Origin of the sequence: Gracilibacillus caseinilyticus, assembly GCF_022919115.1 — a bacterium.
Taxonomy (GTDB): Bacteria; Bacillota; Bacilli; order Bacillales; family Amphibacillaceae; genus Gracilibacillus; species Gracilibacillus caseinilyticus.
Window position 1 is genome coordinate 2,190,099 of sequence record NZ_CP095072.1, and the last position, 57,671, is coordinate 2,247,769.

40 protein-coding genes, 3 pseudogenes and 1 riboswitch (2 of these 44 cut by a window edge) are annotated in these 57,671 nt (G+C 39.3%); of the genes and pseudogenes, 26 read left to right on the top strand and 17 right to left on the bottom strand.

The window, feature by feature from the left end; all coding sequences use genetic code 11:
• The 6 genes from MUN88_RS10420 to MUN88_RS10445 form a co-directional block, all read left to right on the top strand.
• A protein-coding gene (locus MUN88_RS10420; protein WP_244724124.1) for a LacI family DNA-binding transcriptional regulator crosses the window boundary here: on the top strand, window positions 1-382 show its end. Its footprint begins 641 nt before the window's first position; the window shows 382 of its 1,023 coding nt (coding positions 642-1,023); its start codon lies beyond the left edge, outside the window; it ends in the stop codon at window positions 380-382.
• Between the two features lie 344 nt (window positions 383-726).
• Entirely contained in the window at window positions 727-2,160 is a 1,434-nt protein-coding gene (locus MUN88_RS10425; RefSeq protein ID WP_244724127.1) for an ABC transporter substrate-binding protein, read from the top strand.
• Window positions 2,161-2,246: 86 nt separating this feature from the next.
• Window positions 2,247-3,245: a carbohydrate ABC transporter permease gene (locus tag MUN88_RS10430; RefSeq protein WP_244724130.1), complete on the top strand. Its 999-nt coding sequence runs from the start codon at window positions 2,247-2,249 to the stop codon at window positions 3,243-3,245.
• Window positions 3,242-4,072, top strand: a complete 831-nt coding sequence (locus tag MUN88_RS10435; protein WP_244724132.1) for a carbohydrate ABC transporter permease — start codon at window positions 3,242-3,244, stop codon at window positions 4,070-4,072. The genes MUN88_RS10430 and MUN88_RS10435 overlap by 4 nt, the downstream gene beginning before the upstream one ends.
• Before the next feature lie 25 nt (window positions 4,073-4,097).
• Window positions 4,098-4,733 carry a YesL family protein gene (locus tag MUN88_RS10440; RefSeq protein ID WP_244724135.1) on the top strand — a complete coding sequence of 212 codons (636 nt, stop codon included), beginning with the start codon at window positions 4,098-4,100 and terminating at the stop codon, window positions 4,731-4,733.
• A gap of 36 nt (window positions 4,734-4,769) precedes the next feature.
• Window positions 4,770-7,151 (top strand): glycoside hydrolase family 2 TIM barrel-domain containing protein, encoded by a 2,382-nt coding sequence (locus tag MUN88_RS10445; protein ID WP_244724139.1) that lies wholly within the window; start codon window positions 4,770-4,772, stop codon window positions 7,149-7,151.
• A gap of 56 nt (window positions 7,152-7,207) precedes the next feature.
• On the opposite strand, the gene MUN88_RS10450 is transcribed toward MUN88_RS10445, so the two are convergent.
• On the bottom strand, window positions 7,208-8,176 hold the full coding sequence (locus MUN88_RS10450; protein WP_244724142.1) for a glycoside hydrolase family 43 protein: 969 nt from the start codon (window positions 8,174-8,176) through the stop codon (window positions 7,208-7,210).
• Between the two features lie 847 nt (window positions 8,177-9,023).
• Here MUN88_RS10450 and MUN88_RS10455 point away from each other — a divergent pair.
• Window positions 9,024-10,076, top strand: a complete 1,053-nt coding sequence (locus tag MUN88_RS10455) for a C45 family autoproteolytic acyltransferase/hydrolase (protein ID WP_244724147.1) — start codon at window positions 9,024-9,026, stop codon at window positions 10,074-10,076.
• Window positions 10,077-10,220: 144 nt separating this feature from the next.
• On the opposite strand, the gene MUN88_RS10460 is transcribed toward MUN88_RS10455, so the two are convergent.
• The 4 genes from MUN88_RS10460 to MUN88_RS10475 form a co-directional block, all read right to left on the bottom strand.
• Window positions 10,221-11,066: a carbohydrate ABC transporter permease gene (locus MUN88_RS10460; protein ID WP_244724150.1), complete on the bottom strand. Its 846-nt coding sequence runs from the start codon at window positions 11,064-11,066 to the stop codon at window positions 10,221-10,223.
• A 2-nt stretch (window positions 11,067-11,068) separates the two neighbouring features.
• A complete protein-coding gene (locus MUN88_RS10465; RefSeq protein WP_369809989.1) occupies window positions 11,069-11,977 on the bottom strand; it encodes a carbohydrate ABC transporter permease in 909 nt (302 codons plus the stop codon).
• Window positions 11,978-12,071: 94 nt separating this feature from the next.
• Window positions 12,072-13,436, bottom strand: coding sequence for an ABC transporter substrate-binding protein (locus MUN88_RS10470; protein ID WP_244724155.1), 1,365 nt, complete (start codon window positions 13,434-13,436; stop codon window positions 12,072-12,074).
• A 71-nt stretch (window positions 13,437-13,507) separates the two neighbouring features.
• A complete protein-coding gene (locus MUN88_RS10475; protein ID WP_244724158.1) occupies window positions 13,508-14,140 on the bottom strand; it encodes a YesL family protein in 633 nt (210 codons plus the stop codon).
• Window positions 14,141-14,350: 210 nt separating this feature from the next.
• Between MUN88_RS10475 and MUN88_RS10480 the strand changes: the two genes are divergently transcribed.
• Together MUN88_RS10480 and MUN88_RS10485 are read left to right on the top strand one after the other, a co-directional pair.
• Entirely contained in the window at window positions 14,351-15,094 is a 744-nt protein-coding gene (locus tag MUN88_RS10480; RefSeq protein ID WP_244724161.1) for a response regulator transcription factor, read from the top strand.
• Complete coding sequence (locus tag MUN88_RS10485) at window positions 15,091-16,851, top strand: cache domain-containing sensor histidine kinase (protein ID WP_244724164.1); 1,761 nt, start codon at window positions 15,091-15,093, stop codon at window positions 16,849-16,851. Before MUN88_RS10480 ends, MUN88_RS10485 begins: the two co-directional genes overlap by 4 nt.
• Before the next feature lie 157 nt (window positions 16,852-17,008).
• On the opposite strand, the gene MUN88_RS10490 is transcribed toward MUN88_RS10485, so the two are convergent.
• The gene (locus MUN88_RS10490) at window positions 17,009-18,199 is read right to left on the bottom strand and encodes an MFS transporter (protein WP_244724166.1); all 1,191 of its coding nucleotides are present in this window, start codon (window positions 18,197-18,199) and stop codon (window positions 17,009-17,011) included.
• A 1,250-nt stretch (window positions 18,200-19,449) separates the two neighbouring features.
• Between MUN88_RS10490 and MUN88_RS10495 the strand changes: the two genes are divergently transcribed.
• Together MUN88_RS10495 and MUN88_RS10500 are read left to right on the top strand one after the other, a co-directional pair.
• Entirely contained in the window at window positions 19,450-20,604 is a 1,155-nt protein-coding gene (locus MUN88_RS10495) for a Gfo/Idh/MocA family protein (RefSeq protein ID WP_244724168.1), read from the top strand.
• Window positions 20,605-21,414: 810 nt separating this feature from the next.
• Window positions 21,415-28,140 (top strand): SpaA isopeptide-forming pilin-related protein, encoded by a 6,726-nt coding sequence (locus tag MUN88_RS10500; RefSeq protein WP_244724170.1) that lies wholly within the window; start codon window positions 21,415-21,417, stop codon window positions 28,138-28,140.
• 88 nt (window positions 28,141-28,228) lie between these two features.
• Here MUN88_RS10500 and MUN88_RS10505 read toward each other — a convergent pair whose 3' ends face one another.
• Window positions 28,229-29,341: a response regulator gene (locus MUN88_RS10505; RefSeq protein WP_244724172.1), complete on the bottom strand. Its 1,113-nt coding sequence runs from the start codon at window positions 29,339-29,341 to the stop codon at window positions 28,229-28,231.
• Between the two features lie 182 nt (window positions 29,342-29,523).
• On the opposite strand from MUN88_RS10505, the gene MUN88_RS10510 reads away from it, so the two are divergent.
• Complete coding sequence (locus tag MUN88_RS10510; protein ID WP_244724174.1) at window positions 29,524-30,099, top strand: GGDEF domain-containing protein; 576 nt, start codon at window positions 29,524-29,526, stop codon at window positions 30,097-30,099.
• 80 nt (window positions 30,100-30,179) lie between these two features.
• Here the strand turns inward: MUN88_RS10510 and MUN88_RS10515 are convergent, their stop codons facing one another.
• The 3 genes and pseudogenes from MUN88_RS10515 to MUN88_RS10525 form a co-directional block, all read right to left on the bottom strand.
• Window positions 30,180-31,316 carry a response regulator gene (locus MUN88_RS10515; protein ID WP_244724176.1) on the bottom strand — a complete coding sequence of 379 codons (1,137 nt, stop codon included), beginning with the start codon at window positions 31,314-31,316 and terminating at the stop codon, window positions 30,180-30,182.
• Window positions 31,317-31,608: 292 nt separating this feature from the next.
• Window positions 31,609-34,668 carry a hybrid sensor histidine kinase/response regulator gene (locus MUN88_RS10520; RefSeq protein WP_244724178.1) on the bottom strand — a complete coding sequence of 1,020 codons (3,060 nt, stop codon included), beginning with the start codon at window positions 34,666-34,668 and terminating at the stop codon, window positions 31,609-31,611.
• Between the two features lie 370 nt (window positions 34,669-35,038).
• Window positions 35,039-35,275, bottom strand: a pseudogene (locus tag MUN88_RS10525) (4-hydroxyphenylacetate 3-hydroxylase C-terminal domain-containing protein); the annotation flags it as partial.
• Window positions 35,276-35,480: 205 nt separating this feature from the next.
• Here MUN88_RS10525 and MUN88_RS10530 point away from each other — a divergent pair.
• The 4 genes from MUN88_RS10530 to MUN88_RS21670 all read left to right on the top strand — a co-directional run bounded on the left by MUN88_RS10530 (window position 35,481) and on the right by MUN88_RS21670 (window position 38,851).
• Entirely contained in the window at window positions 35,481-36,557 is a 1,077-nt protein-coding gene (locus MUN88_RS10530; protein WP_244724180.1) for an N-acetylmuramoyl-L-alanine amidase family protein, read from the top strand.
• A gap of 277 nt (window positions 36,558-36,834) precedes the next feature.
• Window positions 36,835-37,794, top strand: a complete 960-nt coding sequence (locus MUN88_RS10535; protein WP_244724184.1) for a D-2-hydroxyacid dehydrogenase — start codon at window positions 36,835-36,837, stop codon at window positions 37,792-37,794.
• A 161-nt stretch (window positions 37,795-37,955) separates the two neighbouring features.
• Complete coding sequence (locus tag MUN88_RS10540; protein ID WP_244724187.1) at window positions 37,956-38,723, top strand: hypothetical protein; 768 nt, start codon at window positions 37,956-37,958, stop codon at window positions 38,721-38,723.
• The gene (locus MUN88_RS21670) at window positions 38,723-38,851 is read left to right on the top strand and encodes a hypothetical protein (RefSeq protein WP_256463984.1); all 129 of its coding nucleotides are present in this window, start codon (window positions 38,723-38,725) and stop codon (window positions 38,849-38,851) included. The genes MUN88_RS10540 and MUN88_RS21670 overlap by 1 nt, the downstream gene beginning before the upstream one ends.
• Window positions 38,852-39,511: 660 nt before the next feature.
• Here the strand turns inward: MUN88_RS21670 and MUN88_RS10545 are convergent.
• On the bottom strand, window positions 39,512-39,859 hold the full coding sequence (locus MUN88_RS10545) for a winged helix-turn-helix transcriptional regulator (protein ID WP_244724456.1): 348 nt from the start codon (window positions 39,857-39,859) through the stop codon (window positions 39,512-39,514).
• Window positions 39,833-40,183, bottom strand: a pseudogene (locus MUN88_RS10550) (winged helix-turn-helix transcriptional regulator); the annotation flags it as partial. The gene MUN88_RS10545 and the pseudogene MUN88_RS10550, both read right to left, overlap by 27 nt.
• 110 nt (window positions 40,184-40,293) lie before the next feature.
• Between MUN88_RS10550 and hxlA the strand changes: the two are divergent.
• Both hxlA and hxlB read left to right on the top strand, forming a co-directional pair.
• Window positions 40,294-40,926: a 3-hexulose-6-phosphate synthase gene (gene hxlA, locus MUN88_RS10555; protein WP_244724190.1), complete on the top strand. Its 633-nt coding sequence runs from the start codon at window positions 40,294-40,296 to the stop codon at window positions 40,924-40,926.
• 4 nt (window positions 40,927-40,930) lie between these two features.
• Window positions 40,931-41,488: a 6-phospho-3-hexuloisomerase gene (hxlB, locus tag MUN88_RS10560; RefSeq protein WP_244724193.1), complete on the top strand. Its 558-nt coding sequence runs from the start codon at window positions 40,931-40,933 to the stop codon at window positions 41,486-41,488.
• 895 nt (window positions 41,489-42,383) lie between these two features.
• Here the strand turns inward: hxlB and MUN88_RS10565 are convergent.
• Window positions 42,384-42,938, bottom strand: coding sequence for a TetR/AcrR family transcriptional regulator (locus tag MUN88_RS10565; RefSeq protein WP_244724196.1), 555 nt, complete (start codon window positions 42,936-42,938; stop codon window positions 42,384-42,386).
• A gap of 191 nt (window positions 42,939-43,129) precedes the next feature.
• On the opposite strand from MUN88_RS10565, the gene MUN88_RS10570 reads away from it, so the two are divergent.
• Window positions 43,130-44,611 (top strand): glycine betaine uptake BCCT transporter, encoded by a 1,482-nt coding sequence (locus tag MUN88_RS10570; protein WP_244724199.1) that lies wholly within the window; start codon window positions 43,130-43,132, stop codon window positions 44,609-44,611.
• 68 nt (window positions 44,612-44,679) lie between these two features.
• Here the strand turns inward: MUN88_RS10570 and MUN88_RS10575 are convergent, their stop codons facing one another.
• A complete protein-coding gene (locus MUN88_RS10575; protein ID WP_244724202.1) occupies window positions 44,680-44,886 on the bottom strand; it encodes a YczO family protein in 207 nt (68 codons plus the stop codon).
• A 486-nt stretch (window positions 44,887-45,372) separates the two neighbouring features.
• Between MUN88_RS10575 and MUN88_RS10580 the strand changes: the two genes are divergently transcribed.
• On the top strand, window positions 45,373-46,800 hold the full coding sequence (locus tag MUN88_RS10580; protein WP_244724205.1) for an aldehyde dehydrogenase family protein: 1,428 nt from the start codon (window positions 45,373-45,375) through the stop codon (window positions 46,798-46,800).
• A 270-nt stretch (window positions 46,801-47,070) separates the two neighbouring features.
• Here the strand turns inward: MUN88_RS10580 and uvsE are convergent, their stop codons facing one another.
• Window positions 47,071-48,036, bottom strand: coding sequence for a UV DNA damage repair endonuclease UvsE (uvsE, locus tag MUN88_RS10585; protein WP_244724208.1), 966 nt, complete (start codon window positions 48,034-48,036; stop codon window positions 47,071-47,073).
• Window positions 48,037-48,159: 123 nt separating this feature from the next.
• On the opposite strand from uvsE, the pseudogene MUN88_RS10590 reads away from it, so the two are divergent.
• The 5 genes and pseudogenes from MUN88_RS10590 (at window position 48,160) to MUN88_RS10610 (ending at window position 53,164) form a co-directional block, all read left to right on the top strand.
• Window positions 48,160-48,820: pseudogene (locus MUN88_RS10590) on the top strand (MBL fold metallo-hydrolase).
• A gap of 90 nt (window positions 48,821-48,910) precedes the next feature.
• Window positions 48,911-49,033: riboswitch (SAM riboswitch) on the top strand.
• A 234-nt stretch (window positions 49,034-49,267) separates the two neighbouring features.
• Complete coding sequence (locus MUN88_RS10595) at window positions 49,268-50,296, top strand: methionine ABC transporter ATP-binding protein (protein WP_244724212.1); 1,029 nt, start codon at window positions 49,268-49,270, stop codon at window positions 50,294-50,296.
• Window positions 50,286-50,948 carry a methionine ABC transporter permease gene (locus MUN88_RS10600; protein ID WP_244724215.1) on the top strand — a complete coding sequence of 221 codons (663 nt, stop codon included), beginning with the start codon at window positions 50,286-50,288 and terminating at the stop codon, window positions 50,946-50,948. Before MUN88_RS10595 ends, MUN88_RS10600 begins: the two co-directional genes overlap by 11 nt.
• A gap of 9 nt (window positions 50,949-50,957) precedes the next feature.
• Complete coding sequence (locus tag MUN88_RS10605; protein ID WP_244724218.1) at window positions 50,958-51,809, top strand: MetQ/NlpA family ABC transporter substrate-binding protein; 852 nt, start codon at window positions 50,958-50,960, stop codon at window positions 51,807-51,809.
• A gap of 188 nt (window positions 51,810-51,997) precedes the next feature.
• Complete coding sequence (locus MUN88_RS10610) at window positions 51,998-53,164, top strand: M20 family metallopeptidase (protein WP_244724220.1); 1,167 nt, start codon at window positions 51,998-52,000, stop codon at window positions 53,162-53,164.
• A gap of 387 nt (window positions 53,165-53,551) precedes the next feature.
• Here MUN88_RS10610 and codA read toward each other — a convergent pair whose 3' ends face one another.
• Window positions 53,552-54,811 carry a cytosine deaminase gene (gene codA, locus MUN88_RS10615; RefSeq protein WP_244724222.1) on the bottom strand — a complete coding sequence of 420 codons (1,260 nt, stop codon included), beginning with the start codon at window positions 54,809-54,811 and terminating at the stop codon, window positions 53,552-53,554.
• A 2-nt stretch (window positions 54,812-54,813) separates the two neighbouring features.
• Entirely contained in the window at window positions 54,814-56,067 is a 1,254-nt protein-coding gene (gene codB / locus MUN88_RS10620) for a cytosine permease (RefSeq protein WP_244724224.1), read from the bottom strand.
• A gap of 393 nt (window positions 56,068-56,460) precedes the next feature.
• Between codB and MUN88_RS10625 the strand changes: the two genes are divergently transcribed.
• A protein-coding gene (locus MUN88_RS10625; RefSeq protein ID WP_244724226.1) for a peptide ABC transporter substrate-binding protein crosses the window boundary here: on the top strand, window positions 56,461-57,671 show its 5' portion. 493 nt of this gene lie beyond the right edge of the window; only the first 1,211 of its 1,704 coding nucleotides appear in the window; it begins with the start codon at window positions 56,461-56,463; its stop codon lies off the right edge, out of view.

Consider the following 57,671-nt stretch of genomic DNA (forward strand, 5'->3'; position numbering starts at 1 on the left):
GAAACATGGACTGCTGATGAAAGAGAACTGGCAGATCTATAGTGGTTATGATGTAGATAGTGGAAGAAAAGCAGTAGAGACATTCATTCATGTAAACGAGTCCGATTTACCGACTGCATTAATTGGTATAAATGATTTAGTCATTATTGGTGCATTAAAAGCATGCAGACAGAATCATTTGCATCCATTTTCCTTTGTCGGTTTTGATAATACAGACTTGACCAAAAATGCAACGCCAGAAATTACCTCTGTCAGTCATCCCTATAAAGATCTAGGAGAAAAAGCTATTGATCTTATTATCCATACCAAAACAATGAAACCAGAAGAAATATGGCTGGATCCCTATTTAGCAATAAGAGAATCAACAAACCGACCGCATTAGATAGTAACTGATTTTACAAAAAGTTATTATCTTTTTTTATACACGTTATGAAAGCATAAATTTTCAACGATGAAGCAGACCGACGTAGAAAAAATTTAAAACGTACAAAGTATAAGAAAAACTTCGGCACTCCCTAAAGACTAGGTGTATACCGAGTTTTTCTAATAGGTAAATAGTAACCGGTTACTATGGCTTAGCTGGCTGGTTACAAACTGGCTCACTGCACAAATGACAGCGTTTACTTTATGTTGATCTGGTCCACATTTAAGGGGGTGATTTCGGTAGTAGCTTTCTGTTGAACAAATGCTTCTCTATGTAAAAATCTTAAAAATGGGGGAAAGAAGATGAAAAAAATTAGTCTGTTCGTTTTGGGTATGTTCGTTATTCTATTACTTCTTAGCGCGTGCAGTGAGAAGGAAAGTAGTAACACGGAAAGTGAAAGTGGTGAAGATGTTGTCACGTTAACCTTTTGGAATAGATATCCAGAATTGAGAGGTGGATTTGAACAGCTCATTAAGGATTTCGAAGCGGAGTATCCTGGCATTAAAATAGAAAAACAGGAGACACCAGAGGCAGAAACACAGCTTCGAACAGCATTGTCAGAAAGTAATTTACCAGATATGTGGACGAATATCGTTGAATTATCTGAACTGGTGGAGGTAGATGCAGTCAAGAATTTAGATGACATTTTTACTGAGGAAGTAAAAGGACAGTTCCAGGAAGGTACCTGGTATGAAAATGGTACAACATCAGATGGTTCTGTTTACGGGTTTCCATTAGCTTCGCCAAGAAGTAAAGCAATGATTATGTATTATAACAAAGATGTATTTGAGATGTTAGGACTATCGGAATCAGATATTCCTGCTTCCTGGGAAGAATTTAAAACGATCGGGCAGAAGATTATTGAAGAATCCAATGGCGCTGTATATCCGATAGTCTGGAATAACCCGGGATGGGCTAACGAACAGTTAGTTTCGATGATGGGAACAGCGATAACGCCTGAAGTACCTTGGCAGGAGAATTATAAGGAAGGTGTACCACAAGTATTAACAGAAGGGAAAATAGAAAGCGCTAAATTTATCAAGGAATTATTAGAGGAGGGACTTATGGCTCCTCAGAGTGTTGAAATTGGTCTAGGGGAAGCAGAAGCAACATTTGCGGTAGGACAGAGTGCTTTCTTATGGAGTGGTGACTGGGTAGGACGACAATTATTCAAAGAAAATGAATTTGAGAATTGGGGAGTCGCACCATTACCAACGAAAGATGGCAAGCCGTATTATTATCCGGCAGGTTCTGAAGCGACAAGTATTCGAGTGAACAACCATACAGAAAACTGGGATGAAGTGAAGACTTTCTTAGAATATGCATTAGAACATCTTCATGAGACGGTGTATGTAAATACAGGAGCAGGCTTGCCAGCGAAAAAAGATGTAGGTGGAGAACCTCCTTTTGAACAATATAATGACATCTTAGAACTGGAAAGTGAATTAGCTATTCCGGTGCCTAAGCCAGCAGAGTTTAATAAAGAAGTGATTGCATTTAATAAGGCATATCGAAATAAATTGGAAGTTGGCGGAATCGGGGATGCAGTCGTCGGCTACATTACTGGTAATAGTGAAAAACTTGAAGAGGAAATAGGAAAAATAGATCAAGACATGAAAGACGCATTTTTAGAGACACTCGAAGAGTTTCCAGAAGTGTCGCAAGATGATTACAAGTATCCAAATTGGGTCCCATTTGAACCTTATACAGTCGATAAGTATGACGAATTGAAATAAGAAGACTTAGGCTTTCGCCAGTATATGGCGAAAAGCCAAGTTTTTCTTCATTATGTATCCTTAAGTCTAGAAAGGGTGATCTTCTTTTGGCTAATCATATAAAAGTAGACGACAAAACAACAACGAAAAGTAAGTCCAATCTCAGAACCTTAAAAAAGAGAAAAGCGATCTGGGCATATATTTTTCTGGCACCACAAATTATTGTATTCTTTGTATTCTCTGCCTATCCAATCGTGATGAGTTACGTTTATTCGTTTTATGAGTGGAGTGGAATTGGTCCATTAAATGATTTTGTTGGATTAGGAAACTATCAACAATTATTAACATCCGAAAGATTTTGGAATTCAGCAGTCGTTTCGATTTATTACATTTTAGGCACGACTGTTCTCGGTGTAGGTGGAGCTTTAATTTTAGCGATCATCTTAAATGATCAAAAATTAAAGGGAAAAGGTTTTTATCGCGCTATATATTTCTTGCCGGTTGTAACGACTACAGCCATTGTCGGGATCATTATGGGAAATATTTTCGGTATTAACGGTTTCTTTAATCAGTTTCTTCTCCATGTCAGTATCATTGATAAACCGATTCCCTGGCTAACGGATCCGTTATTAGCGGTCATCTTATTAATTGTAATTGGTTCATGGAAAGGACTAGGTATTAATATGGTTTATTGGTTAGCCGGTCTGCAATCGATCCCTAATGAATTGTATGAATCTGCTCAACTGGATGGCGCCGGATTTTGGGCTACATTAAGACATATTACGCTACCATTATTAAAGCCAATTGCTGCCGTGATTATATTATTATCATTAGTAAGTGGTATTAATGCCTTTGACCTGGTCAAGACATTAACGAACGGTGGCCCAAACTTTGCAACGGAAACGATGGATTTGCTTATCTATAATTTTGCTTTTTCCAGTCAGCTTGGTGGTGGGCAAGTCAGAATGGGATATGCTTCTGCTGCGGGTGTTTTGCTTGGTATATTTACATTTGTTATAAGTATGATTTTTGGTGCGGTATCCTTTGGTAAACAGGTGACGAAATTCAGAGTGAATAAGAAGAAAAAGGGTGGGGTGAGCGTATGATAGCAACCAAAACAGCTCGTACGACCATTCATGTTTTTTTAGTCATTTTCGGGATTGTTTGGATTTATCCTTTCGTATGGATGGTGTTCTCCTCGTTAAAAACAAACAAAGAATTTCTAACCAGTGGGACCAAACTGATGCCAGAAGAATTGAGATGGGAAAATTATGCAAATGCGTGGGTGACAGCAAACTTTTCGGGTTATTTTGTGAACACGGTTATTTTTACCGTCGCAACCGTATTAATTGTCATTGTTCTCTCCTCTTTGACAGGGTATGCGCTGGGAAGAATAGATTTTCCAGGTAAAAGAGTCATCATGATATGTGTGGTGGCCATTATGTTCATTCCTAAAGGATATACGATTATTCCATTGTTCAAATTAGTCAGTGCAATGGGGCTGGATAACTCGATACTAGGCATCATTGTAGCAGAGTCATCTGGTGCACATGTTCTGTTCATTCTTATGTTTGCCTCCTTTTTTGCCAATTTGCCAAAATCCGTTGAAGAAGCGGCAGAGATTGATGGAGCGGGCTTTTTGACTGTATTTTCAAAAGTAATGCTCCCTTTAAGTATGCCTATTGTTGCAACAACTGCGATTATGCAATTTATCTGGACTTGGAGTTCCTTCCTTGTGCCACTCGTATTAACGATTAGTAAACCAGAATTGCGAACGTTAGCGGTAGGGATGCAGAACTTCGTGCAAACCTATTCGATTGACTTCTCTGGAATGGCCGCTGGGGCAACCATCTCCTTGCTGCCAGTTATGATCATCTTTATTATCATGCAGAAATACTTTATTGAAGGGGTTGCAGGAGCGGTTAAAAGTTAAAGAGTGACTAAGGGAGGTTAAGTATATGAATATATCGGATACTTCATTTGTGTATAAAATATCGGTATGGATCATGCGGTTAAGTGTGTTAAACCTTCTCTGGATTTTCTTTTCTGTTGCTGGACTAGGAGTTATCGGATTATTCCCGGCTACGGTAGCCATGTTTACAGTGGTGAGAAAGTGGATCAGGGGCGAAACAGAAATCCCTTTATGGAGAACGTTTTTTGCTTCGTTTAAAAGTAACTTATGGAAAGCGAATGTATTAGGCTATATCGTTTCTCTTGGCGGTGTGCTGTTATACATGGATTATATATTCATTCAGAATATGAGTGGGAATCTCTATCTTATTTCGTTGTTGTTATTGTTCATGATTACGTTCTATTATGCGATGATTCTCTTTTTTATATTTCCGGTGTATGTTCATTATGATATCAAGCTGATGGAATGTTTGAAGTATGCTTTCATTATTGGAGCGTCTTATCCATTAAGGACATTGTACATGGCGTTTACTATATTTGTTATTTACTACGTAACGGCTTCCTTTCCTATTCTTTTCTGTTTTTTCTCTGGAAGTGCAGGGTGCTGGCTCGTGATGCGCTTTGCATACGTAGTGTTTGAGCAAACACAAGCGAAGCATAGAAAAGAGCTGAAAACGGCCTGAATAAAATAAATATATCCACAAAATGAGGTGAATCGGATGAATAGAGTATTGGAAAATATCAATCTAGCTTGGAAGTTTCACAGGGGAGATGTACCAGAAGCATGGTACAAAGGTTATGATGATGCTGATTGGAGAGATGTAACCTTGCCACATGACTGGTCTGTGGAAGAACCTTTCTCTAAGGAACACTCAAGTGGTACGGGATATGTAGCAGGTGGAATCGGCTGGTATCGGAAGGACTTTACGCTTCCACCGGATGCTGCAGGTAAAAAAGTATCGATCACATTTGAAGGGATTTATAATAATGCACAAGTGTGGTGCAATAGCCATTATTTAGGGAAGAGACCATTTGGTTACAGCAGTTTCACTTATGATATTAGCGATTTTGTTAGCGCGGATAGTACGAATGTAATCTCTGTGAAAGTGCATCACAAAGATATTGCAGACTCCAGATGGTTTACAGGTTCTGGTATTTACCGTCATGTCCATCTTACCATCACGAATGATATTCATATTGGTCAATATGGTGTATTTGTCACGACTCCAGATGTGTCAGCAGAGAAAGCTACGGTACGAGTGAATTCCCGCATAGTAAATGAATCTAGCGGGGAAGGGACTATTAAAATGAAACAGACTCTTTTTAATCAAACAGGTGTACAGATCGGTGAGGTGACGGAAAGCCTGACGGTAGAAGCAGCTGCCAGCTTGACGAAGGACCAATCAATAGAGGTTGATCATCCGGAGTTATGGTCACCGGATCGACCTTATTTATATACGGTTGTGACAGAGATTATCAAAGATCGCCACGTAATGGATCAGGTAAAGACAACAACAGGGATAAGAACAATTTCCTTTGATCCAAAGGGAGGTTTTTATCTGAATAAGCAGAACATGAAAATAAAGGGAGTTTGTATTCATCATGATGCTGGTGGGCTGGGGGCAGCAGTACCTGCGAAGGTTTGGATTCGCAGGTTGACGGCTTTAAAAGAAATGGGATGCAATGCGATTAGAATGAGTCATAATCCTCCAGCACCTGATTTGTTAGATTTGTGTGATAGTATGGGGTTTCTTGTAATGGATGAAGCCTTCGATGAATGGGAAGGTGTCAAAAATAAATGGTGGACGGGTCATAACGTCTATCCACCTAAACATTATGGTTATTTTGAAGATTTTCCACAATGGGGTGAACAAGACCTGAAAGAAATGGTCTTAAGAGATCGTAATCATCCGTCTATTATTATGTGGAGTATAGGAAATGAAATTGATTATCCTAATGATCCGTATTGTCACCCTTTTTTTGACTGGATGACAGGAAATAATGACGCCAATAAACCAGCAAGTGAGCGAATGTATGATCCGAATAAACCCAATGCTGAGCGTCTGTCAACGATTGCGAAGCGGTTAGTTCAATATGTGAAAGAATGCGATACGACAAGACCGGTGACGTCCGCACTCGCCTTTCCTGAGTTATCTAACCTGACTGGGTATGCACAGGCTTTGGATGTAGTTGGCTACAATTATAAAGAGCATTTGTATGAAGCAGATTTAAAACATTTCCCTGATCATGTCATCTACGGTAGTGAAAACAGCCCTTCTTTACAAGATTGGCTTGAAGTAAAAGATAATGATGCTATTTGTGCCCAATTTATCTGGACTGGCATTGATTATTTAGGCGAAGCTGCCGGCTGGCCAGTCAGAGCTTCTCCAGCAGGTTTTCTAGATCTTGCTGGTAACAGGAAATCCAGCTATTATTACCGTCAAAGCTTATGGAGTAAAGACCCAATGGTATATGTAGCTGTAAAGAATAAGCAAGAATCTCAAACTGATCCAGATTCCAGATGGAAGGGGGATTCACATTGGGAATGGCATGACAATGAGGAACTTGAAGTCTTTTGTTATACCAATTGTACGGAGGCTGAATTATTTTTAAATGATCAATCGTTAGGGATAAAACGAATGAACAAAGATGATAGCTATCTTAGCTGGGATGTTTCGTTCCAGCAAGGAATATTGGAGGTAACAGCAAGGGATGATAAGGGTAAGCAACATTCTTATCAACTGATTACGCCATCAGATCCCAAACATATTGTGATGACATCGGATACTTCCTGTTTAGTACCGGATGGGCAAGATGTCGCACATGTTGAGATGCAAATTACCGATAAGAACGGCAACCCTTATTTTTTCGCTGATAATCGGATTAAACTGTCAGTGGAAGGGCCTGGCGAACTGATTGGAATAGAGAATGGTGACATACAGGATGTACAAGGTTACAAAGATAACAATAGAAAAGCATATCACGGAAAGTTGCTTGCTTTTATTAGAGCTGGTACGGATGAAGGCAAGCTTGTTATCACAGCAACTGCAGATGAATTGGAATGGGGACGAATTGAGATTCATAGTGATGGGCGTGGCTGACTTTAGCGATAATCTAGTAGATAGAGATCCGGGTGGTTGCCCGGATCTATCTTTGATTATTTGTCCCACTTCGTCAGTAGGGCAAGATATTCGATTTCCGTCACAGGCAGTATCGTGCCATGACGCTTTTTTAAATGGCCAAACGAATATTCATCCGGGTTTAATTTACGCCAGCATGTGCCTGTTGTGTCACCTATGTCTGTAGTGATGATTGGCAAATATCCTCCTTCTGTAGCGTATTGATCAACGAGCAATCCCCATTTATTTTCGCCATTAAACTTGAAAAATTCTGGTCCTTCGACATCTTTTCCAGTAAGTGCTAAACCTAAAGATTCTAGGTTAGAAATGACTTTCCATTCACGCATTAATTGGTCGCTTGATTCAATGGTGATTTGCCCGTCACCTGACGCCCTGTAATAGCTACCATTGACCGAAATGATTGTCGTATCCAGGATTTCATTATGTTCCCCACGAGTGATATATAGTTGAGGTTCTGTAAAAGTATGAAAGTCTGTCGTCTTACTGCAATAGATATGCATGCCTCTGCCATCACCGTCCGTTGCATCTCTACTAGATGCCCAGAATACGAGATAATCACCTTCCTGCTCGTCAAAAAAGGCTTCCGGTGCCCAGGCACAACCTGCCTCTTTCGGGGCAACCTCTACCATACGAGGTTCTGACCAGTTCACAAGATCCGGTGATTCCCAAATAACTAATGAATGACTGCCAGTAATCGTAGCTTGTGCGTTTTTCCAGCCCCCGCGGTGATAGATACTGAGATCAGTAGCCAGTAAATAAAAGGTCTTTCCGTCGTTACTTCGAATCAAATAGGGATCCCGTACCCCTCGTTCTCCGACTGTGGAATACAAAATCGGCTGCTTGTTATTTAAATCTTGCCAATGCAGCCCATCCTTACTCAGCGCGAAGTAGATTTGTTCCCCGTTTTTTTCTTCGCCAATGAAATGGGCAAATAAATAGCCGTAGAAATAATTGTTATCATTTTCTGAAACAGCTTTTTCCATCATGACGCCTCCTATTTACTTATCTTAGATTTAGTGTACCAAAGAGAGTGGTGTACTGGAATACAATAGTTGAATTAGAGCGATTTTTTATAAACAAAGCCTTTTTTAGGTAATGTTGGAATAGAAAGCATTTGAAGAAGGATGCTTTATGATGAAATGATTGGAAATTAAAAGAGGACCAGAAGCATTCATTCCACTTAAGTTGTATGCCGAAGCTATATCTGGTAATATAGTTTACTTTATTCGCAAAGACCACGCATCGATGTATATGACTTTGTTTTTGGAATCGGATGTTTCAACTCATTCATTTTTATAATCAATAGAAGTTGGAGTGAAGTGTCTACTTTTTTAGAAAAAATTTTACAGGGTACGAAATAAGCTGTAATGGTCGAAGCTGGTTTTCTGATTTACAGAGCCCTTGTAAAAGTATGGGCGGTAGAGTACGCCAATGGCCAACTTTTCATCAGTACAAGCGCGGATTAGCCGGAAGAGGCTTCCATTGGACAATATCATTTCAAAACAAGCACGTAATGTCCGATAGAGCTCTTCAAACGGACAACTATGCCCCAATTCAAGCACAGATTGTCCGATAGAACTTTCCAATTGTACCACCCCACTCCTCAACAATCAAAACGCCAGGAAGTCTCACTATTTAATGGTTTGCAGTTCTTTCCTGCTCTCTATTTGCTTGTACCAATTCAAACTGGCTTATTCGACTTCTAGTTACGCCCTTTTGTTATGCTTTTTTGAAATCACAAGCAATTCACTTTGGATCCAAGATGTTTCATGCTAAGCTTTCTTTAACAATCAGTCGTTTTTTAAAAACAAGAGATAAGGTAAGGGACCAGCCATGAAAAATTATTATGTAGATGTGATGCAATTTAGGGGCGATCATGCTTCCTTCGGTTTTAAACAGGGACAGTGGCTGCTGCAATCCTATTTGCATCCAATATATACGAATCCAGATAGTATGAAAAAGGTACGGTTTTCTTTTGATCGTGGAGAAGCTGTGCAATGGATAAAGTCACTTTTTCCTCACTTTTATGAAGAATTAAATGGATTGGCAGAAGGTATGAAAATGCCGCTTGAGCAAGTGCTGCTCCACTTTAGCGGTTATCAGCAGGAATGGAGACGGTCGGGCTGTTCGATTATAACGGGTGATCATTTTCTCGTGCGCAATTATGACTTTCATCCGAAGACGTATGAGGGAAGATTTGTACTTTATCAGCCTGATCAAGGTTACGCTACGATCGGTCCTTCGCAACGAATCGTGGGAAGGGCAGATGGCCTCAATGAGAAAGGACTGACGACTGGTTATAATTTTGTTAACCGCCGAAATACCGGTGATGGATTTATTCCTACGATCATTACACGCATGATGCTGGAGACATGTCAGTCCAATGAAGAAGCAATAGCTTTATTAAAAGAAGTGCCACATCGCGTAGCATTTAATTATGTGCTGGCTGATCGATTTGGAAATAGACATGTGGTGGAGGCAACGTCAGAAGCTGTCCGTGTAAAAGAAGACACCATAAGTACCAATCATTTTGATCTACTCCCGGAATCGAATCGTTATCATTTGGATGATTCCAAACGACGAATGGCGATTTTAAGAAATCAAACTCAAGCATTAACCAAGCGCGAAGCCTTCCAGTTGCTAAATAATAAAGAAAATGAAGTGTTTTCCGAGAAATATCCTCAATCAGCTGGAACATTGCATACGGCGATCTATGATGTGAATTCGCTTGAAGCAGGAATTGCATTAGGTCATAATCGTATACCTACCATGTTTTCATTTCATAATTGGTTACATGGACAGGATAGCTGGATCAGCAAAGTAAAAGGTCAAATCAATACAAAGGAACGAATGCCTTATATGGAGGGGATAGGGGAGGAAAGTTAGGTGCTGTTGCCTTTATTGTTTTGTGGTGGTGTGACAAAACCATGAGATATAGAGCAGATGAAAAACTAATTCTGTAATCAATGTCTTCGATTAACATAAATGAGACACAGGAGCGATCCATGTGTCTCATTATTAATAGCCGTTTCACCCTTTCACACTCCCTGCCGTAATCCCTTCTACCAAATACTTTTGAAAGAACAGAAACACCAATAATTGTGGCAGAATCGAAGCAACGGACATGGCAAACATTGGTCCCCAGGCTGATAAAGAGGAAGGATCAGAGAATAGCTGTAATCCTAATGCAACGGTATATAATTTTGTATCATTTAAATATACTAGAGGAGTCATGAAGTCGTCCCATGTCCAATAGAAAGAGAAAATAGCCACTGTTGCTAACGCAGGGGTTGTTAATGGTAAAATGATTCGCCAAAAAATTCCAAAAGTGCTAGCACCGTCTATATAGGCCGCTTCATCTAGTTCACGCGGTATCCCTCTTATAAACTGAATCATCAGGAAGATAAAAAAGGGTATTCCTCCAATAAAAGCCGGAACGATTAAGGGCAAGTAGGTGTTTACCCAGCCTAAATTATGAAACAATATATATTGTGGTATTAGGGTAACCTGTTGTGGCAGCATGAGTGTCACAATCATACAAACAAATAAGGGAGTGCGAAAGCGAAATTTCACCCTCGCAAAACCGAATGCTACTAAAGTAGATGAAAACAAAGTTCCAATAACTACCATCGTAGTGACAAAAGTCGAATTAACAAAAAAGGTAGAGAATGATAAATTTCCGAATCCTTCCCATCCTTGCAGGTAATTTTCCCATTTTAGTTCAGAAGGGATTAAGGAAGCAGCATTTCGAAAAATCTCATCTTCCGGTTTCAACGAACTGGCAATGGTCCAAAGGATGGGATAAATCATTAAAAATCCCAGAAGTATGATGCTACCATGATAGATAATCGTTTTTTGGGTGGATTTTTTTTGCATGATTATCTGCCTCCCTCTGACTCGTAGTAGACCCAGCTTTGCGCTGATTTAAAAATCAAGGCGGTGAATAAAGCACATATTAATAATAAAATCCAAGCTAAGGCAGAGGCATATCCCATATCAAAATGGGCAAAGGCTTTCTCATATAAATAAACCGCATAAAATAAGGTGCGATCCATGGGACCACCATTGGTAATCAAGAAGCTTTGTGTAAAGGCCATGAACCCTTGAATGGTTTGCATCACTAAGTTAAAAAAGATGACAGGGGAAAGCATAGGTAACGTAATCTTTAAAAACTGTAAAAAGGGACTGGCACCATCGACCGCTGCTGCCTCATACAACTCATTCGGAATTGCCTTTAAACCAGCTAGGAAAATAAGCATCGGCGATCCAAATTGCCAGACGACTAATAAAATCAGTGTAGATAATGCGAAATCCGGACTGGTTACCCAGCTGGTCCCCTCGATACCAAAGATGCCCAGCACATCATTTAGGGCACCTTCACGACCGAACAATTCTCGCCAAACGACAGCTACTGCAACACTTCCACCTAAAATAGAAGGGACGTAATAAAGCGTGCGGTAAAGGCCAACACCTTTTCTTTTTGTATTGAATAGCATCGCCACGAATAAAGCAAAGGCTAATTTTAATGGAACCGAACCAAAAACGAAGATAAAGGTCACTTTCAATGCTTGGATAAACCGGGCATCATCTGTGAACATTGTGATATAATTTTCAAATCCAATCCAGGTAGGAGCGGATAGTAAATCGTAATTGGTAAACGAAAAATATAATGATGCAATCATTGGACCGACAATAAAACCAAGAAAACCAATTAACCATGGTGCGATAAAAGTAAAACCTGTTATGTCAATGGAACGCTGGGACCTTAATTGTTTTTTCTTTTTCATGACGGATTCCTGCTTTATCGAACTATTCTCTTGCATCGTCAAGCACCTCCTTGATAGTGGATGAGCCATCTGTATTGATGGCTCATCCTTTTCTTTATTCATTCTTTGCTAGAATTTCATTTGCCTTTTCTCTAAAATTAGCAGCAGCTTCTTCTGGGGTTACTTGGCCATAATAAATAGGTTCTTCCACTTCGCGTACATACAATGTTTCTACTTCTGTAGCACCTTGCGGGTCTGGTGGATCAATGGGTTTAGCGTGATCCTGCGCCATTTCAACGTAGTCAAACATTTTCTTTCCTGCATCATCCAGCTTATCTCTTAAGTGATCACGAACAGCACCAGCGATTGGCACGCCGCGTTCTGCATTTAAGACTTCGTTTGCTTCTAAGTTATTTGTGAAATAACTGATGAATTTAGCAGCTTCTTCCTGATGTTTCGAATCTTTGGTCACCGAGAAAAACTGACTCGGTTTCAGGAAGTGACCAGGTTCGCCACCTTCGAGTGCAGGGTTTAACATCAATTCTAATGGTCGACCTGCAGCAGATTCGATGGCTACCAGCTGATTACTATAGATATCGAGTAACATAGCTGTATCACCATTTACAATAGGTTGCTGCTCTACATTAGAACCAGCATCCATGAACACATCTGGAGGTGCAGCAGCGCCGGATTCGATCATATCGACCGTGTTTTGTAAGAAATCCACTAATAATTGATCATCTTCATAGCCTAGGCTTTTTCCATCTGGTGCATATAAGGAGACACCATTTTGTCTTAAATAATGTCTGAGCGTATTAGTACCTACCGAAGGCTGAACACCATATGCTCCGTCTAAATTATCGGATAATTCCTTTGCGAATGATTGAACGTCTTCATACGTGTAACCAGGCTCAGGCGGTTCTACACCAGCTTCTTCAAATAAGGCAGGATCATATACTGTACCATGTACATTTGCCCCTAAGTTAACGGCGTACAAACTGTCATCAATTTTTCCACCATCCATATACACATCTTCCACATCACTTAAATCCAATGTCCCATCTTCGACAAATGGATTCAGGTCCACTAACAAATCTCTCCCAACGTATTCCGTTAAATAGGCGTAGTCCATTTGTACAATGTCCGGTAAATTCCCGCCGGCAGCTTGGGTAGCCATCTTCTCCCAATAGCCGTCCCATCCAGTAAATTCAGGTGATATCGTTACATTTGGATTTTCTTCCATATACATATCGATGACTTCTAATGTCCGGTCATGCCTGTTCTGGGAACCCCACCATAAAATACGGAGCTCAATCTGTTCTTCACCATTGTCTGCTGTATCACCGTTATTCTCTGTTTCTCCGGCATCATTTCCGCTATCAGAGGCAACATCTTCACCTTCCGAACTACAAGCGCTTACGAAAATAACAATAAGACCGAGCATCAAGAGAAAAAGAAATGACTTTCGCTTCTTCCACATCACATGTATCTCCCCTTTTTTGAAAAAATATATTTAAAACAACTACTAGGAAGTAATTGCTTCAAATCAAGTTATTTTGCATATTTGTGCTGCAAAGCAGACAGATCCTCAATAGCTTGTAAGGCAATGATCATCACAATAAAACAAGTTAGGCTAATTCCAAGCGAATATAAGATTTGCGGAATATAGAACGATAAATAAATCATTCCACCTGCAGATATAGTCATTCCGAATGTTTTCAACGGATTAAGCATTCCGAGAATAAAGGCATACTTTATATAATCAACCAGCTTAAGCTGGTATTTTGTATAGATTGGCAGAATATAAATAACGGTAATCATGAACCACACGGATAATATAAATAGGACTATACTGATGATTTGATTGAACGCGCCACCTCTATCGATGAAAAACTTCAAATCAAAATAAAGCAAAAAACCTATCACAAATAATAGAATAGCCAATCCATTAGACTTAACAAAATGGAAACGAAATTGGTTCCAATATTCACGGAAGATAGAAGATATGTGCTGTTTTTCCAGCCATGACTTCTCCACGTTACACAATGCTACTGTTGCTGGCGCGATCCCGAATATACCAAGACCTATGATCATAAAGAAGAACCACAGCAGATTGAGATATACTAATTTAAGTAGAGCTATACAGAAGTTACGGGCAATCTCTGTTAACTTGACTGCATTCATACAACCTGTCCCTTCCTGTAAATTTGGTGTTGGCAAACAATATAGTCCATGAAATTAATAGTTGTCTTTATTATAGTAAGCGTTTACAATTTTATATAGTCATTCGTCTTATCAAATGCCCTCATTTTCTTAAGCGTTCCGGTAAGAAGTGTCTTTTCTTACGATTTTTAAAAGATGAAGATACTTTTTATAAAGAAAGGAGTCCTGACCATGTATAAAATGATGATTATCGACGATGAGTCTGAAATTCGCATGGGATTGAAAAATTATTTCCCCTGGAATCAAATCGGCTTTGATGTAGTGCAAGATTGTGTCGATGGCAAAGTAGCATTAAATTATTTAGACCAACATGACGTTGATGTCATCCTGTCTGATATCCGTATGCCCGTTCTGGATGGCATTGAGCTTGCAAAAACACTTCACGGAAGAAGTTCGAATATTTACCTTATCTTTCTTAGTGGCTATAAAGATTTTTCTTATGCAAAGGAAGCACTTAAATATGGGGTAAAGGATTATATTGTGAAGCCCGGAAAGTTTGAAGAAATTCAAGAAGTATTTAGCAGGGTGAAGCAGGAACTGGATAAAGAGTGGCGAGAATTAGATGAAAACCAAGCTAGTTATTGTGAAAATATTATCCGTACCATGAAAGAGCATATTCAAAAACAATACGCCAGTATTTGCTTAGAAGATATGGCGGAAGTATTAAACATGTCCCCAACTTATATTAGTTCTTATTTTAAGGAAAAGACAGGCGTGAATTTCTCCACCTATCTCACGAAAATCAAAATGGAAAAAGCAGCAGAATTATTGGTGGATTACCATTACAAAACCTATGAAATTAGTGAACTAGTCGGTTACCATAATCCGAAGAATTTCACTAGGATGTTTAAGAAATATTATGGGATGACGCCAAGAGACTATCGCACTTCCAACATGGAGAACATGGAATCGTGAATAATCGAATATTAATTAAAAACATTCTTCTCTTCGTTTTTCCATTATTGATTCCTGTATTTATTTTAGGTTCTTTTGCAATTGTGATCACAGATAAATATATTAAAGAGTCGATTACTGCTAACAATCGCAATGTGTTGCAACAGCTGGAGCAGCAAACCAATACGGTATTAAATGAAATGTATTTACTCAATCTCGACTATAATTGGAATCCTGATATTACGCTATCTTTGAGGAATTTTTTTGATTCTGAGCATTTCAACTATCTGGATATTAAAATGATCGACTATGAAGAAGGAAACTTGAGAAGGAAAGAAATTGCAACATCCTATATTCATTCGATGTATATTTATTATGAGAATGATAATGACCGTGTACTTACATCTCGATCAGGATTTATGAACATTGCTAATATGCATGATGATACTTGGCTGAAAGAATATGACGCGAAATCAACGAATCGAGATATTTGGATGGAAAACCGTCAGATTTCACAATATGATTTTGAAAATGAAGAGCCAGTTATCAGTATTTATCGCAATATCTTTAACTCCAATGCTCAGACTTCTGAAGGATTAATCGTATTAAATATTTACCAGAGCTATTTTGAGAACTTAATTAGTGAATTAAATAACTATCACAATCAAAGTATCTTTGTATTAGATGAAACGAATACCAAATTGTACGGAAATAATATAAGTGAGGAATTAGCATTGGAAGAGGAGATAATCGAAAACAGAAAACAAACCTTTGAGGTCCAATTAGATGGTACCTCCTATATTGTCAGTCAATTACAATCGGATTTATATCCTCTTCGTTATTATTCAATGGTAGAGAATAATATTATTTATCGTGTACCTAATCAACTGCTATTTTTAACGATTTTATTCGTGTTATCCTCGCTTATTCTTGGCACAGCAACGATTTATTATTTGTCACGCAAAAATGCCAGGCATGTGGGCGACATTATAAAAATATTGAACACGACGAACCAGAACGAACAAGACTTGATCAGACATATATCGTTTAAAGATAATGAATACCAATATATTGTCAGAAGAATTCTCAAGCATTATATTGCGCAAAACGAGCTTGAAAAAGAATTAAATGAAAAGAAATACGAGCTTCAAGCTGCCGAATTACTGGCATTGCAAAATCAGATTAATCCACATTTTCTTTCCAATACACTCGCCATTATTTATTGGCGTGCCATGGCACTGACAGGTAAACCAAACAAGGTCACCAAAATGGTTGAAACGCTCACAGATATTCTGAATTTTTCTTTGAGGATCAGGCATCATACCGTTACCTTAGAGGAGGAAATGAACAATACAAAGAATTACCTCGAAATTTTACGCGTCCGATCGGATAAAGATTTTCGCATTACATGGGATTATCATGAGCAGGATCAATCTATTCAAGTATTAAAATTTGTATTGCAGCCACTTATCGAAAACAGCATACAACATGGAATGGATTACGAATCCGAAGCAAGCCAAATCGATATAAAAATTAAAATCCGGACAAAAGGGGACGGGACTATCCGGTTTACAGTAATTGACAATGGTCAAGGCATATCAAAGTCTGACCTAAGTATTTTAAGAAATAAATTAGATAAAGATGAATATGTCACCAATCACATCGGACTAGCTAATATTAATAAACGATTATCATTGATTTATAATAATCAGTTCTCCTTCATTATTAAAAGTAAACGAACATATGGAACGGTTATTACGATTGAACATCCAGTTTAAAATGGTGAGAAACTTGGTGATATGGGAAATCCACATATCTCTCAAAAAAGGAAAGGTAATAAGCGAGATGGCTAAAGGTAGGATCTCTATCTATTCATCCAAACTAAAAAACCACTCAAGATACCTATCCTGAGTGGTTTTATCATTGCGATTTTCCTCACGAATGCACCGGAAAATGCTCTGCTTGCTGTTTGTGTGCAGTGTGCTTCAGCGTATAGAAAAGTCCAATCCCGCTAGCAAGCAACAGACCACTGCTGAAATAAAAGACAGTGGAAATTGTGTACATGCCAGCGATCCAGCCACCAATGACAGGGCCAATGATATTACCTAGAAAGCGAATGCTGGTATTGTAACCTAATACTTCTCCCTGTATATCAAGTGGTGATACCTGGCGAATATACGCGGTTCGAATCGGAATGACACCGCCAATCGCTATCCCTAATAAGAATCGAACGATGACTAACTGCCAAATCGTATCGACGAATGCACCCGGTATGAAAAAGATAGCAGATAAAAACAGCAGTATCACTAACACTTTTTCAAAACCGATACGATCCCCTAATTTGCCCCAATTGCGTGACATGAGTAAATTGCCAAGCCCTGCTGCAGAGAATGCGAGGCCAGAAAAGAAGGCAATACTTGTCGCGCCATGTATCTCATTCACATACAGAGAAAGAATTGGCTGAATGCTGAAATTGGCCAATTGGACAAACATCGAGACAATCATTACCATGACAAGGACGGGCTTACTGAAAATATGCTTTAACACGTCTGCAGGAGAATATTCGCTTGCCTGTTGTTTTGTTTCTGATTTGAATTCTTTTGTACCAAGCATTACCAAGCATGCTGCAATAAATAGCGGTACAGATGTCAGCTGAAATGTGGCAGCATAACCAAAGATATCGGCTAAGACGCCGCCTAACAGTGGTCCTAATAAGCTGCCTGTGACATTACCCGTTTGTAAAGTGCCTAACACTTTCCCGGCGATGTTTGGCGGTGTTTGTGTCGAGATAAAGGCTTGTGACATGGAAATAAATCCAGTGAAAAATCCCATGAACATGCGAAGGATAAACAGCTGGGGGACATTGGTGACAAAGCCCATCAGCAGTACACTGATACCTAAGCCAAACGCGGCAAAGACTAAGAATATTTTGCGACCATGCTTATCACCGAATCTTCCCCAGAACGGTGAGACGATAAAGGCGATTAAGAACGTAATGGCAAATACCCATCCTGACCATCGTTGTACATAGTCATCAGAATAATTACCTAACGTTTCTATATATAAAGACAAAAATGGAATGACCATTGTCAGACTAGCTGCAATAAAAAAATTCGCAAACCACATAATATACAAATTACGCTTTGCGATCTGTTCTTGTTGTATGATAATACCCCTTCTTTTGACATTTATTTCGAGTACCTAAACATTAGCATACGCCTAATATTGGCGGAAGGGAAATAATTTGCACAGTTTTTAATACGCTGGGAAAGTATAAAGTTTTAGCAATGAAGAAGCTCGACGTAGTGAAAATTTAGAGTGTACCAAGTATAAGTAAAACGATGGCATTCGCTAAAAGACGAGGCGAATGTCGAGTTTTTCTAACAAGCACCAGAAAGTGTATAATCGAGCTGCAACGTTTGAAACAGCTGACAGCAGTAGTACGATGCATAATGTTTGATAGGTATTATATTTTAACCTATAAGTACGGTTGATTACACTTCTATATGCTCTAGCTATTACTAAGGAAAACAGTTCATTGATATGTGTATTGTCTAGAAGAGAAGGAGCCAAAAGTGAGGAGCAGTGCACCGAGATTTGTATTGTTTAACAGGGAAAGGAGCCAAAAGTAGAAAGTCGCGCACCGGGATTTGTATCGTTTAGAAGGAAAGGAGCCAAAAGTGGGAAGCGTCCCATCGAGATTTGTATGGTTTAGAAGGAAAGGAGCCAAAAGTGGGAAGCGTCGCATCAAGATTTGTAGCGTATAAATAGAAAGAAGACAAATGTATGGTGTTGCCCGGCTAGTTTTGTCTTCTTGTAGAGTCTGTACCATAGCGTAGCCCAACACTTAGACTCCAGTGGGACGTGCCCCGCAGGACGCGAAGTGGTTGGTAATGTTTTTCTTATGGAGCCATCATTGGTTCGTGACTTCAGCGTGATTCTCTTATCTCATACGTTTTTAACCGGGTGATTGTGTTTTTCAAACAGGTAGTTATTTACATGACGATAAAAGAATTTGTGGAAAATAGGTCAAATATATTGAAAATTATATAGGGAGCCAATATAATGTAACCACAACTACCATACTAGTATGTACGGTTAATGGATGAGGAAGAGAGGTGGCATTCCCTATTAGTTAGCCTCCAGATGGAATGTTTGAGTCTTGAGGAAACAAACACCCAAGAAATCTACACATCTTGCAAAATCTTAAAAGCGTTAACAGGTAATGCTAGCTGCAATCTTCACAGACGAACATGCTGGCGGATATGTTAATAGAAAAATGATAACGTTTACTTAATGTGAGCATGAGAGGTCATTCTAGATCTAGCAAACTATCGGAAAGTATGGAAAATCATAAGAATAGGAGAGTGTAAAAGATGATCAATGTTGCAATAATTGGTACAGGAGCAATCTCAACATCCCATTTGAAAGGATATTTGGAATTTAAGGATCGCTGTAAGATCGTCGCGGTGTGCGATATTTATCCAGAGAAAGCGGAGAAAGAAGCAAGCGAATTTGGGTTAGATGTTACAGTTTATCGTGATTATTCAGCGTTGTTAGAGCAGGATGACATCGATTTAGTATCGGTTTGTACACCACCGTATACCCATGCAACTATTGCAATGGAAGCTTTACGGTCAGGAAAGCATGTACTCGTAGAAAAACCAATGGCGTCCTCTTTAGAGGAATGTGATGCGATGAATGAGGCAGCAGATCGAAACGGGAAAATTTTATCCGTGATTGCCCAGAACCGGTTCACTTCCCCAATGATGAAGCTGAAGCACGTATTAGATACGAAATTAATGGGACCGATTCTGCATACACAGGTAGATTCCTTCTGGTGGAGAGGTCACTCCTATTATGATTTATGGTGGAGAGGCACTTGGGAGAAAGAAGGTGGCGGCTGTACATTAAATCATGCCGTACATCATATCGATATTTTTCGTTGGATGAATGGCATGCCGTCAGAAATTACGGCAGTGATGAGCAACGTTGCGCATGATAATGCGGAGGTGGAGGATATTTCTGTAGCCATTGGACGTTATCCAAATGGAAGTCTTGCACAAATCACAAGCTCCGTTGTTCATCATGGCGAAGAACAGCAGCTCGTCTTCCAAGGAAAAAATGCTCGCGTCTCTGTTCCATGGAAACTAACGGCTTCCCAATCACTTGGCAATGGCTTTCCCGAGAAAGATAAAGATCTCGAAATGCAATTACAACATATCTATGATGCTCAACCAAATTTACAGTATGAAGGGCACGTCGGTCAGATAGAAGATGTATTGTCAGCAGTCGAAGGCAAAAAAGAAGTGTTAGTTACGGGACGAGATGGAAGAGCAACATTGGAACTGATTACTGCTATTTTTCAATCTGCAAGCTTAGGGAAAACAGTAGCGTTACCATTGGATCAAACCAGTCCATTTTATACAACGGAAGGGATTCTGAAGAACGCCACGTATTTTTATGAGAAGACAGCTAGTATTGATAATTTCCAAACAAATGACATTACAACCGGAGGAAATTACGAATGATGATGGAAAAGGTCTATTTCCAGTGAAGCATCCTAACGTGAGGAACCAGGTAATAAACGAATCCTCAGAGTGAATGTAGCAGTGGAGGTTATGGATAACCTGAGTAAACAGTCGTATGCAGTGTCAGTAACGTGAACAGTCTGTCATACAGATGGTGAGTGGACACCGTCATTGGAAGGGGATATGGTTAAGATGGAGTTGGTTTTTGTTTGAACGGATTAGGAATATAATTTGTCAGGCATCTGCAGTGTGCAGGTGTCTTTTTTGTTTTGGGGTTATGTGAAAAAAATAGATGAATAGGATGAAAAACAACAAGAAGTGTGACCGTTTGAATAGCGTGGCCAGGAAGGTGCTTACTCCTTTTTTATGCCCCACTAACCTGGCAATGAATAAGAGATTCTTCACTAACTGAAAAATTACCTCAACGCTTCAGAAGAGAGCTTTATTAAACCAGGATTAGCTCATATCGTGGACATTTCCTGATAAGTGCTTTATCAAAAGTAAATAACAATTTTCTGCCTTTTAATGAGTAGTCATGCAGTTGTATTCAAAATCATTGGGAGTAGTAAAAAACAGACAATTAGGATAAAGAAATATTATCTTGTTATTCCCCCCTTAAGATCATTTGTCTCCACCTTAAATTTGGTTTTAATTGTAAATTTTAGATAATTAAATAGTTCTATTTACTTATAAAATTAACAATAGAACATGAATGTGTATAGAAAATGTTAAGTGGTGAAATGTAGACTGATTCATTGGTGCCTGTGCTTCTTAGGTACTAAATTCACAATAAGGGAAGGTGATTAAGAAGTGGGAAGAAAAATAAGCATACTGTTGATCTGTATGTTGATGTTTCAGACTGTTACCAGTTTTGCTGTTACGACTCAAGATGAGAATGAGAACACGGTCACAAGTGTCTTTACAAATGTATCATATACAGATGCAGATGGTAATGAGGTAACAGACATGTCGTCTGCCACATCGACAATTCAAGTCAATGTTGATTGGTCAGTCGAGGATTTGCAAATCGAAAGTGGTTATGCAGAGTCATATGAGCTACCAGAAACACTGACTGCAGATGGCAACCAACAAGGTACTTTACATACAGAACAGACAGAGGTGGGGACATATGAAGTTTCCAAGGAAGGTATTATAACGGTTACATTCAACGACAGGATAGAGGAACAACATGATGCCAAGGGTGAATTCCGTTTTGACACGGTGAATCGTAAGGAAGAAGTAGCGGAAGAACAAAGCCCTGACAGTAATACGGATGAAAAAAAGGTAACAAAAGAAAAAACACAAGACGATGAACCGATCGCAACATCTGAAAAACAAACAACCTCATCAGAAACGAAAGATACTAGCAATATCGACCAATCCTCAGACAATGGAAAAGTATCGATATCTTCGCAAAGCATGAAGGAAGAGAGTGCTTCATTAGCCTCAACGGAAATTACCGATAATATTATCACAGATGTAACATTATATCAGCGTTTTGAAGAGAATGGCGATCGACAAGAACTGGTTCCAGGAGAAGAGATCGTAGTGGAACATCCTTATGATGAGTTCCAAGTCGAATTAGAATATGATTTTGCGCTACCGAATGATCATAGCTATGGCGATGGTTACCAATATACGATTACCGTTCCAGAACAATTTGAAACAGTGGCAAATCCCGAACCACAGCCGTTAACAACAGCAACTGGCACCGAATTTGGGACCTATATTGTCAACAATAATAATGAGATTATCATCACGTTCAATGAGAATATTGAGAATAACTCTAATATTAGCGGATATATCAGTTTGTGGTCAGCATTTGATGCACATTATGACGGAGCATCACAAGAGGAAATTAATTTTCCTGTTTCGTCCGGTGGTACGGTCACCTATCCGATTAAATTTATTCCGAACGCATCATCCATTGATAAAAGAGGTGTACCGGATAAATCCTACAACACGGACACTATCACATGGACAGTAGATTTCAACAAGGATCTCCAGACTGTAGAAAATGCAGTCTTACAGGATGAAACATCAGGAGATCATCAATTTATCGATGGTTCTTTACACGTTTACGAGCTTGCAATGAATGCAGATGGTACCATAAACGAGGAGAAAACGACGGAGGTAACCGACGAATTCGGTACAACGTTTCCGCTTGCATTAGGAAGTATTGATTCGGCATATCGGGTTGTCTATGAAACGTCGATAGAAGATAGTGAAGGAACACAATATACCAATACTGCCACATTAGACGGGGATAATATCGAACCATTGAACGCAAGTGCTTCGGTTTCTGTAGCAAGAGGAGAGGCGCTAGAGAAGTTCGCAACAGACTATAATCCGACAACACAGACCACTACATGGGAAATTAAATATAATTATGATGAACAAAGCATTGCCGCAGTGGATGCTTTGTTAAAAGATACACTTGGTGACAATCAACAATTGGTTGACCCTAGTAGTTTTGAAGTTCTCGAGGTAGCTATTAACCCAGATACAGGAGAAGAAACGGGTACCACCGACTTCACTAACTACACGGTCACAGACAACAATGATGGTACGTTTGACTTTCAATTTGATCAAGCTATTAATAAAGCATATAAAATTAGATATGAAACAACGGCCATTGATCGAATAGAAGAAAGTACCACGATTACCAACACGGTGACAGATCAGTTTGCCCATGAAGCTGATGCAAGCCAAAGTATTTCTCAGCAGGTTTTACAGAAGTCAAACAGAAGTACAGATTACAACGGCAAAGCAACCGAGTGGCAAGTCATGTTAAATGGTGACGAATATACCATGGAAAACGTGGTGTTCACAGATAAATTGCCTGAAGGTTTTACGCCTAGAGATATTGTTGTGGAGCATAATGGGGAAGCTTGGAGTAATGGCGATCAATATAATATGAATTTTGACGCGTCTACCCAAACGTTAACGATTACATTTAATCAACCCATAACCAATCAAGTCTACATTACGTATAAGACCGATATTGATTTCGATATTATTGATAACACGAAAAATACATTCGAAAATGGAGCAGCAATTACCTGGAATCCAGAAGGTTCAGCAGAGACCCGGACGAAAACAGGTTCTGCTACGTTCACACCGGATCAGTATACAAATGCCAATGGATTTAAAGGGGCTTCTTATCATGTAGCAGATAAACAAATTGATTGGGAAATAGGAGTCAACTATAATAATGCAACATTGGATCAAGTGGTGATCGAGGATGTCATTTTAGATAACCAGAATTTCGATATAAATTCGATCGAAGTCTATCATATGACACTTACTGGTGGGGCAAATGGCGTGGAGACAGGTGAGCAGCTAACGTTAGGAAATGCTGACAATCCTGATGAATACGAAGTGGAAGCATTCACTGGACCTGACGGTGAAGAAGCATTCCGTGTAGTACTTGGTGATATCACGAGCCCGTATTACATTACGTATCAAACCGACTTACATGGTGAATTAGTAAAACCACGTTATGATAATACAGCTACAGTGAAAAGTGACAATCGCGATGATTTTAATCTGGATGCTTCTGTATCTCCATATCATGGGGGAGAATATTCCGATAAATCAGGCTCGCAAAACAATGAAAATCCTAGAGTAGTTAATTGGAGAGTGAATATTAACTATGCACAATCGACGGTATCGGATGTTACGATTACCGATACACCAAGTGCTAATCAGACTTTACTCCAAGATTCTATCAAGCTGTATGATACTGTAGCAACCAGTAATGACATTACCAAAGGCGATCAATTAGTAGAAGGCGAAGATTACACGCTAGAATTCACAGAAGATGAGAATGGTATTGTTACGTTCTCCCTTGATTTCCCTGAAACCATTGATCACGCCTATGTTTTGGAATATGATACGTATATTCTGTATGAAGGGGATGGCAATATCTCCAATGATTTTCAATTTGATGGCGCGGAGACAACAGGTTTGCCTACCAATGATTCTGTCAACCAAGCTATTAATCTAGGTGGTATTGGTGGAGGTATTGATGGTGAAGTAGGAAGTCTTGAGATTACTAAGGTCGATGCTGATAATGATTCCCCATTGGAAGGTGCAGAGTTTACATTATACGATAATACTGGTGAGCAAGCGCTCAGAACCTACACAACAGATACGGATGGTAAGGTTGTATTCCAAAATCTTCTATATGGCGATTATATTTTAAAGGAAACCAATGCACCAACTGGATATGTTACAGGTATTGCGAATGAGCAGACAGTTGAAGTTAACGGTGACCCAACGAATATCACGATTGAAAATGAAAAAATAATTCGTGATGTGACATTAACCAAAGTGGATGCCGATACAAATCAGCCGTTAGAAGGCGTTGTATTTGAACTGCAGGATCAGGATGGGAATGTAGTAGCAGGTTATGAACAATTAGAAACAAATGAAGATGGTAAGGTAACTGTTCGTGACCTTGATCCAGGGAGTTATTCCTTTGTTGAGCTGGAACCACTATTCGGTTATCACGCTCTAGAAGATCCGATAAACTTTACCATTGATTCTGAGCAAACAGAAGTGAAAGAATTAGTTGCTGAAAATCATATCATTTTAGGTGCTGTACAGTTACAAAAACTAGATGCAGAGAACAATAATGCACCTTTAGCAAATGCTGTTTTTCAATTGGAAGATGAAGAAGGGAATAAAATCGTTCGCAATGGTCAGGATCAATTTACAACAGATGAAAACGGCATAATTGATATTGCCGATTTACGTCCGGGCACATACTATTTTAGCGAAATAGAAGCGCCACAACATTACCAGCTTGATGCTACACCAGTGGAAGTGGTGGTTGAGAAAAACGAAACCGAACCAGTTGTTGTTACTGCCTCCAACGAATGGATAACCGGATCTGTGCAATTGACGAAAAAAGGGGAAAACGGCCAATTGCTAGAAGGTGTTAACTTTGAACTCCAAGATCAAAACGGAAATACTATTCAAGAAGGTTTAACAACAGATCAAGATGGAAAAGTTGTAGTTTCTGATTTAAAACCTGGACTCTATCAATTTGTGGAAACAAAATCGATACCAGGTTACCAATTAAATGATACAGTCGAGAAATTTGAAATTGTAAAAAGTCAACCGGAAATGCTGGAATTGGAGTTTACTAATGCATTAACACCAGGTTCCGTAGAATTAACCAAAATCGGTGAAGAAGCAGAAACACTTGAAGGAGCTGAATTCAAGTTACTAGATGAAGCAGGAAACGAGTTGCAAACGGCTTTCGTAACGGATGAAAATGGCGTTATTACCATTGACAACTTAAAGCCTGGAAATTATCAGCTTGTGGAAACAAAAGCACCATTTGGCCATGAGTTAGATGAGACACCGATAGATTTTGAGATTAGCTTTAACCAGCAGGAAACACTTGAATTAACGAAAGAAAACAGTCGAACAACCAGCTCTGTCGTCTTAACGAAACAAGGGGAAAGAGGAACCCTGTTAGAGGGAGTAATATTTGAACTGCAAAATGAGCAGGGAGAGACATTGCAAACCGGTTTAACGACAGATGAAAACGGCGAAATATTGGTAGATGACTTGAAACCAGGTAACTATCAATTTGTCGAAACAGAAACCATCCCTGGTTATCAAATAGATGAAACGCCTGTAACATTTGAAATAGCCCTTGGTCAAGAGGAGAGCACACGAGTAGAAGCAATAAATGAACTGACAACCGGAACTGTGCAATTAACCAAAGTCGGCGAAGAGGAAGAATCATTAAGTGGTGCAGCATTCAAACTGCTAGATGAAGCAGGTGAAGCACTCCAGTCCGGTTTAACAACAGATGACAATGGACGTATTATAATTAATGACCTGAAGCCTGGTAACTATCAGTTTGTAGAAACAAAAGCACCATTTGGTCATGATCTGAATACAAGTCCCATATCCTTTACCATCGATTTTAATCAGCAGGAAATCGTAACATTGACAGCAGAGAATAGTAGATCTACAAGTTCCGTAGTATTAACGAAAAGCGGTGAAAGAGGAAATCTTCTGGAAGGTGTGGAGTATGAACTGCAGGATGATGCAGGTAATACCCTCGATACAAATCTTGTCACAGATGAAAATGGTGAACTTTTAGTTGATCAATTAAAGCCAGGAAATTATCAATTAGTGGAAACTGCTACTATTCCTGGGTATGACTTAGATCCGACCCCAATTGCGTTTGAAATAGCTCTAGGCCAAACAGAAAGCACAGAAATCGAAGCAGTAAATGAGTTGACCACTGGTGCTGTAATGTTGAGGAAGCAAGGAGAAGAAGGGGAAGCCCTGGCAAATGGGGAGTTTTCTTTGCTTGACGAAGAAGGTAATGTACTACAAACTGGTTTAACTACAAATGAAACTGGCGAGATCTTTGTTGACCAGCTTAAACCTGGAAGCTATCAATTTGTCGAAACAAAAGCCCCTTTTGGTCATGTATTAAAGAAGGAACCAATCTCTTTCGAAATCGTCTTTAATCAACAAGCACCATTATCCCTAACTGCTGAGAATGAACGGACTACCAGCTCTGTTCAACTGACAAAGGTGGATGATGAAACAGGCGAAACATTAGCTGGAGCAGTCTATCAGATAAGACAAAATGGTGAAGTGATTAGAGACAATCTGGTAACGGATGAGAATGGTCAATTATTCGTGGATGGACTGAAACCAGGCAGCTATCAGTTTGTTGAAACAGAAGCGCCTGAGGGATATACGTTGGATCCTACGCCAATCGAATTTACGATCGACCTGGGTCAAAGTGAGACGTTAGCTTTATCGACCGACAATGCGATTATCAAGGGAGATTTCGCATTAACCAAGGTGGACTTTGATAACCCTGAACGACCTTTGGCAGGAGTAGGATTTGAATTGCAGGATGCGGATGGTCATACGATAAGAGAAGATCTCCAAACGGATGAGAATGGAAAGCTACTCATCAACGATTTACGACCTGGCCAATATCTTCTTGTTGAAACGGGTCCATTACAAGGGTATCAAGCACATCCAGCTGTAACCTTTACGATCGGAAAAGGACAATTAGAAGCCAAAGAAATAACGATAACGAATAAACAGACTCGTTCTGGTGTAGAACTGACGAAACTGGATCGTGAGAACAAGGATAACGTCTTACAAGGAGCAGAATTTAAGCTTCAGGATGAAGAAGGCAATATCGTGGCACAAGGTCTGACAACGGATCAAGATGGGAAGCTGATCGTGGACGGACTGAAACCAGGTGTCTATTCCTTCATCGAAACAAAAGCACCCCAAGGCTATCTATTGGACGAAAGTCCGATTGCGTTTACGGTGGAGCGAGGACAGTCGACTCGAACCGAAGTAAAAGCGTACAATCAGATGGAACAAGTAAGCAGCAATCGTGAAGAAGTCGAACAGGAAGGCAGCAACCTCCCGAGTACCGCGACAAATATATTCAATTATATTTTATTTGGCGGTTTATTAATGATTGGCGGGACAGTTGTTTTAACAATGTATAGACGCAAGAAACAACAATAACTAATAAAAACTCCCATATCGTGGTATGTGGGAGTTTCTTTATAGAAAAATATTTGCTCTGGTTGTTTGGTTCACATCAAAATACTTATTATCTCCAATTCTTATACCATGCTTCAATTTGTGGATCTATCGTTAAATCTAATTCGGCTAAGTTTCTTTGCAACTGCTTATATTGATGATCTACTAACATTCGATAGTGTAAGGAAGCATATATTTTCATTAAAGCAAAAGCGGCTCTTTCGTCCTCAGGTCTCTTTTTTAAAATAGCAGTATACCAATAAATAGCCTTTTCTTGATGCTCTGTTTGATTGAAGGCATCTGCAATTAATTGAGCATGATGGAGCCAAATTTCTTCAAGTTCAAATCTTTCCCCTTCTACCCAAATATAATCATGACTCTCTAAATAGCTACCTTTATACAAGTGCATTATTCTTTCTTGTTCTTCTAAATCTGCTTTCGCCAGTGAGGCTGTATCAAATAATAGATGTTTCCATTCATTTTTATCTAAAAGAACATGGTGTAACTTTAATTGATAACCATCCTCTGTATTTACGATTTTTATGTTCTTATTTATGGATTGTAAGGCTTGTCTAATATGATAAATAGTGACATATAAATGCGAAAAAGCCTTTTCTACATCAAGATGATGCCAGAGTGTGTCGACTATTTTTGATTTTAATACTACACTTCCTTCATGATGCAGCAGATATAAGAACAATTCCTTTGATTTTGCTGTCCGCCATTTAATATTCTCTGGCTCCGATTTATACTCAAATTGAAAAGACAGGTCCCCCAGCACATGTAAATGCAAGGGGTGAATACTGTTACTGTCTTTTGGTTCGAACGGGGCAATAGTAACTCGTTGTATAGTTTTTTTTAAACGATCAAGAGAAACGGGTTTTAGTAAATAGTCTAAAGCATGTAATTCAAATGCTTTAATAGCATATTGATCAAACCCTGTAACAAATACAATGTGTATGTAAGGGTTGTATGCAAGAATTTTTTCCGCTAGTTCTAGCCCGCTGATTTCTGGCATTTCTATGTCTAGAAAGATAATATCAATATCATTTAACATTTTTTTCTTTTCATCAAGAAATGGTTGGGTAGAAGTGAAGAGGACATGGATATTATCTAATTTTTCTAGTTGATGAACAAGAATATCTATGGCTAATAATTCATCATCAAATAAACCAACATTCATAAAATTTCACCTTCCAAAATAGGAGTGTAGTTATTTATACCTAATTTCAAAGTGGGGATGTTAACAAAACGTTTAGCTCCTTATTATATAGTAGAATCGTTTATTTTCATTGGCTTTCTAATACCAACTATATCCTTGATCTGCTATAAGATCTAATAATAGAAACCGCAGGAGTTGTTAACGTGTTGAGTTACAAATTGGAATTATTGTCACTTATCATCGTCATGCTATTGATTGTCACCATTGTTCAATTCATTAAATTGTATCAATATAAGAAAATGGCCTTTAAAGATTTTAATTCGGAATTACCAAACAGTCATGCTTTACATAAATTTGTACGTAGAAGTAACAAGAAGAAAATGAGTATTCTCTACATCGATCTAGACAATTTCAAACGGATTAATGATCGATTCGGTCATTTTGTCGGTGATCAGGTAGTGTATCAACTTGGTAATAGAATGATGACATTCAAAAAATCTCGTCAAGGTTTCTTTCGTATTGGTGGAGATGAATTTATATTTATGACAGATTACATAAGTAAGGAAGATACCGTCATGTTAGCAGAAGCTTTACTGCATCTTATTGCTAAACCAATAAGTATAGAGAATGATGATGACACTATCTATGTATCAGGAAGTATTGGAATAAGTTCGGGAATTCTAAAACATAATGACAATCTATTATTTAAACAAGCAGATCAGGCATTATATCGTTCTAAAAAACTTCCCAATAATAAAGTTCTATACTTTGATGAGTAAGTTGTCAGTGAGAAGTGTAACGTATCAAGAAACTGGCGCCGATGAGTGTAAATAACAACTCATCGGAGTTTCTGGGTATACTAATATTTACTGGATAATTTCCAATCGTGATACCACTTTTCAATTTCTCTGCTTAAAGGTAGATTCAGTTCCTCTAAATTGTGAATGAGTTGCTGATAATGAGAGGTCACCAATACCCCGAAACCTTCTTCTGCGTAAATTCTCATCAGTTCATAATGAGCATTTTCGTTCTCTGGCATCACTTCCAGTGTTTGATTAAACCATAATGCAGCCTTTTCTAAATAGTGATGATCCAGATAATAATGAGCCAGCTTCAGAGCATGATTCACCCATAATTTTTCTAATCTGTAACGTTCACTTTCTAACCAGACAAAATCATAATTTTTTAAATAGGGACCATGATAGGAATGTAATAAATGGTCATGTATCTCCACTGTTTCCAGGTTTATTGCAGGAGCTGTATGGAGTTTTTCTTCCCAAATTTCTTTATCAATACATGTGTTAGAGTGTAGCTTCAACATATATCCACTCTGGACATTGTGAATAGATATAAAGGAGCTAAAATCTAGCAGCGCCTGTCTTATTTGATAAATCGTTACGTATAAAAGGGAATAAGCTTTTTCTATATTTGTATTAGAGAAAAACAGTTCTATTATTTCATCTTTTGTGATTATTTTATCATGGTGATGGAGGAAATAAATAAACAGATTTTGTGCATTCGTTGTTCGCCAAGAGATGATCTGCTTATCGCTCTCGTTCATTTGAAATGTAAACGCTCCTAATACTTGTATAGTTAAAGAATGGGAACCTTCTAATGTTTTTATGGCCGTTTTATACCGCATATATAAATCAAGGCGCTCGACCGTTTTCTTTAGTCTATCTAAATAGACAGGTTTCAACAAATAGTCTAAAGCATTTAATTCAAATGCCTGAATGGCATATCTATCATAAGCTGTTACGAAAATAATCGCTAACTGAGGATTTATTTCTAATAGTTTCTCAGCTAGTTCGATGCCATTTAATTCAGGCATTTTGACATCAAGAAATACGCAATCGGATCGCTTTATCTGATCCATTATTGCTGTAATGTTTGGGTGTGTATATTTACCAAGAATCGTTACGTTCTTCACTAATTTCAACTGGTGCTCCAAGAAATTAAGTGCAGGCACTTCATCATCAAAAAGAATTACGTTCATTTGCTTACCTCCTAAAACGCCTTGCTTATCAATAGTCTGATCGAACTATTAGTGAGCAAAATTTGTTTAGAAAATGTCTATTTTCTAACGTTACAATATTTTTAGTTGGTAAAATATTGTCGTTTTAGGAGGTTATATATCTACTATTCCAAAATTGGCTTGGTATTTACAAGAGTAATATTACATGAATCATCGAGTTAATTCAAAAGAGACACCTTACTGCCTATTGGATAGCTACATAAGGTCAATTTTACCAATGAAAACCATCATGCATGCAGCGCATGATGGTTTGTTATAATAGTGGTATAACTAAAGTTATTTCGGTACCTTTCCCCTCTTTACTTTGGATGGAGATACCTTTTCCAAACAGTTTTTCAAATCTTTTGTTAGTGTTGATTAATCCAATTCCATGAGATTCTCCATGTTGGCTGAGAATCGTACGGATTGTTGATGCAGGCATGCCAACCCCGTCATCCAAGACCTTTATTTGGTAGGAATGATTCACGTTAATCCCTTCGATTCGGATCATACCTCCTGTATTTTTCTTAAGTATGCCATGTTTGATGGCATTTTCAACTAAGGTTTGGATCGATAGCGGGGGGATTTGGATGTCTGTTGTCTCTTCTATCTCCCATTCAATCCGTATTTTGTCTTGGAATCGTTGCTTATTAATATACAAGTAGGATTCGACTAATGCTAACTCGTCTTCTAAAGGTACTAACGGTAATGTATTCTTGATATCGAAGCTTTTATATAAATAGGTTCCAAATTCATGTAATAATATCGTCATTTTCTCGGTATCGATTTGACTTAATGAAGCGATTGTATTTAATGTATTAAAAATAAAGTGTGGTTTGATTTGAGCCTGTAGCCAAGCTGCTTCGATTTGTAACTGTTTTGCTATAGATTGCTTTAATTCGGTGAGTGCCTTGACACGTGCCTGCAATTCTAAAGCATCTACAGGTTTGGCTATATAGTCATTTGCACCCGATTGAAAGCCAGCATATATATCTTCTGGCTGATTTCGGGCTGTTAAAAGTAAGACAGGAAGCTCTGAAATCGTATATTTTTTTCTAAGTTGTTTCGTTAATTCGTAACCGGATATATGAGGCATCATGACATCAGTTATGATCAAATCCCACGAGCTAGCATCAATAAGGTCGATGGCTTGTTGGGGGTCTGTTGTACTAACAATATCATAGTCATGTTCCAGTAAATTTCGAATCACTTTGAGATTGATCGGATCATCGTCAATGATAAACAGTTTGGCCAGATAACTGTTTGGACCAGATTTCTGCCCTGATTTTGTTGCTAAAGGTTTGATGTCCTTCAATAAGGAATTGGTTTCAAGATGTGGCAGTTCCTCTTCAGAGAGCTCAGCTAATGGCAGGCTAAAAGTAAAAGAGGTTCCTTTTGCCACTTCTGATTCCACATGTATCGTTCCACCATGAAGTTCTACTAATTGCCTGCAAATATTTAATCCAAGTCCTATCCCACCACTATCAACCTCTTCTTTGCTTAATTTTTCATATGGGACAAAGATTCTATCCAATTCTTGTTGACTTATACCAATCCCTGTATCTTGAACCGATATCATCGCATAATGATTGTTCTCTTTTGCACGCACTGTAATTTGACCAGAATTCGTGAATTTGACTGCATTATGAACAAGGTTGAACAGTATTCGAATGATTCGATTTTCATCTGCCAGTATTGGTGGAAAATTAGTAGGAATTTCATTTTTCATTTTAATAGACTTATTATCTGACATGAACTGAATCATTTCCAACACAACAGTTGTTACCTGATGTAATTGGATGGGTGTTTTTTGTAAGTGAATTTGTCTTTCTTTTAATCGTGTAATATCTAATAGGTCATTTAAAGTAAACGTGAGTTGATGCCCAATCCGGACTAACAAGTGCAAATTATTGGTTGTCTCTTTATCCAGTGTTTTTATGTGTTTATTAATAATAGATTGAGCAATATTAATCATCCCGTGCAGGGGATTACGAATCTCATGTGATGTGTTAGCTAAGAATTGATCTTTTTTCTTATCCTCCGCCATAAGTTTGGCCGTCTGTTTTTCAGAAAGTTGCACTAACGCAATATGCCTTCTAAATAATAGAATGGCAATTAAAACAATCGAGATAAAGAAATCAAATGGATAAAATGGAAACTCAATTTGTCCTGTCTGAATGGCAGCGCCCCAAATAATGTTGGACGTATAGCTGCAGATAAATAATAAAATAAAGATAGCATTTCGATCGCCATTAAGGATGTGTCTAAATGTAGTAATAAACATAAAGGATATCGAAATGAAATAATAGATGTATAGAATCATTACTAGTATCACAAAATGTTCGAATGGGAAAAGGAATAATGTCAAGGCTGATAAAATAATGTTACTAGCGGATAAAACTTTTATGAACCATGCATTGGTTTTGTACAAATGATGAATAAAATAAATGAGAACATATAATGTCGCAATAAAGATAAACATGAGCAAGCGAAACGAAAACTCTGTATCAAATGGTAATTGTAAGAACACTTCATCATCTATTACGTTTCCAAATGCCATTAGTAAGAGCATGATGCCAAAGTACATTAATTCTTTTTGTGATGCTCCTTTGCCTAGGAAAAATAATGCAAATGCATAAAAAGCATGTAGTAATAAGATAACAATAACCGCTAGCTGTAAAAATTCTAACATATTTGTTTGGCTAGTAACTGCCTTTTCAGTACCAAAAAGGATGGACCTGTTAATTCCTCCGAAGAATGGTATTTCGTAGTTAGAAGCTTGGATAACAATATTTAATTCCTTGGTATTCTCCTCTATGTAAAATCGGGTCGTCAGGGGACCACGAAAGGTAGCTGGTTCTTGTTGTGTTGTTACAGGATTATTTATACTGGCAATTGTTTTTCCATTTATCCTAATCGTTGCAGCAGTATGTATATTGTTCATGCGCAATCCGTAAAAATGATGATCTGTATCAGGTAAAAGAATTTTTAAATGATAGCTTCCATATCCATAACCAGGAGAGATGGGATGGTTACTGTTTAACTCTGTGCTCCAATCACTTGGAACGTCGATAAATCCTTTCTCTATTAGATCAACGTTGGTTTCCTTATTTACAAATGTTTCGGGATAAAAAGCCCATTCCCCATTTAGAGCAATCGTATCCTTGTTTGTTAATGTCCATTCTCTCAGATCAAGTACACCATTTTCGATTATTGGCTGATTTGTATCTTTATGGTAATGAATCCAGACTAATCGAAACGTAATTAAGAGAAATGTAAATGCTAACAGGATACTGCATACTTTAAAGAAAACTATTGATGACTTCGGTAACATATTTTTTCTCACTCCATGAGTATGATCATCTTGATAGTAACATAGTACTGCATAAATGAGAAAAAATAGATTTTTGGTAATAGGATAGCAAGATAAATGGGTGAAAGGCATTGTATGATGAATATTGTACTTGACAAGTTATCTGACTTGAAAAAAAGATGCTAAAGTAAAGATGATGAAAGCTATGAGGCAGTTGAGCAAGTCTGTCCGTTGAAAGAATTCGATCAAAAAGTCAGTATTGCATTGTAGGTGCGAAATGGTCGATAGAAAGCTGGGTTCCATGCTGTATGGCTGAGTGCGCAGATACGTTTTTAGTTAAAGTGGTCAACACTGTTCGTCTTCACACTCTTCGGATGCCTCAGCTTCGTTGTTATTCATCCCGTAAAAAGCTATCAATATAATCAGTATGTTTCTGGATTTCATAGCTTCGATACAGTTCACTTAACAGACGATGGGGATTTCCAAAGAAAAAGCGTTCATACTGGATTTGCCTGGTGCCAAACGCACTCATTGTTGAATCCCAGGCAAGTCGAAACAATTGCACACGTTCTTTTGCGTCTAGTGTGGTGCACTGTAAATATTGATCAAGATCCGGTCTGATGTCTGATATTGGTCACTCCTTCAAACCTAATGTAATTTCATTATATTTTCTGTGTGCCTATAATATTCCAGTAGCCACAGTTCTAATTTTATTACAAAAAGTCACATAAAAAATGTACGATCTAGTCATTTTTTGTTATATTAAGGTTACTATTTTCTTGAATTAGGTATAAAAATAGATGACTAAAAGACATACAACACGGAGGGGTTCGATGACAAGAAGGGCTATCATCTTAAGTTTATTTTTTCTTTTCTTTTTATTACCAGTATCAGTCAGTGCAAACGATGTATATGAAGTGGATGCAGATGTTCTCATGGTCAGAGAGGGGCCGTCATCAGACAGTGACATCATAGGAAAACTGAAACACGGTGATCGTGTATCGGTTTTTAATGAATCGTATGGTTGGTATCAAACATACTTCGGTGGTGAAAAAGGTTGGGTAGCATCGCAGTATTTAGTTGGTACAACGGACTCGAACAGTGAGAATGTTGATACTAATGAAGAAATTAATATTACGAAGGAAAACGTGCGAATTCGTTCCGGCCCAGGGACTAATTATCGAATGATTGGTTCGGCCTCGCTTGGAGATACATATCCATTAGTGGAGACTAGCGGGAATTGGGTGAAGGTCGAACTATTTAGCGGAAACTCTGGTTGGATCGCTTCCTGGTTGACGAGTAAACAAACAGGTTCTTCTTCGGCGGAATCAAAAGATACTGTATCCAATCAGTCCAGTGATCAGGCGAAAGGTGATTTGCAAGGCAAAACGATTATTCTTGATCCCGGTCATGGAGGGATTGATCCTGGAGCAATTGGTATGGGGGGAGTATTTGAAAAAGACTTGACCTTGCAAGTTGCTGACGATATTGCGACCGCATTGCGTAATGCCGGGGCACATGTTCTTTTAACGCGGAGTGATGATCGATATGTCTCGCTTCAACAAAGAGTGCATATCAGTAATGCGTATAATACTGATCTATTTCTAAGTTTGCATTTTAATGCGATGAATTCTTCTGCTATTAATGGGACAAGTGTCCATTATTATGGTGAGGACAGCCGCCAGTTGGCCTATCAGATGCAGAATGATGTGAGTGACCACGCTGGATTAACAAATCGCGGCGTGATGCAAGACGGTTATTATGTTTTGCGAAATAATCAGCATCAAGCTTTATTGTTGGAGTTAGGGTTTATTACCAATCCGCATGATTTGCTAACGATTCAGACACAAGATTATCAAGTGGGACTGGCTAAGGGGATTACGCAAGGATTGGTGGAATATTTACAATAGGTTTGTAGCAGATCTTCTTATGTGAGGAGATCTGTTTTTTTATAAGTTGGGAAGCATGATTAAAATAGTAAAAGTAAGGGTTCTTATAATGTGGATTATGTAAAGTAGCTTAGTGGTAATATGACGTGCTTAGCAAAGCCCGAAAAATGCTCCGCTTCTTGTGAAGTCGGGCTCAGCTAGGTTACTAATTGAATATCCTTGCTCCGTTGTTCTTACTAGAAGTAGTCAGGAAAAACATGATAAACTAAATTTGTAATAGTACCGTGGGAGGGCTTGGATGACAAAGCGTACACTAGTAATCAACTGGAATCTGAATGAAACATTAGTTAACGAGATAAAACAAGAAATCCCTGAGTGGAACGTTATTACAAAAGACACGGACACGATCGAGGATGAACTGGCTGAGGCCGAAGTGGTGCTGCATTGGAAAAGGGCCATTGCGCCGATTGTGCTGGAGAAGAATGAGAAGCTTAAGTGGATACAAACATTTAGCGCTGGTGTCAACAGCCTTCCGCTTGATGCACTCCAACAACGAAATGTGATGCTGACGAGTGCCAATGGTATACATGCTTACCCGATCTCGGAAACCATCTTTGCATTGATGCTTGGTTTGACACGGAATATTCATACATATGTGCGTCAACAGCAGGAGAAGACATGGCACAATGCAGACCTTCGTCTTGAAATCCATGAAAAAACAATTGGCATTATCGGTGTTGGTGCAATTGGTCAAGAAACAGCTAAAATAGCTAAAGCGTTTGGTATGAAAGTGCTCGGCATGCGTCATTCTGGCAAAGCAACGGAGCACATTGATGCTATGTATGCGCCGGATCAGCTGGCCGACCTTTTGCCTCAATGTGATTATGTCGTTATTACGCTTCCATTGACCGACGAAACGACCGATATGTTCGGTGCAGAAGCGTTCCGGCAAATGAAAGACAGTGCTTTTCTGATTAACATTGGAAGAGGACCAATTGTCAAAGAGGAAGAGCTGATTCAAGCATTGCAACATAAGGAGATCGCAGGAGCTGGCTTAGATGTCTTTGCGACAGAGCCTTTACCAGAAGACAGTCCTTTATGGACGATGGAGAACGTGATCGTTACACCACATTCCGCTGGAGCGACGGAATATTATGATGAGCGTGTGGTCCGGGATGTTTTTATTCCTGACTTAAGACATTACCTGGAGTACGATACCGTGAATATCAATTTGGTCGATTACAATAAAGGGTATTAACATTTTGGTTTAACGTCTGATAACAGGGGCGGGAAAAAGAAGTGACATTTGGAATTATATTTTTGTGGTTTCGTTTTGGAATTGCTGTGGTATTATCTAATTAAATCTGATAATATATGGTAAAATGAAGATTGAATCCAGATAAAAGGAAGTGATTCAAAATGGACGCTTTTTTTTCCTTCTTTATCTTAGGTATTCCGGGAGTACTGACCTACTTAATTACCAAAGGTTTAGGAACCTCAACTTCTAATCAACAATCTAATACGGAATTGGTGGCGATAACGTCTTTACTATGGATTCCCACTATATTAGTCTCCATTCTATTGTTTAATCTACTTTACTTTTTTTCTGATCTCATCTTAACCGCTACTAATATTGCTTATTTTTCAAAGTTTGATATTACCTATATTAACTCGATCTCGACCCTGAAAGATAACATTGATCCGTTTATTTTCATCTTCTTCTTTTCTATCATTATGATCATTAGCAGTATCGCAGTCTCAATCATCGCTCCATCTATTTACTCTATCTTTATTCATCTCGTTAACAATATAAGGTTAAAGAAAAAACATGCTAAAATCAGCCCAGGGATTTCTGTTTGGCATAAATTTTTTATTTTAAAAAATGACGAACAGCCGAGTGAAGCAAATAATGAGCAAAGTCTACTTGTTCAAATGCATTATCTTGATGATAAAACAAATCCCATTTATGGCAGCTTGACCTTTATACCAGCAGACGATAAGCAGAAAAAACAGTTTATCATTGCATACAAAAATGAATGGACGGAATTGATCGAAGAACTACATCATATAAAGGGGAATTTCAGCGTTCCAATATCCCGTACCTTTTTTGATGCAGATTCGAGATTGGTCGTAAACGAAATTGACAGGATTAAATTAGATGAGATCATTGAGGAGGTGAATCGTTAATGCCTTCTAAACATAACAAGAAGAGCGATAAAAAAGGAAGCAGTATTAAAAAGAGTTATGGTGAAGCTGTAGAGAGGCCACCTGTAAAACCGCCTAAATTAAAGCCAAACAAAAGTGAAAAAATATAAGCGGAGGACGTTCCTCTTGTTCGGAAAGAAACGCTAAATCAATAATGGTTTAGCGTTTTTCTAATAATGTAAGAAAGCATTTAATCCGCGGTACAAAGGGATTTTTAATGGGGCAAAGGAAAAAGTCAGGTTCAGTGAGAGAAGTTAATTAATCGTACATTGCGGCGCAATCGGACAAAAAGAAGTTCGAGAAGCGTTCAATTATCCGATAGAATAACATCCCGTAAAGCCCCACCTACCACAGCTCCATCACACTATTTACTATTAATAAATACTTCCTCAAGCGACTGTTGTTCCATGCTCATTTCATATAATGGAAAGCAGATTGTATCAATGGCTGGGATAACCTAGGCAGGTTCTCATCAATGCTAACATTGACAACGATGTAAGGCATTTTTGATGAAACAAACTCCACATTAAAATCCCACGCTGCCGATAGCTCTGTCATTTTATCAAATGTTAAAGCAGGCGCTATCGGGATCGCATCACTGTCTCATTCACCGTAGTTACTTACAATTCAGCAGGTGTACCAAGCCTCGTTATCTTTCTTTTACTAATGATACCAAGCGGACACTGATTTTATCAGTGCCTTCGGTCAGCCGTCCCCCCACAAGACGCGGAGCATATTTCTGGAGCTTTGCTACGCACAATAAAAAATGTCTAACTTGAAGTCTTGGTATGCTCTATGTAACGCTTTCCCCAATCCTCTAACAGATGCAGGATAGGAAGTAAGCTTTTTCCTTTGGCGGTCAGCGAGTATTCTACTTTTGGCGGGACAACAGGATATACTTCCCGGTGGACTAATTCATCTTTCTCTAATTCTCTTAATTTATTTGTTAACATTTTTTGCGTGATGCTGGGTATTAGTTTTCGGATCTCGCCAAAGCGTTTCATGCCTTTTAACCCTAAATGACACAATATAATCAGCTTCCATTTGCCTTCGATTACAGACAGGGTGAGTGTTTTTTCGTAATAAACATCATCAGTACCTGTTAACTCTTTGGTCAAATGTTCTTTTCCCCAATCATAAAACAATTCTAATATAGGTAACAGGCTTTTTCCTTGATCTGTCAGGGAGTATTCCACTTTGGGAGGGGCAACACGATAGACCTCTCTACAGACAATATGGTTATTTTCTAATTCTCTTAATTGATTCGTGAGCATCTGCTGTGTAATGTTAGGGATCAATTTTTTTAATTCTCCAAATCGCTTGGTACCTTTTAGTCCTAAATGACAAAGAATAGTGATTTTCCATTTGCCCTCTATGACAGACAATGTTAATTCCTTTTCAGGATAGATGTTTTCCATATGTATCGCCGGTCCTTTTCTCATGCGTTAGTCTATGTTTAGATACTATAACAGAAAAAAGTGCCTACTTACACAATTTAGATTTCGTTTATATAATAGACGATGTAATCGAGATAAAGAAGGAGAGAAACCATATGAAATTACAATTAGCATTAGATCTGGTTAACATCCCGGAAGCAAAGGAATTAATTAAAGAAGTGGAGAACCACATTGATATCGTCGAAATTGGCACACCAATTATCAAGATTGAAGGACTTAATGCTGTTAAAGAAATAAAAGAAGCATTCCCTGATTTGGAAGTATTGGCAGACTTAAAAACAATGGATGCGGCAGCATATGAAGTCTTAAAAGCGTCAGAAGCGAAAGCAGACATTGTGACAATTCTTGGGGTAGCAGAAGACGAATCGATTAAAGGTGCGGTAGAAGAAGCGAAAAAACAAGGCAAGCAAGTATTGGTTGATTTAATCGCTGTGAAGGATATTGAAGCAAGAGCGCAAGAATTGGACGCTTTTGGAGTGGATTACATTTGTGTACACACAGGATACGACTTGCAGGCAGTAGGCAAAAACTCTTTTGAAGATCTAACCAAGATTAAAAAAGTAGTAAAAAATGCGAAAACAGCAATTGCTGGCGGTATTAAATTAGATACACTTCCAGAAGTGATCAAGCAACAGCCTGATTTAGTGATTGTCGGTGGCGGCATTGCCAATCAGGAGGATAAACAAGCCGTTGCGGCCAAAATGCAAGAGATGATCAAGCAAGGATAATCCGATGAATACGACAGAATTTTTGCAGGAGATTATCACAGAGCTGTCCCAATCGGCAAATCAAATTGACGGGCAAGAAGCGGAAGACCTCGTGAACAAGATTTCCGAAGCGAACAAGGTATTCGTTGCAGGTGCTGGCAGGTCAGGTTTTATGGCCAAATCATTTGCGATGCGGATGATGCATATGGGACTGGATGCTTATGCGATTGGTGAGACGGTAACCCCTGGTTTTGATCAAGACGATATCTTATTGATTGCAACTGGATCCGGTGAGACAAAAAGTCTGGTAACTATAGCGGAAAAAGCGAAGAAGATTGGTGGTACGATTGTAGCTGTTACTTTATCACCCACTTCTACTATTGGTAATCTCGCTGATTTTACTGTTACGTTACCTGGGGCACCGAAAGATCATACAGGTACTGATGCTCACACGATCCAGCCAATGGGATCCTTGTTTGAACAAACCTCCTTACTTTTCTATGATGCCGTCATTTTACGGTTTATGGAAAAGAAGGGCTTGGATACGAATAACATGTATGGAAAACATGCGAATCTTGAATAGCATGGGGAGGGAGTGTAACGTCATTTGTTACACTCCTGTCTTTTTTCTTCTTCGAATCTAAAAAGGTAGCAACCAAGCCGATGCAATCATAAAGGATAAAGGCTGTACCATATCGCCAGCTTCCGATGATATAGCCAGCAAGTGAGGAACCTAATACTTGCCCGACTGCCAAGAGCAGAAAAGACATGCCAATACCTGGTGATGCATTCGTAATAAAGGCGCGTATTCCCAACACAAGAAGAATGCCGGTTAAAAATACATAGGTAACCGAAGAGTCCCCGAAGAGTCCCGTTGATACATAAGGGATTAGCCAATCAATTGTTGCGAGAGGTAATATAATGGATGCACAACCGATCGCTAAGCTTCCGATTTTATATGCGAAAGACAGTCCATATTTTCAATCAATGAACCAGAAAAGCCTCCTAGTACCCCGAATATACCAATGGCGATCCAAAATCCTTAGAGCAGCGCCTCTCCCCATTCACCTGCGACTTCCATATATGATCTGGAAAAGGTACAATAGGCTGCAGAAGAAAAGCCCAAGATAATGGAGACCCAAATCAAGGAAAGAGCTCACTCTACACCTAGAATGAAGAGGGTTCCTTTTTTAAATCTCACTCTTGCAGCCGATGAAACTTGAGTATTATCCGCGAGTTCCATATCCAAATCAGCATTGTTAAGAATAACGAAGAGATCACACCAGATACAAACTCAGACATTTCAAGGGATGTATTGATATCTGGAAGAAGCAACCAAAGCTGAATCTCGCAAAGCCATAGGTGACAGCAATCATCGCTACACCGGGCAAAACGATCCTTGAGAATTTTTATGCTATAGTATCATCCTAACTTAACAAATTATATAGAACGACCTTTCTATTTTTTGTGTAAAAAAATTACGATGTGTGTTGGACAAGCGTCCTCGCCATCGCAATAGAATATTCGGTTGCTTTCTCAGCACCAATTAAGGTTGTCATAGAGGTGGTTCCTTCCAGAAGCAATATAAACTGATTAGCTAAATCACGCTCGTTATCTATCTTTTTTTTCTGAGCTAGCTGTTGAAAATAGTGAAGTAATTTTGATTTATGCCCTCTGGCAATGTTCTCAATTTCATTATCGGATCCCGCATAATCCTCAATCGCTCGTATGAACATATCTCCTTTATAAGATTCTTCTTTTAACCAGCGACCATGAGCTTCTACCACTAGAATAAAAGGAGAATCAGAATCCATCTCTACATGTGAATCCAGATAGGACCAATAGCGTTCTTCTCGTTGTTTTAACACTTCTTCTACTAAATTTTCTTTGGAAGAAAAATGATTATACAGCGTCATGGATGCGACATTCGCCTCATTAATGATTTGCTTTAACCCTACGCCGCGAAAGCCATGTTCATAAAATAAGCGTTCAGCTACTTCTAGTAATGCTTCTTTTTTTGCAGATCGTCTCATGTGATTATTTCTCCTTTAAACTAGATAGAACAGTCAATATAGCTACAGATTATCAAATGGATATAACATCGTCAACTGATTATGACGGCTCATTGGATCATGGAATGGGTTGATTATTTGAATCTTCCTATGTTATAAATAGAAAGGTCGTTCTATATAAAGAAGTAACAAAATGTAGTAAGGTGGTTTTTATGAACAAAGTATCAAATGTTTTTTGGATTTCGTTATTTATTTCCATTGTTTTTGTAGCGTGGGGAGCATTGGCACCAGAGAATCTGGACAATGTTTTTTCCAGCATCCAAACATTTTTGACGGATAAATTCAATTGGTTATATATTTTTTCTGTTACGATTTTCCTTGTGTATTCTATTTACTTAATGTTTAGTAAGTATGGAAAAATGAAGTTGGGGAAGCCTGACGAAAAGCCTGAATATAGCCGTATTTCATGGTTTGCAATGTTATTCAGTGCTGGAATGGGAATTGGTATCATATTCTGGGGTGCAGCAGAACCACTTGTTCACTTTGCAACTCCTCCAGAAGCTGATCCTGAAACAAAAGAAGCTGCAACTAAAGCGTTACGGTATTCTGTATATCATTGGGGCCTTCAAACATGGGCGATTTATACAGTGATAGCTCTTGCCATTGCTTATTTCAAATTTAGAAGAGAAGTGCCTGGTGTGATCAGTGGAACGTTGCAACCACTCTTGGGCGACAGAGTAAATGGCGCTATTGGTAAAGTGATTGATATTATCGCTGTTTTTGCGACTATATTTGGCGTAGCGACATCGCTTGGACTAGGAGCTTCACAAATTAATGGCGGTCTGGCTTTTATTTCGGATATTGAAAATTCAATGTCCACTAAATTTATCATTATAGGCATTGTGACCGTATTGTTTTTAATATCTGCCTGGTCGGGTATTAATCGAGGAATCAAGTATTTAAGTAACCTTAATATTATTTTGGCAGTTGCCCTTCTGCTATTTATCCTGATCGTAGGGCCAACTGTTTTTATCTTAAAAAATCTAGGTTCGACCTTTTTATCATATGTGACGCATCTACCAACGGATAGTATCAGAGTTTCTCCTGAAGATCCGGAATTTGCGCAGTGGGTGAAGGATTGGACGGTGTTCTATTGGGCATGGTTTATCGCTTGGTCGCCGTTCGTTGGTGCCTTTATCGCGAGAGTGTCTAGAGGACGAAGCATTCGCGAATTCATCTTCGGTGTCCTTTTTGTCCCTACTCTTTTCTGTATATTATGGTTTGCGGTGTTTGGAGGAGGAAGTCTGTTCCAGGAGTTGCAAGGTATCAACACCGGTTTATCAGATTTAGCAAAAGAGGAAGCGATGTTTGGTATGTTCTCCTCCCTTCCATTTGGTACAGTAGCTACCATCTTAGCTGTATTGCTAATCAGTACGTTTTTTATTACGTCAGCTGATTCAGCTACGTTTGTTTTGGGGATGCAGACAACCAATGGCAGTCTCAACCCACCAAACGTGGTCAAAATGACTTGGGGTGTTATTTTAGCAGCGACAGCCTCTGTACTACTGGCATCCGGAGGTCTAGGTGCTTTGCAGACAGCATCGATCGCGTCAGCTTTTCCATTCATCTTTATTTTGTTGACCATGATCGTCTCGTTAACGAAAGCATTGAGAGAAGATTATCGGGAAGAGTAACGATTCTTGAGAATGAAAAACGCTAAACCAGAGATGGTTTAGCGTTTTGTTACATGTGAATAGATATTTTATTTATCTTTTCGATGCTTTTGCTCTGATTCTGAAGTGCTTTGGCTATTTTCTTTTTGCCTTATATTCTTTTCCTCGATTTCTACATCCTTTAAAGGAATTTCATCCACTGTTTGCAGTTCCTCGAATTCTGACAGGTCTGGTTGTTTTTTTACTTTCTCCGTCTTTTGATTCTGTACGTTTTTCTGCTGACGGTTATTCTTCACATCTGTCACCATCCTTTAGTAGTGATGAGGATTCTTGTTTTGCGCTTTCCCTTTTTTAGAACGCTGTAAACCCTCCGAAACTAAGTGCGACCGTCATGATCGATTCATAATATAATGACTTAACTGCCTAATGATCACAACTGTGTGAAGCAAAGCGCCGAAAATATACTCCACGTCCTGTGGGCACGGCTTCAGATAGGCTACTACTTCTTTGCTGCCTTGTACCGAGGAAGCCGCTTCATACAAAGTTAGCTTCAACCATGCCCCGCAGGACGCGAAATGATTGGCTGGAGCGTATCTCAGCACCTCTTAGCTAGATGACATAATCCGTATTAAAGGAAGTTGTATATATTTACGTTCGTAACGACTGCTCAGGGTTAAGAGTACCATCTCCATGTCCGAAGTGTTTAAAAATACAAATAAAGGGAAACGTTCTGTAAGGCAACATGATTTAGATCATATTAAAAGAAAGGATCGGATATCAATATGTATAACTATACAAAGCAATTCATAAATGGAGAATGGATAGAATCAACAGGAAATGAAACAATTGCTGTTATTAATCCAGCCTCAGAAGAAAAAATTGGTACGATCGGTTCTGGAACACAAGAAGATTTAGACAAAGCGGTACAAGCAGCCAAAGAAGCATTCCCTTCTTTTTCTCAAACATCAAGAGAGGAACGCGTTCAATTATTAGAAAATATCGCTAAAGAATATGAAAAAAGAAAAGACGAGTTTATTAATATTATCACAGAAGAGCTCGGTTCTTCTGTGACATTTTCAGAAGAAGTCCAATATACAATGGGCTTGAACCATTTTAAAGAAACGGCAAAAATTCTTCGAGACTTTCCATTTTCAGAGGAGAGAGAAGATTCATATATTCAAAAGGATGCGATCGGTGTAGCAGGCTTAATTACACCTTGGAATTTCCCAACCAACCAGATTTCTACCAAATTAGCCAGTGCACTGGCATCCGGCAGTACGGTAGTTTTTAAGCCTGCATCAAAGACACCATTTGCTTCTATCCTGTTAACAGAAGTAATGGATGCGGCCGGCGTTCCTAAAGGTGTCGTGAACTTAGTAAATGGTAAAGGTTCCACGATCGGAAACGGCATTAGTTCGCATCCGGACATTGACTTTGTTTCATTCACTGGATCAGGTAAGGTCGGTAAGAAAACGATGGAAAATGCAGCACAGGATATTAAAAAAGTGTCGCTTGAGTTAGGTGGTAAATCACCTATTGTAGTGTTGGATGATGCCGATGTGGATAAGGCAGCTCATGCCGCTCTATCCAACATTGCTTCCAATACAGGACAAGTATGCTCAGCGGGTACACGTATTTTCATACCAAAAACAATGCACGATCCATTCGTTGATGCTGTAAGACGATTAGTGGACGAGTACCCTGTTGGTGATCCGAAAGATAAGAACACCTTCATGGGACCACAGGTTTCCGAGGATCAATGGGAAACCGTTCAAGAGTATATTCAAATAGGTATCGATGATGGTGCAGAATTAATTGTTGGCGGAAAAGGTAAACCAGAAGGATTAGAAACGGGTTATTACTCCCGAATCACCATGTTTACCAATGTGGATCACGACAGTGCCATCGCGCAGGAAGAAATATTTGGTCCGGTAATGACTGTATTCACGTATGATACGCTGGAAGAAGCGATCGAACTCGCGAATACTACCATCTATGGACTAGCTGGCTATATCGTTGGTGAAGATCCAGCTACCTTAACTAAAGTTGCAAAAAGTATTCGTGCCGGAAGAATCACTATTAATGGTGCTGCTGCTGACTTCAGTGCACCATTTGGCGGATTCAAACAATCTGGTATCGGACGCGAATGGGGCGACTATGGTATGGAAGAATTTTTAGAAGCGAAGACGATTTTGGGAATGCCTAAATAAGGAAATGAGTAAATAGGAAGAAATGTTTATAATGGATGTATGGGCTTTGAGTCTATACATCCTTTGTTTTAGGACCTGTCGCTTCTTTAATTGTTTTTGAATGTGACTTGTCCAGGGCTTATACTCTTTTCCATTTCGTATATACTAGGCAACAAAACGTAACGCATCATTTAGCAAATACACCTCAGTTTGTCTTGTTAAGAAAAAACGTAATGGTATATACCGTGTGGAGTCATGTTTTTTTGAGATTCAATAATGCTTTTTGATTAACTACCTCAACCGAAAAGCCCCTCCATCCATCACCTCCACATCATCCCGCATTCCAACCTGCTTCATCAACCGGAATAATGCCGCGTCTTTATATTTCGCCTCGATCATACAGTCAATTTGCGGTACAGATCCGTTTATCTCTTTCAAAAATTTGAAAAACATATCGATATCAATATAGTCAGCATGGTGTCGCATCTGTTCGTTACTCTTAGGACTGGAAATATGCATTTTGATTGGCAGCGGGGAATACTTCCACGTTTGGACAATGCGCTCCCAGTTTTCCGTCCAGTTTTCTTTTTGGTGATGCACAAGGTGGTGATGGTAATCAAAAACAAGTGGAAGGCCTAATTTCTCGCATAGAAAAAGGGTATCGTCTACTGTGAAAGAGGTATCGTCATTCTCCAGCATCATCATTTTTTGTATCGGTCTTGGGACAAGCATCCAATTGTCGATGAAGCGCTCCAGTGATTTTTCGGTTTCCTTATATTTACCGCCGACATGAATGACACAGCGATGCTCAGGATTTATGCCCATTCCTTTTAGAAGCAAATAGTGCATTTTTAGCGTCAGCACGGAATTCTTCAGTATCTCTTTTTTGATAGAATTCAATACGACAAAATGATCCGGGTGGAAATCAATCCGTATTTGATGCTGCTTTACATAGTCTCCGATTTCGATCAATTTTTCCCGGAGTGGTTTCATATAATGCCAATCCAGCAGTTCCTCGTGATTGGCTAGTGGAATAAGTCGTGATGTCAGACGGTAAAAAGAGATGTCTGACGCTCTGTTATGCTTTAAAATTCGTAAGGTGTTATGTAAATTTTCGAGGGCGATTCGCTCTAGTTTTCGAATCGCTGCCTCTCGATCTCTTATTGTTTCAAATTGCTTAAATGTCATCGTTTGCGAAGGTGAGGCATTTTTTACGTATTTGCTCATGGCCACATAGCCAAGTCGGACGATTGTCATGGTTACCTCCTGGATTGAATAATGATAGTAATGTTAGTTTTTCTTAAAATTCTTTTTATTATGTAACCACCTTGTGATCTCAATCGTATCTATGGGATATAAATATTCGGGGAGTGGATGAAGGTGAAAGTAACAAAGTCTAACCAGCTGTATCAGCTCGCTTTTATGCCGAGATTTTTTCCTGTTAATTGTTATTTTGTAGAGGAAGATCAATCCCTTACACTAGTCGATGCTGGATTACCTTTTTTCAAAAAAGCGATTGTCAAAGCTGCGGCTGATATCGGAAAGCCAATTGAAAAAATTGCTCACACATATTCACAGTGACCATATTGGAGCGTTGGCAGGATTGAAAGCGGATCTGCCTGAGGTGGAAATTTTCGTGCCTTCTGAAGACATAAAAATGCTGGATGGCGGTCTGGAAAAACAAATCAATCGTGTGCCGTATCAGCTATTTGAGGATGGTGCTCAAATCGGTTCTTTGAAAGCGATTCTGTCACCTGGTCATTCGCCGGGCAGCATGTCTTTTTTGCATGTGAGAGATCACAGTCTGATAGCAGGGGATGCCTTCCAAATATTCGGTGGATTAGCTGTATCTGGAGATGTCCGTTGGCGATTTCCGTTTCCTGCTTGGGCCACATGGGATAAAAAAATGGCAGTGGGAACAGCGCAACGATTAGTGAATTTGCACCCCTCTGTGCTGGCGGTTGGCCATGGCGATTTGTTATCTCATCCGGAAAAGCAAATGAAGGATGTTGTAAAGCGTGCGAAACAACAATTGATGTAAGAGTTGCACAAATTGTCAGAATATGTTGACAAAAGGTAAGGTGTGGATTAAAATAACAACATTGCTATTAAAAAATTCATACTATTTTCATTCTTATCCAGAGAGGTGGAGGGACTGGCCCTGTGAAACCTCGGCAACGGGTTTTATTCTGATTATGGAATAAAAAGAGCGTGCCAATTCCATCAAGTGAACCGTTCACTTGAAAGATAAGAGGAGTTTAATACATACATATTGAATCTTCTCTTCTAAGAATGAAGGGGAGATTTTTTTGTACGGTAGGAAAGTATAAAATTTTAGCAATGAAGAAGCACGACGTAGTGAAAATTTAGTATGTACCAAGTATAAGAAAAACTTCGGTACTCGCTAATAGACGAGGCGAATGACGAGTTTTTCTAATTTTAAATTCATCTGAAGACAACACACAATACGTTAGAAAAGAGTGAAGTTATGATTGAGTTTCAGAACATCAGTAAGACGTACATAACGAACGACAGGGAAATAACCGCAGTCGATCAGGTCAACTTGTCGATTGACCGAGGTGAAATATTTGGCGTGATTGGTTTTAGTGGCGCTGGAAAAAGTACCTTGATACGCTGTGTCAACTTGTTGGAAAGACCGGATATTGGCAAAGTTCTCGTAAACCACAACGATCTATTAAGTCTTTCTAAAAGAGAACTGATTGATGTGCGCCGAAAAATAGGCATGATTTTTCAACATTTTAATTTACTAGAATCAAAGACAGTCTTTCATAATGTCGGTTTTCCGTTATCCTTAGCGGGAGTACCTGGAACTAAAGTCAAACAAAAAGTAGAGGAATTACTAGAGTTTGTCGGGTTAGCAGATAAAGCGGATCATTATCCGGAACAGCTGTCTGGCGGGCAGAAACAGCGTGTAGGAATTGCGAGAGCATTGGCAACCGATCCGGAGATATTGCTTTGTGATGAAGCGACATCTGCATTAGACCCGCAGACAACCAGTTCGATTCTTGATTTATTACGAAAAGTAAGAGATGAGTATCACATTACGATTTTAATGATCACCCATGAAATGCAAGTTATTAAGGAAGTCTGTGATCGCGTTGCGGTGATGGAGGAAGGAAAGGTGATTGAAGAAGGCTCGATCTTTGATGTCTTTTCGAATCCGCAGCAGCAAACGACGAAGAACTTCGTCAAAACGGTCATGAATGATGAGCTGCCGCAATCGGTGATGGATAAGGTGACTCGCTCGCAAGGCAATAGCGCTATTTATCGGTTAACTTTTGAAAATGACTCAACGGAAATGCCGCTTATCTCAGAAGTTGCGAAGCGTTACGATGTACACACCAATATTTTGTTTGGGCAGATAGTGGAGCTGCAAGGCCGACCATTCGGTAACTTGGTGGTTGAATTGCAAGGGAAGTCCAGTGAGATCCAAGAAGCATATCAGTTTATCGACAGCAAAGTGAAAGTGGAGGAGGTTACAGCAGATGGACGTTAAGTTAATGGAATTCTGGCCAAGAATTTTGGACGCTACACTGCAAACACTGCAAATGGTAGGATTCTCCCTGGCGTTTTCTCTAATTTTAGGACTGCCACTGGGGATTATTCTAGTCATCACAAGACCAGGTAATTTGTATGGAAATAAGCCATTTTTTAATGTGTTGAATGGCGTTATTAATTTCTTACGATCGATTCCTTTTATTATTTTGCTCGTTGCCATTATACCTTTTACTAGATTGCTCATTGGAACTACGATTGGGACAGCAGCAGCGATTGTCCCATTAGTCGTATTTGCAGCGCCATATATTGCGAGATTGGTAGAAAGCAGTTTGCTGGAAGTATCACCTGGTGTGATTGAAGCAGCAGAGGCGATGGGGGCGAAGCCTTGGCAAATTATTTTTCGAGTTATGGTTCCGGAGGCATTCAGTTCGTTGATCTTGAACATTACGATTGCGACGATTGGGATCGTTGGTGCGTCTGCCATGGCTGGCTTTGTCGGCGGTGGTGGACTGGGTGATTTGGCGATTGCTTATGGTTACCAGCGTTTTGAAACAGATATAATGATTGTGACGGTTTTACTGCTTGTATTAATTGTACAGCTGATCCAATCACTAGGAAATACATTATCCAAAACATCACGAAGAAGGTAGGTTTTTTCATTGAAAAAGAGATGGTTGATCTTATTTATTTTCATTTTATCGATTGCAGGAATTTTGGCAGGCTGTGGCAATGACGACACAACGAATGCTGGGGACGATGGTAGTGAAGAAGTTACATTAAAAATCGGCTTGAATGGTTCGGGTGTTCCGATCTGGGAATTTGTCAAAGAGAAAGCTGCAGAAGAAGGCATTAACCTGGAGCTTGTAGAATTCTCAGACTATGTTCGACCAAATATGGCTTTAGCGGATGGCGATATTGATTTAAATGCATTTCAGACGGTATCATATTTTGATTCCTTTATTGAAGAAAGAAATCTTGATTTAGCACCGATTGCAACGACATTAATTGCACCAATGGGCTTTTATTCTGAGAAAATTAAAGATATTAGTGATGTTCCTGATGGCGCCAAAATTGCACTGCCACAGGAAGCGACCAATATGGGACGAGCACTACTGTTAGCAGAGAAAGCGGGTTTAATTACATTAGAAGAAGGCTTTGACGGAAATGGCGATCTTTCATCTATCGTTGAAAATCCAAAAAATATCGAATTTGTACCAATGGTTGCGGCTCAAACACCACGTGTATTACCGGATGTTACGGCATCCATCATCAATAACGGGGTAGCAGTAGAAGCAGGCTTTGTGCCAGTAGAAGATGCCATTTTTATTGAGGATGATACAGCGACACCTTACATCAACATCATCGCCGCTCGAGCAGATGAGGTAGACAAAGAAGTCTTTCAAAAATTAGTGGAGATTTATCAAACAGAAGAAGTGGCAGCGCATATTAAAGAGGTATTTAATGATTCATTAATTCCTACATTTGTGCCGTTGGATCAAATTGGATGGTAAGGAGCGAGGGGATGATAGTTGTCCCCTTCTTTTTTTACACGTTAAGAAAGCATAAAATTTTAGCAATGAAGCAGCCGGGCGTAGTGAAATTTTAGCATCTGCCAAGAATAAGAAAAAATCGGTACACGCTAATGACGAGGTGAGTGCCGATTTTTTCTAACACGCTAAGAAAGAATGGAGGAACCATCGTGTTGGAACAGTTAATAATAGAAGAAATTGAAAAAAATAAATTGACTTATCTCGATATCAGTCACCAGATTCATGCCAATCCTGAGCTTGGTAATGAGGAGTTCTTCGCATCAGAGCTATTGCGAAATCGCCTGAGTGAACAAGGTTTTGCAGTACAGGTTGGTATTCCGGAGCATGAGACAGCGTTTATTGCACGGTTTGCTTCGGATAAGCCAGGTCCGAAAATCGGTTTTTTGGCAGAATATGATGCGTTAAAAGGCTTGGGACATGCCTGTGGTCACAACATTATCGGGACACTTAGCGTAGCGGCTGCGATTGCGTTAAGTAAAGTGTTGGATCAAATTGGTGGAGAAGTCGTGGTCTTCGGTACACCGGCAGAAGAGGGCGGACCAAATGGCAGTGCGAAGGGAACATTTGTCAGACATGGGCTGGTACAGGATATGGATGCGTGTATGATGATTCATCCATACGACAAAACGGCGGGTACCGCGCCAACATTAGCAGTGGATCCGATCGATTATGAATTCTTCGGTCGTCCTGCCCACGCAGCAGCGAAGCCGGAAGATGGGATCAACGCATTAGATGGAGTCATTCAGCTCTATAATGGCATAAACGCATTGCGTCAGCATGTCACTGATGATGTCCGCATTCATGGCATCATCCTGGACGGTGGTGATGCGGCCAATATCGTTCCGGAATATGCAAGAGCGAGATTCTTTGTTCGTGCGAGTACGCGAAAAGCCTGTGATGAAGTGACGGCAAAAGTTAATAAGATCGCGGAAGGCGCGGCGCTTGCAACGGGGGCTGAGGTAAACTATGCTCGCATTCAAAATGGTGTCGATGATTTTAATATCAATTCAGCCTTTGATACTGTGTTTAGGGAACGCATTGTTGAACTGGGCGAGGACTATCATGAAAGATCAGAAGGCATCGGATCGAGTGATGCTGGAAATATCAGCCAAGTTGTGCCAACGATTCATCCTTTTATCAAGATAGGAGAAAGTGGAACGTCTCCCCATACGGACGCTTTTCGCGAGGCGGCTGTTTCGGAACAAGGGGATCAGGCGTTGATTACTGGTGCGAAGGCGCTGGCGTTGACTGGACTCGATTTGATCACGAAACCTGCGTTGTTAGCGAGAATAAAAGAGGAATTTTGTAGAGGTTGAGACATACCAGCAAAAGTTTGACAAGCGTTCCTGAGTAAAAAAATGTCTGAAGTGGGGAGCGGCATATCTTTGAATATTGCCGTGAATGGTTTGTAAGCTGCTAAGAAATGAAGAGGTACTTCTCAGCAGTTTTGATACCGTGTAAAGAAAAGCCGAACTAACAAGAAGAAAAAAGGAAAGATTCGAGTTAAATTCACTTTTACTATGAGCAAGTAAGGATATATTTCGAATGAAATCAGAGAGAAAAGCAGGTGTTGGATGTAAAGAAAAAAGAGATATATTTCAATTGATATTGCCTATATCGAATAAGCAAAAAGCAGTACCCTCTACTCGAGATTGATTTAAAAAATGTATGCTAAACATAAGAAAAGAGATAGAGTCAGTGCTCTATCTCTCGAAATCTATATCTTCTTTATGGTTACCCATCCATATGGCTGTTTCTTTTGGTTTGGTTTCCATGATTTGTTTTCCGTTGCGATAAGATGCAACAACTTCTGCTTGTTTGCGGATAGCGTCATAGACATTGGTTGCATTTAAAATAATAAAGCTAGCTGGTTTTCCAACTTGGAGTCCATATCTGTTTGAAATATCCATTGTAACAGCACTATTTTCCGTTATAAAGTTGAAAGAATCCATGATTTGGCGATAGCCCATCAAGTGGGTTGCATGTATGCCCATGTGTAATACTTGCAGCATGCTGCCGGTACCTAGTGGATACCACGGGTCAAAAATATCATCGTGACCAAAGCTGACATTGAGGCCTGCTTCTGTTAATTCTTTCACTCTGGTGATTCCGCGACGCTTCGGATAATCGTCGAAACGTCCTTGTAAATGAATGTTTACAAGGGGATTAGCAATAAAATTAATGTTGGACATGCTCAAGATTTTCATTAACTTCGAAACATAAGCACTGTTATACGAATGCATGGCAGTGGTATGACTAGCGGTAACTTTACTTCCGAGTCCGCGTTTATATGCCTCTGCTGCCACTACTTCGACAAAACGTGATTGCTCGTCATCGATTTCATCGCAGTGAATATCGATTAAGCGGTCATATTTCTCTGCCAAGTCGAACGCTATCTTCATCGATTCTACACCATACTCACGGGTGAATTCGAAGTGTGGGATACCGCCGACCACATCTGCCCCCATTTTTAGAGCCTCCTCAACCAGTTCACGACCGTTCGGGTATGATAAGTAACCTTCTTGTGGAAAAGCAACGAGCTGGAGGTCCACGTATTCCTTCATTTCTTCTTTAACTTCAAGTAAAGCTTTCATTGCCGTTAACGATGGGTCACATACATCTACATGACTACGAACGTGTTGGATTCCTTGTGCGATTTGCCACTTAAGTGCTTTGGTTGCACGTGTTTTAACATCTTCTACTGTCAGTGATTTTTTGCGTTCTGCCCAAGTGGCAATGCCTTCGAACAACGTTCCGCTTTCGTTCCATTTTGGTTCGCCGGCCGTTAAAGTGGTATCCAAGTGTACGTGTGGTTCGATGAATGGTGCACTGACTAATTTTCCATTAATGTCGAGTGCGTCTTCAACCTCTTTTGCTGGTTCAATTTTTGTGAATTTCCCGTTTTCGATATGAATATTCCATAATCCTTCCTGACTAGGTAAGGATGCGTTTTGAATAATCAAATTTACACCTCTCTTCGTTGTTCTGCGATTGGTTCTGCTTGCAGTTTTTTGTCTAATAGTAACGTCCATCCTACATATATCACAACTGATCCAATAATGCCATTCAAAGGTGGAATACCAGGTAAAAATTGTGCCGCAGCAAATCCTGCTACCCACGCAATGATAGCTGGCCAACGAACGGCTTTGAATGACATTTCCTCAAATGTTGGGTAGCGTCCTTTTTGTAATAGAAAGAAGTCTGCTAATAATATCGCGCCGATTGGTGGTAAGGCAGCACCTAGTAATGTTAACCAGCCAACGAAATTGTTGTACAGCCACATCGCTAGTACTGTTCCGATTAATCCATTGAAGATGACGAGCTTGCTTTTTTTTATCTTAGTAATGTTGGAAAAACCTAAACCGGATGCGTATAGAGAATTATCATTCGTTGTCCAGATATTCAAGCCTAACACAATGATAGCTGGAATAATTAAACCTTGCACGAACATTACTTCTGAAATATCAGCGAGTCCGGTAGAAATAGATCCTACTGCCCCAAATAAGAACATGAAGGAATTGCCGATAAAAAAAGCAATTAATGTTGTGACGACGGCCGATTTTCTTGTTTTGGCAAATCGGGCAAAGTCAGGTGTTAACGTACCACCACTTGCGAAGGAGCCGACACAAATAGTTAAGGCTGCTGCTAATCCCAGGCTGCTTTCTGGCTCATAAGCAAATAAGTCATGTAAACCGCCCATGTCATCGATAGCAATACCGACAGAAATACTTCCCAAAATGGCGATCGCGGGTACAGCAACAAAACTTAAAATCGCCAGTGCCTTCATTCCGAAGAATGCGGAGAATGTCATAACAATACCTGAAATAATGATCAATGTCAGCATGTCTATTCCAGTCGCTTTGTTGACTGGAACTGCGAACATGGCAAGACCAACTCCAAACCATCCTACCTGTGTTCCGCCTAGTAAAAAGGAAACAAGGTAGGACCCTTTTTCTCCGAAGGCATAACGTGCCAATAGGTGTGTGGACAAGCCTGTTTTTGCAGCAATGTAGGCAAGACCACCAGTATATAATCCAAGAATTAAATTCCCTAATAAGACCATCCAAATAAATTGCTGCATGGATAGACCGAGCCCTAATTCGCCACCTGACAACATACTTGCAGAGAAAAAGGTAAAGCCTAGCATAACGACGAACATTTTCCAAAAACCGTTTCGATGTGATGCTGGTACTGCTTGTAATGAAAATTCTTTATCCATGTAAATTCCCCCTCCAATTTACTGGTACCCTTTTTGTAAACAAAAAAAGTTTCTTGTCAGGTAGACAAGAAACTCTTCGCACAAAAAGTCCACATTGCGCAGAAAGCAATGTTAACGTGTGAACCGCCGTCCTTGTCAGCCTCACTGGACTGATTTAAAGGTACCAATATGTTATTGAACGTATTATCTCAATTTCGACAAGAAAAGTCAAAAGCTTTTTCTTTTTGAAAGATTTCCTAACGAAGGTTCCTGTATTTTGAATATTAATCGTCAGATTATCTTACTACTCCTGTGTAATGCTTGTCTCGATATTGTAATATTTTAGTTGTTACAGAGAATAATTGGGTTATCTGTAACAAATCTAACAAAAGAGAAGTAGAAAGGGGAATACGAATGGCGGGTAAGAAATGGTTATTATTGCTAATGTGTTTACTTACATTGGGGGTATTGTTAGCGGCTTGTTCCGGAGATGCGGAGACGAGCTCGGATGATGGTGCAGATACAGAAGCACCGGCAGAATCAGAAGATACAGCTGAGACGGAAGAAACAGACAGTGCGGAAGGTGAAGAGACGCTGGCTGCTGACCAAACGTTTGATATTAATATAAAATCGGAACCACCTTCTTTGAATCCAGGTACTGCAACGGATTCGACATCAGCGGCAGTATTGGATCAGGTTTTTGAAGGGTTGACGCGAATCAATCAGGATGGTGAACCGGAAGAAGCGATGGCGGAATCCTATGAAGTATCAGACGATTTAATGACATATACATTCCACATTCGTGATGATGCTGTCTGGTCTAATGGTGATCCGGTCACAGCTGAGAACTTCGAATTTGCATGGAAATGGGTATTGAATCCGGATAATGCTGATACCGATTATGCGTACCAATTGTATGTGATCAAAGGTGCCCAGGCTGCCAAAGAAGAAGGCGGTTCACTAGATGATGTCGGTGTGACGGCTGTTGATGAGAAGACGTTAGAAGTTACCCTTGAGCAACCGACACCGTACTTCCTAGATTTAACCGCATTCTATACGTACTATCCTGTTAATCAGACTGTCGTTGAAGGCATGGATGACTGGGCGTTGGATGCTGGCGAAAATTACGTAACAAACGGTCCCTTTTTACTAGATTCATGGGCACATCAGGATCAAGTTGTCCTGAAGAAAAATCCTGACTATTGGGATGCAGAAACTGTGAAACTTGAAACGATTAATATGTATATGATTGATGATGAAAATACGGCTCTGGAAATGTATAACGGTGGTGAACTGGATTGGGCAGGTTCTCCTACTGATTCACTTCCATTAGCATCGATCCCGGCTTTGAAAGAAGATGGTTCGCTAAACATCGCGCCATTGGCCGGTTTATATTACTATGCATTTAATACAGAAAAAGAACCATTTAATAACGTTAATATCCGTAAGGCTTTTGCGTTAGCGATCAACCGTGCGGGTATTGTCGAGAATATTACACAGAGTGAGCAACAGGCGGCGATGGCATTAGTACCTTCTTCGATTTGGGAAGAAAGTAATGAAGGTTATTTTGACGACAATGATATCGAAACGGCGAAAGAATATTTAGAAACAGGTTTAGAAGAGAT

What these genes read in the sequence shown, in the direction of transcription:
- MUN88_RS10425 (WP_244724127.1), top strand. Translation starts at nt 727, where the DNA reads ATGAAAAAAATTAGTCTGTTCGTTTTGGGTATGTTCGTTATTCTATTA.
- MUN88_RS10435 (WP_244724132.1), top strand. Translation starts at nt 3,242, where the DNA reads ATGATAGCAACCAAAACAGCTCGTACGACCATTCATGTTTTTTTAGTC.
- MUN88_RS10440 (WP_244724135.1), top strand. Translation starts at nt 4,098, where the DNA reads ATGAATATATCGGATACTTCATTTGTGTATAAAATATCGGTATGGATC.
- MUN88_RS10445 (WP_244724139.1), top strand. Translation starts at nt 4,770, where the DNA reads ATGAATAGAGTATTGGAAAATATCAATCTAGCTTGGAAGTTTCACAGG.
- MUN88_RS10450 (WP_244724142.1), bottom strand. Translation starts at nt 8,176, where the DNA reads ATGATGGAAAAAGCTGTTTCAGAAAATGATAACAATTATTTCTACGGC.
- MUN88_RS10455 (WP_244724147.1), top strand. Translation starts at nt 9,024, where the DNA reads ATGAAAAATTATTATGTAGATGTGATGCAATTTAGGGGCGATCATGCT.
- MUN88_RS10460 (WP_244724150.1), bottom strand. Translation starts at nt 11,066, where the DNA reads ATGCAAAAAAAATCCACCCAAAAAACGATTATCTATCATGGTAGCATC.
- MUN88_RS10465 (WP_369809989.1), bottom strand. Translation starts at nt 11,977, where the DNA reads ATGAAAAAGAAAAAACAATTAAGGTCCCAGCGTTCCATTGACATAACA.
- MUN88_RS10470 (WP_244724155.1), bottom strand. Translation starts at nt 13,436, where the DNA reads ATGTGGAAGAAGCGAAAGTCATTTCTTTTTCTCTTGATGCTCGGTCTT.
- MUN88_RS10475 (WP_244724158.1), bottom strand. Translation starts at nt 14,140, where the DNA reads ATGAATGCAGTCAAGTTAACAGAGATTGCCCGTAACTTCTGTATAGCT.
- MUN88_RS10480 (WP_244724161.1), top strand. Translation starts at nt 14,351, where the DNA reads ATGTATAAAATGATGATTATCGACGATGAGTCTGAAATTCGCATGGGA.
- MUN88_RS10490 (WP_244724166.1), bottom strand. Translation starts at nt 18,199, where the DNA reads ATGTGGTTTGCGAATTTTTTTATTGCAGCTAGTCTGACAATGGTCATT.
- MUN88_RS10495 (WP_244724168.1), top strand. Translation starts at nt 19,450, where the DNA reads ATGATCAATGTTGCAATAATTGGTACAGGAGCAATCTCAACATCCCAT.
- MUN88_RS10505 (WP_244724172.1), bottom strand. Translation starts at nt 29,341, where the DNA reads ATGAATGTTGGTTTATTTGATGATGAATTATTAGCCATAGATATTCTT.
- MUN88_RS10515 (WP_244724176.1), bottom strand. Translation starts at nt 31,316, where the DNA reads ATGAACGTAATTCTTTTTGATGATGAAGTGCCTGCACTTAATTTCTTG.
- MUN88_RS10520 (WP_244724178.1), bottom strand. Translation starts at nt 34,668, where the DNA reads ATGTTACCGAAGTCATCAATAGTTTTCTTTAAAGTATGCAGTATCCTG.
- MUN88_RS10530 (WP_244724180.1), top strand. Translation starts at nt 35,481, where the DNA reads ATGACAAGAAGGGCTATCATCTTAAGTTTATTTTTTCTTTTCTTTTTA.
- MUN88_RS10535 (WP_244724184.1), top strand. Translation starts at nt 36,835, where the DNA reads ATGACAAAGCGTACACTAGTAATCAACTGGAATCTGAATGAAACATTA.
- MUN88_RS10540 (WP_244724187.1), top strand. Translation starts at nt 37,956, where the DNA reads ATGGACGCTTTTTTTTCCTTCTTTATCTTAGGTATTCCGGGAGTACTG.
- MUN88_RS21670 (WP_256463984.1), top strand. Translation starts at nt 38,723, where the DNA reads ATGCCTTCTAAACATAACAAGAAGAGCGATAAAAAAGGAAGCAGTATT.
- hxlA (WP_244724190.1), top strand. Translation starts at nt 40,294, where the DNA reads ATGAAATTACAATTAGCATTAGATCTGGTTAACATCCCGGAAGCAAAG.
- hxlB (WP_244724193.1), top strand. Translation starts at nt 40,931, where the DNA reads ATGAATACGACAGAATTTTTGCAGGAGATTATCACAGAGCTGTCCCAA.
- MUN88_RS10565 (WP_244724196.1), bottom strand. Translation starts at nt 42,938, where the DNA reads ATGAGACGATCTGCAAAAAAAGAAGCATTACTAGAAGTAGCTGAACGC.
- MUN88_RS10570 (WP_244724199.1), top strand. Translation starts at nt 43,130, where the DNA reads ATGAACAAAGTATCAAATGTTTTTTGGATTTCGTTATTTATTTCCATT.
- MUN88_RS10580 (WP_244724205.1), top strand. Translation starts at nt 45,373, where the DNA reads ATGTATAACTATACAAAGCAATTCATAAATGGAGAATGGATAGAATCA.
- uvsE (WP_244724208.1), bottom strand. Translation starts at nt 48,036, where the DNA reads ATGACAATCGTCCGACTTGGCTATGTGGCCATGAGCAAATACGTAAAA.
- MUN88_RS10595 (WP_244724212.1), top strand. Translation starts at nt 49,268, where the DNA reads ATGATTGAGTTTCAGAACATCAGTAAGACGTACATAACGAACGACAGG.
- MUN88_RS10600 (WP_244724215.1), top strand. Translation starts at nt 50,286, where the DNA reads ATGGACGTTAAGTTAATGGAATTCTGGCCAAGAATTTTGGACGCTACA.
- codB (WP_244724224.1), bottom strand. Translation starts at nt 56,067, where the DNA reads ATGGATAAAGAATTTTCATTACAAGCAGTACCAGCATCACATCGAAAC.